Source organism: Paenibacillus sp. Root444D2, assembly GCF_001426375.1.
In the GTDB taxonomy this organism is placed as follows: Bacteria; Bacillota; Bacilli; order Paenibacillales; family NBRC-103111; genus Paenibacillus_E.
In genome coordinates, this window is record NZ_LMEO01000045.1 from 351,510 (window position 1) to 409,180 (window position 57,671).

At 44.0% G+C, this 57,671-nt stretch carries 45 protein-coding genes and 4 pseudogenes (2 of these 49 cut by a window edge); 6 read left to right on the forward strand and 43 right to left on the reverse strand.

Annotation, left to right across the window (positions count from 1 at the left end; all coding sequences use genetic code 11):
• The 11 genes and pseudogenes from ASD40_RS23145 to ASD40_RS23185 form a co-directional block, all read right to left on the reverse strand.
• Window positions 1-868: the beginning of a HAMP domain-containing histidine kinase gene (locus tag ASD40_RS23145; protein ID WP_057305514.1), read on the reverse strand. It extends 941 nt beyond the left edge of the window; only the first 868 of its 1,809 coding nucleotides appear in the window; the start codon lies at window positions 866-868; its stop codon lies off the left edge, out of view.
• Window positions 869-881: 13 nt separating this feature from the next.
• Window positions 882-2,168 (reverse strand): ABC transporter substrate-binding protein, encoded by a 1,287-nt coding sequence (locus ASD40_RS23150; RefSeq protein WP_057305515.1) that lies wholly within the window; start codon window positions 2,166-2,168, stop codon window positions 882-884.
• An 18-nt stretch (window positions 2,169-2,186) separates the two neighbouring features.
• Window positions 2,187-2,654, reverse strand: coding sequence for a discoidin domain-containing protein (locus ASD40_RS39470; RefSeq protein ID WP_442952723.1), 468 nt, complete (start codon window positions 2,652-2,654; stop codon window positions 2,187-2,189).
• Window positions 2,634-2,843 (reverse strand): annotated as a pseudogene (locus tag ASD40_RS39145) (discoidin domain-containing protein); the annotation flags it as partial. The pseudogene ASD40_RS39145 and the gene ASD40_RS39470, both read right to left, overlap by 21 nt.
• A 177-nt stretch (window positions 2,844-3,020) precedes the next feature.
• A complete protein-coding gene (locus tag ASD40_RS23160; RefSeq protein WP_057305517.1) occupies window positions 3,021-3,725 on the reverse strand; it encodes an ABC transporter ATP-binding protein in 705 nt (234 codons plus the stop codon).
• Complete coding sequence (locus ASD40_RS39475; RefSeq protein ID WP_442952724.1) at window positions 3,709-4,002, reverse strand: hypothetical protein; 294 nt, start codon at window positions 4,000-4,002, stop codon at window positions 3,709-3,711. Before ASD40_RS39475 ends, ASD40_RS23160 begins: the two co-directional genes overlap by 17 nt.
• Window positions 4,003-4,004: 2 nt before the next feature.
• Window positions 4,005-4,539, reverse strand: a pseudogene (locus tag ASD40_RS39480) (ABC transporter ATP-binding protein); the annotation flags it as partial.
• Window positions 4,532-5,476 carry a branched-chain amino acid ABC transporter permease gene (locus ASD40_RS23170; RefSeq protein ID WP_057305518.1) on the reverse strand — a complete coding sequence of 315 codons (945 nt, stop codon included), beginning with the start codon at window positions 5,474-5,476 and terminating at the stop codon, window positions 4,532-4,534. The pseudogene ASD40_RS39480 and the gene ASD40_RS23170, both read right to left, overlap by 8 nt.
• Before the next feature lie 10 nt (window positions 5,477-5,486).
• A complete protein-coding gene (locus ASD40_RS23175) occupies window positions 5,487-6,371 on the reverse strand; it encodes a branched-chain amino acid ABC transporter permease (RefSeq protein ID WP_057305519.1) in 885 nt (294 codons plus the stop codon).
• 28 nt (window positions 6,372-6,399) lie between these two features.
• A complete protein-coding gene (locus tag ASD40_RS23180; RefSeq protein ID WP_057305520.1) occupies window positions 6,400-7,569 on the reverse strand; it encodes an ABC transporter substrate-binding protein in 1,170 nt (389 codons plus the stop codon).
• Window positions 7,570-7,698: 129 nt separating this feature from the next.
• Complete coding sequence (locus ASD40_RS23185) at window positions 7,699-8,127, reverse strand: helix-turn-helix domain-containing protein (RefSeq protein ID WP_057305521.1); 429 nt, start codon at window positions 8,125-8,127, stop codon at window positions 7,699-7,701.
• A 484-nt stretch (window positions 8,128-8,611) separates the two neighbouring features.
• Here ASD40_RS23185 and ASD40_RS23190 point away from each other — a divergent pair, with 484 nt between their 5' ends.
• The 3 genes and pseudogenes from ASD40_RS23190 (at window position 8,612) to ASD40_RS23200 (ending at window position 11,457) form a co-directional block, all read left to right on the forward strand.
• Window positions 8,612-9,823, forward strand: a complete 1,212-nt coding sequence (locus ASD40_RS23190; RefSeq protein WP_057305522.1) for an MFS transporter — start codon at window positions 8,612-8,614, stop codon at window positions 9,821-9,823.
• Between the two features lie 14 nt (window positions 9,824-9,837).
• A pseudogene (locus ASD40_RS23195) lies at window positions 9,838-10,543 on the forward strand (hypothetical protein).
• 74 nt (window positions 10,544-10,617) lie between these two features.
• The gene (locus tag ASD40_RS23200) at window positions 10,618-11,457 is read left to right on the forward strand and encodes an aldo/keto reductase (protein WP_057305524.1); all 840 of its coding nucleotides are present in this window, start codon (window positions 10,618-10,620) and stop codon (window positions 11,455-11,457) included.
• A gap of 29 nt (window positions 11,458-11,486) precedes the next feature.
• On the opposite strand, the gene ASD40_RS23205 is transcribed toward ASD40_RS23200, so the two are convergent.
• From ASD40_RS23205 to ASD40_RS23280, 16 genes and pseudogenes are all read right to left on the reverse strand, one after another.
• On the reverse strand, window positions 11,487-12,374 hold the full coding sequence (locus tag ASD40_RS23205; RefSeq protein WP_057305525.1) for a LysR family transcriptional regulator: 888 nt from the start codon (window positions 12,372-12,374) through the stop codon (window positions 11,487-11,489).
• Window positions 12,375-12,567: 193 nt separating this feature from the next.
• Window positions 12,568-12,729 (reverse strand): annotated as a pseudogene (locus tag ASD40_RS23210) (SDR family oxidoreductase); the annotation flags it as partial.
• Between the two features lie 100 nt (window positions 12,730-12,829).
• Window positions 12,830-13,489 (reverse strand): type 1 glutamine amidotransferase domain-containing protein, encoded by a 660-nt coding sequence (locus ASD40_RS23215; RefSeq protein WP_057305527.1) that lies wholly within the window; start codon window positions 13,487-13,489, stop codon window positions 12,830-12,832.
• Between the two features lie 222 nt (window positions 13,490-13,711).
• On the reverse strand, window positions 13,712-14,479 hold the full coding sequence (gene cobA / locus ASD40_RS23220) for a uroporphyrinogen-III C-methyltransferase (protein ID WP_057305528.1): 768 nt from the start codon (window positions 14,477-14,479) through the stop codon (window positions 13,712-13,714).
• Window positions 14,480-14,943: 464 nt separating this feature from the next.
• Window positions 14,944-16,038 carry a GerAB/ArcD/ProY family transporter gene (locus tag ASD40_RS23225; RefSeq protein WP_057305529.1) on the reverse strand — a complete coding sequence of 365 codons (1,095 nt, stop codon included), beginning with the start codon at window positions 16,036-16,038 and terminating at the stop codon, window positions 14,944-14,946.
• A gap of 15 nt (window positions 16,039-16,053) precedes the next feature.
• Window positions 16,054-17,268, reverse strand: coding sequence for a Ger(x)C family spore germination protein (locus ASD40_RS23230; protein WP_057305530.1), 1,215 nt, complete (start codon window positions 17,266-17,268; stop codon window positions 16,054-16,056).
• A 51-nt stretch (window positions 17,269-17,319) separates the two neighbouring features.
• A complete protein-coding gene (locus ASD40_RS23235) occupies window positions 17,320-18,912 on the reverse strand; it encodes a spore germination protein (protein WP_057305531.1) in 1,593 nt (530 codons plus the stop codon).
• A gap of 425 nt (window positions 18,913-19,337) precedes the next feature.
• A complete protein-coding gene (locus tag ASD40_RS23240) occupies window positions 19,338-20,963 on the reverse strand; it encodes a response regulator (protein WP_057305532.1) in 1,626 nt (541 codons plus the stop codon).
• A complete protein-coding gene (locus tag ASD40_RS23245; RefSeq protein WP_057305533.1) occupies window positions 20,947-22,722 on the reverse strand; it encodes a cache domain-containing sensor histidine kinase in 1,776 nt (591 codons plus the stop codon). Before ASD40_RS23245 ends, ASD40_RS23240 begins: the two co-directional genes overlap by 17 nt.
• A 96-nt stretch (window positions 22,723-22,818) precedes the next feature.
• On the reverse strand, window positions 22,819-24,228 hold the full coding sequence (locus ASD40_RS23250; RefSeq protein WP_057305534.1) for an ABC transporter substrate-binding protein: 1,410 nt from the start codon (window positions 24,226-24,228) through the stop codon (window positions 22,819-22,821).
• Window positions 24,229-24,388: 160 nt separating this feature from the next.
• Window positions 24,389-25,255, reverse strand: coding sequence for a carbohydrate ABC transporter permease (locus ASD40_RS23255; RefSeq protein ID WP_057305535.1), 867 nt, complete (start codon window positions 25,253-25,255; stop codon window positions 24,389-24,391).
• A gap of 22 nt (window positions 25,256-25,277) precedes the next feature.
• On the reverse strand, window positions 25,278-26,171 hold the full coding sequence (locus ASD40_RS23260) for a carbohydrate ABC transporter permease (RefSeq protein WP_057306274.1): 894 nt from the start codon (window positions 26,169-26,171) through the stop codon (window positions 25,278-25,280).
• 305 nt (window positions 26,172-26,476) lie between these two features.
• Window positions 26,477-28,399: an alginate lyase family protein gene (locus ASD40_RS23265; RefSeq protein WP_057305536.1), complete on the reverse strand. Its 1,923-nt coding sequence runs from the start codon at window positions 28,397-28,399 to the stop codon at window positions 26,477-26,479.
• Between the two features lie 241 nt (window positions 28,400-28,640).
• On the reverse strand, window positions 28,641-31,802 hold the full coding sequence (locus tag ASD40_RS23270) for an alpha-mannosidase (RefSeq protein ID WP_057305537.1): 3,162 nt from the start codon (window positions 31,800-31,802) through the stop codon (window positions 28,641-28,643).
• A 194-nt stretch (window positions 31,803-31,996) separates the two neighbouring features.
• Window positions 31,997-32,653 carry a YheC/YheD family protein gene (locus ASD40_RS23275; protein ID WP_057305538.1) on the reverse strand — a complete coding sequence of 219 codons (657 nt, stop codon included), beginning with the start codon at window positions 32,651-32,653 and terminating at the stop codon, window positions 31,997-31,999.
• Window positions 32,654-32,744: 91 nt separating this feature from the next.
• Window positions 32,745-33,302: an Hcp family type VI secretion system effector gene (locus tag ASD40_RS23280; RefSeq protein WP_057305539.1), complete on the reverse strand. Its 558-nt coding sequence runs from the start codon at window positions 33,300-33,302 to the stop codon at window positions 32,745-32,747.
• Between the two features lie 216 nt (window positions 33,303-33,518).
• Between ASD40_RS23280 and ASD40_RS23285 the strand changes: the two genes are divergently transcribed.
• The gene (locus ASD40_RS23285) at window positions 33,519-34,883 is read left to right on the forward strand and encodes an MFS transporter (RefSeq protein WP_057305540.1); all 1,365 of its coding nucleotides are present in this window, start codon (window positions 33,519-33,521) and stop codon (window positions 34,881-34,883) included.
• A 282-nt stretch (window positions 34,884-35,165) separates the two neighbouring features.
• Here ASD40_RS23285 and ASD40_RS23290 read toward each other — a convergent pair whose 3' ends face one another.
• From ASD40_RS23290 to ASD40_RS23320, 7 genes are all read right to left on the reverse strand, one after another.
• Entirely contained in the window at window positions 35,166-35,486 is a 321-nt protein-coding gene (locus tag ASD40_RS23290; protein WP_057305541.1) for a hypothetical protein, read from the reverse strand.
• Window positions 35,483-36,367 (reverse strand): carbohydrate ABC transporter permease, encoded by an 885-nt coding sequence (locus ASD40_RS23295; protein WP_057305542.1) that lies wholly within the window; start codon window positions 36,365-36,367, stop codon window positions 35,483-35,485. Before ASD40_RS23295 ends, ASD40_RS23290 begins: the two co-directional genes overlap by 4 nt.
• 17 nt (window positions 36,368-36,384) lie before the next feature.
• A complete protein-coding gene (locus tag ASD40_RS23300; RefSeq protein WP_057305543.1) occupies window positions 36,385-37,275 on the reverse strand; it encodes an ABC transporter permease in 891 nt (296 codons plus the stop codon).
• A 71-nt stretch (window positions 37,276-37,346) separates the two neighbouring features.
• Window positions 37,347-39,065, reverse strand: coding sequence for an extracellular solute-binding protein (locus tag ASD40_RS23305; RefSeq protein WP_057305544.1), 1,719 nt, complete (start codon window positions 39,063-39,065; stop codon window positions 37,347-37,349).
• 160 nt (window positions 39,066-39,225) lie between these two features.
• On the reverse strand, window positions 39,226-40,347 hold the full coding sequence (locus ASD40_RS23310; protein WP_057305545.1) for a response regulator: 1,122 nt from the start codon (window positions 40,345-40,347) through the stop codon (window positions 39,226-39,228).
• The gene (locus tag ASD40_RS23315; RefSeq protein ID WP_057306275.1) at window positions 40,340-42,088 is read right to left on the reverse strand and encodes a sensor histidine kinase; all 1,749 of its coding nucleotides are present in this window, start codon (window positions 42,086-42,088) and stop codon (window positions 40,340-40,342) included. The genes ASD40_RS23310 and ASD40_RS23315 overlap by 8 nt, the downstream gene beginning before the upstream one ends.
• Before the next feature lie 41 nt (window positions 42,089-42,129).
• Window positions 42,130-43,053: a helix-turn-helix transcriptional regulator gene (locus ASD40_RS23320; RefSeq protein ID WP_057305546.1), complete on the reverse strand. Its 924-nt coding sequence runs from the start codon at window positions 43,051-43,053 to the stop codon at window positions 42,130-42,132.
• Between the two features lie 130 nt (window positions 43,054-43,183).
• Between ASD40_RS23320 and yicI the strand changes: the two genes are divergently transcribed.
• Window positions 43,184-45,505: an alpha-xylosidase gene (gene yicI, locus ASD40_RS23325; RefSeq protein ID WP_057305547.1), complete on the forward strand. Its 2,322-nt coding sequence runs from the start codon at window positions 43,184-43,186 to the stop codon at window positions 45,503-45,505.
• A gap of 152 nt (window positions 45,506-45,657) precedes the next feature.
• Window positions 45,658-46,266 (forward strand): TetR/AcrR family transcriptional regulator, encoded by a 609-nt coding sequence (locus ASD40_RS23330; protein WP_057305548.1) that lies wholly within the window; start codon window positions 45,658-45,660, stop codon window positions 46,264-46,266.
• A gap of 71 nt (window positions 46,267-46,337) precedes the next feature.
• Here the strand turns inward: ASD40_RS23330 and ASD40_RS23335 are convergent, their stop codons facing one another.
• From ASD40_RS23335 to ASD40_RS23375, 9 genes are all read right to left on the reverse strand, one after another.
• The gene (locus ASD40_RS23335; RefSeq protein ID WP_057305549.1) at window positions 46,338-46,982 is read right to left on the reverse strand and encodes an FMN-dependent NADH-azoreductase; all 645 of its coding nucleotides are present in this window, start codon (window positions 46,980-46,982) and stop codon (window positions 46,338-46,340) included.
• A gap of 387 nt (window positions 46,983-47,369) precedes the next feature.
• Window positions 47,370-48,341, reverse strand: a complete 972-nt coding sequence (locus tag ASD40_RS23340; RefSeq protein WP_057305550.1) for a Gfo/Idh/MocA family protein — start codon at window positions 48,339-48,341, stop codon at window positions 47,370-47,372.
• Window positions 48,342-48,501: 160 nt separating this feature from the next.
• Window positions 48,502-49,974 carry a glycoside hydrolase family 32 protein gene (locus ASD40_RS23345; protein WP_057305551.1) on the reverse strand — a complete coding sequence of 491 codons (1,473 nt, stop codon included), beginning with the start codon at window positions 49,972-49,974 and terminating at the stop codon, window positions 48,502-48,504.
• Window positions 49,961-50,929 (reverse strand): carbohydrate kinase family protein, encoded by a 969-nt coding sequence (locus tag ASD40_RS23350; RefSeq protein WP_057305552.1) that lies wholly within the window; start codon window positions 50,927-50,929, stop codon window positions 49,961-49,963. Before ASD40_RS23350 ends, ASD40_RS23345 begins: the two co-directional genes overlap by 14 nt.
• Before the next feature lie 40 nt (window positions 50,930-50,969).
• Window positions 50,970-53,213, reverse strand: a complete 2,244-nt coding sequence (locus ASD40_RS23355; protein ID WP_057305553.1) for a GH32 C-terminal domain-containing protein — start codon at window positions 53,211-53,213, stop codon at window positions 50,970-50,972.
• Between the two features lie 15 nt (window positions 53,214-53,228).
• Window positions 53,229-54,893: an extracellular solute-binding protein gene (locus ASD40_RS23360; protein WP_057305554.1), complete on the reverse strand. Its 1,665-nt coding sequence runs from the start codon at window positions 54,891-54,893 to the stop codon at window positions 53,229-53,231.
• Window positions 54,894-55,012: 119 nt separating this feature from the next.
• Window positions 55,013-55,909 carry a carbohydrate ABC transporter permease gene (locus ASD40_RS23365; protein ID WP_156390162.1) on the reverse strand — a complete coding sequence of 299 codons (897 nt, stop codon included), beginning with the start codon at window positions 55,907-55,909 and terminating at the stop codon, window positions 55,013-55,015.
• Between the two features lie 12 nt (window positions 55,910-55,921).
• Window positions 55,922-56,836 carry an ABC transporter permease gene (locus ASD40_RS23370; protein ID WP_082562398.1) on the reverse strand — a complete coding sequence of 305 codons (915 nt, stop codon included), beginning with the start codon at window positions 56,834-56,836 and terminating at the stop codon, window positions 55,922-55,924.
• Window positions 56,837-56,921: 85 nt separating this feature from the next.
• A protein-coding gene (locus ASD40_RS23375; protein WP_057305557.1) for a LacI family DNA-binding transcriptional regulator crosses the window boundary here: on the reverse strand, window positions 56,922-57,671 show its 3' portion. It continues 255 nt past the right edge of the window; 750 of the gene's 1,005 nt are visible here — the last part of the coding sequence; its start codon lies off the right edge, out of view — the gene reads right to left on this strand; the stop codon is at window positions 56,922-56,924.

Here is a 57,671-nt window from a genome sequence, read left to right on the forward strand (position 1 = left end):
TGATGATTATCATAACAATTAATTGCCTATTAAAGGTTCGATACACTTCATCTCGCTCAATTTCGTTAACAGCGATCCATTTTCCGTTATTCACTAACTGGTAAGTCCCGAAAACTTGCTTGCCGCGGTAACTCTCATAGGTCGAGGTTGCTTGTATCCCTTGCTTCGATCGTTCGAGAATATCGCTGTTCAACTGAAATTCCAGCCGTTTCCAATTTCCCTTGAACCGCGATTCAGTGACTAGATAACCGTTTCGATCAATCAAATACGATTCACCGCTGTCTCCATAACGAAATTGCTCCATGAGCTTATCAATCGTCTTTAACGAAACCGTCCCATAGATAACACCCTCAAGTTGCTTCTTTTTATTCATAACAGGAGCAGAAAATAAAATCATCGGTTGATTGGTGACTTTGCCGAGCATTACGTCAGATATATATTCACGGCCTTGCGAGGCCTCTTCCAAATAGGTTCGTTCGGTAAAATAAGCGCCAATTTGGTTCATGGTACTAAATTCCACAATTCCCTCTTTATTAGCAAAAGAGACCGCTTCAAACTCATGTTGATGTGACGCAAAGAAGGTAAGGTTATTTTGAATACCATCCGAATCCAGCTCTACGGTCGATTGTAAATTTGCTAGATTGCGGATTTCAGAAGCTCTTGCAGCTACCCAACTATCTATGGCCGTTTGCTGAATCGCACTGTCTTTGCGCATCGAATTCATCTGATTGTTTTCCGTTTGACGATACTCTAAAAAGGAATAAGATGAAATGGTAAGCAGTCCAACCATAAGCACTAAGGATATTCCAAAAAATCGCAATCTTGCTTTTAAACTGTGAAGCCGAAGCAATCGCAATATGAGGTTCATTGGTCCTTCACCCTCAATCTAGAATAAGGGTCGCCTTATCCTTTATATAATTCACATCGGCTTCTTTTAACTCATTTTGAAGCACTTTCCCTGACAAAATGTGATTTAACGCCGCATTTATGGCGTCATTCGCTGAATTGGTAAACAAATGTCCCGGATTGATCGATGTTGGATAAAGCTGCAGTGCTTTCTGCACATCCTTCATCGCCGGATTGGAGTACTCAGCAATCACATCTTTAAAAGCAGATAAGGCAACGTTCTTGCTATATAGCGCCAACATATCTTTATCGAGCAAAAGTGACAATAAATATTTAGCTTTTACTGGGTTTAGTGTCTTCGCATTAATCGACACTTGCTTATCTGGCGCTGCTGCCATTACCGTTTTGCCATTTTGATCCGGAAGGGCGAAAAAGCCCATTTTAAAATCAGCCGTCTTGCTATCTACAACCCCAGGCGTCCAACTGCCCATCAACTGCATAGCGCCTTTTCCGTCAATAAATTGCTGAGTCGATTCCTCATAGCCTATTTGAGAAGCATCCGGATTAAAAAAGCCATTATGCGCGAGATCGGCAAATTTCTGCATGGCGTTGTTGACTTCGGGACCGTCAATTTTCACTTTGCCCGCATATAAATCCAATTCAAAGTTAGGGTTTTGGAGAAACTCTGACGTTGCGGCAATGGGCAAGTAAACGCCCTGAATCGTCCAAATATCTTTAAATCCGCCTATGATCGGCGATATCCCAGCCTGTTTGATCTTCGCGCTCAACGTAATAAATTCATCCCACGTTTTGGGCGTCTGCAGCTGCATACGATCAAAAATAGTTTTATTGTAATACACGCCAAAGGTGCTAACATCTAGAGCCGCTCCATAGGTTTTCCCTTTATAGGCAACTGTTTGTTTCGCGGATTCAATCATTCGCTGGGTCCAAGGCTGATCCGATAAATCCAGCAAATAACCTGCTTTTGCGTATTCTTTGATCTTCTGATTAAAAAGGATATCGGCGGCTTGGCCTGATTTTAACTGGTTTTCTGTAACCTCGGCAAAATTCGCCTCATCCAATTTATCCCATTGGATAGTAGCTTTCGGATATTTTTCTTTAAACTTCTTTTCTACCGAATCAAAATATCCGTTTTTATCCTGAGCCCAATAGGTTACGCGCAGCGTAAACGCCTCATCGGTTCGATCTTCCTGCTTTTGAGCTTGTCCATTCGAAGGAACTGGCTGCTTCGCTGCATTACTGCACCCTGCCGTAGTAATTATAAAGGACAATGCCGTCAGACCAATGATCCATTTACGCATCCGTTCATTCCTCCTAATTTAGTTATAAACTTCGATCTCATAGATTCTGGCGTACCCGTCAAATCCTGACTGCGTCCCCTTTGTAATGTACAGTCTGACGTATCTTCCTGTTGCATTCACATTGCGATCCGTAGTGTTTGCTGTATTCCCTGTCACGGTATCGGCATCTGTGAAGGTAGTGCCGTCATTACTCACCTGCAATTTATAATCCTTCGTATTGAAATTGGTTGATTCTCCATTGACAGCGGCGTGCTTCACGACCCAACGGCTAATGTTAGTCACATAGCCCAGATCAATCTTTAACCAATTCGGGGATGCCGCAATAGATGCCCATTTCGTACCTATCGAGCCGTCAACCGCATATTGTGGTGCTTCACTCGACAAATTATAGGCATTTGCCGTGGCTGTCTTGTTTAGTGCTGCATTTCCGCTTGCGGTACCATATACTTCAAATTCATCAATTCTTGCATATCCGTCATAACCGATTTGTGTTCCTTGCGTTATATACAGTCTAACATATCTGGCGTTCGTATTGATGGTGCGATCCGTTAAATTTGTCGAATTCCCTGTCACCGTGTCGATATCTGTGAAATTTGTCCCGTCACTACTTACCTGCAGCTTAAAATCACGTGTATTATAAATCGCTGATTCTCCGCCCGCTCCCGCATGTTTAACGACCCAGCGCTTCCAGGTCCGTTAAACGTCTATTTCCGGTTGGTTTCATTAATTGTACGCGTTAATTGATCCGTCGCAGAAAAAAAAGACCTGTAAATTCCAGGTCCCAGGGTCACTCTATTAAATGTCAACTCGCGATCACATCGTCCGGGTTCACACTTATTTCTATTCAGATGATTAATGGCCAAGATACGCCTTCTTAACGCTATCCTGTGTACGCAAATTGTGTGCGGTATCGTGAAACCTGATTTCCCCATGCTCCATCACATACCCGCGATCAGCCACGGATAAAGCCATGGAGGCATTTTGCTCGATCAATAGTGTCGTTAATCCTTGCTTCTTGATGATGCGGATCGTCTCGAAAATATCTTTGACCACAATCGGTGCCAAACCCATGGACGGCTCGTCTAAAATAAGCAGCTTTGGCTTCGCCATGAGCGCACGACCGATGGCAAGCATTTGCTGCTCGCCCCCGCTCATCGTACCTGCAAATTGACTTTTCCGTTCGGCTAATCGCGGAAATAATCCAAATACGAAATCGATGTCTTGCGTAAGTTCCGCCTTCGATGCTTTTCGCGAATAAGCTCCCATCAGCAAGTTGTCGACTACGGAAAGCTTGGGAAATACCTTTCTCCCTTCGGGGACCATAACAATCCCATCCTTCACAATGTCATGAGTTGACATGCCATTCAATTCTTTGCCGTTGTATTGAATAGACCCCTTGGAAGAAATGGTTCCGCAAATCGCGTTCACCGTTGTCGATTTTCCCGCTCCGTTCGACCCGATTAAAGTAACAACTTCACCGGCGCCAACCTGAAGAGAAAGTCCGCGAACCGCATGAATGCTTCCGTAAGACACGTTAAGATCACGAATTTGCAGCAATGGGATTCACCTCCTCGTCAGTCTCGTCAGTCTCGTCAGTCTCGTCAGTCTCGTCGGTCTCGTCGGTCTTTCCGATATACGCTTCGATGACTTTCGGATGAGCGATGACCTGCTCCGGTTTGCCGTCTGCAATTTTCTCGCCATGATCCAAAACGACAAGCCGATCGCACAGTCCAACCACCATTCCGACGTTATGTTCGATAAGAATGACCGTCGTCCCATTCTTTCTGATTTTCCGTACTAGATCATCCACTTCCTTGGTTTCCTGTGCGTTCATCCCAGCTGTAGGTTCATCGAGCAGCAGCAGCTTAGGATCCGCAACAAGGGCTCGGGCAATTTCCACCCGCCGCTGATTGCCGTATGACAAGCTTCCAGCCAGCTCTTGCTCGAATCCATTCAAACCGACAAGTTCAATCGCCTTCAGGCTCAATTCTGAAACCTGCTCTTCTTCAACCCTCGAAGCGCGCATGCCTAGAATTGCTGACCATAGACCGGATTTTGTTCGGCCGAACATGCCGACTTTCACATTTTCTAACACGGTTTCATCCTTCTGCAGCCGTATATTTTGAAAAGTTCTGGACATCCCGCTCTTCGCGATGCGAAACGGCGCAAGCCCTTGAATCGGTTTGTTTTCGAATTCAATCGTACCTTCGTCCGCCTTATAAATACCGGTTAATATATTGAAGAACGTCGTCTTCCCGGCTCCATTCGGACCGATCAGACCGACAATCTCTCCTTGCTTTACTTCGAAATCAACTGCTTGGACGGCCGTGAGTCCTCCGAAACGTTTCGTGATCCCTTTCACTTTAAGCATCGTTGTCACCGTCCTTTGACGTTCCCGCTTTGTGCGGCTGCAAGGACTTAAGTTTGGCTCCTGTCTTGCCGAAAATCCCTTTCGGACGATAACGCACCACCAAAACCATCAACAGCCCGTAAATAATCATTTTGTACATATCCAAATACTTCATATCGATAAAATCAAGCTTGAACAAACGGAACATTTCAGGGAGCAAATACAGGAGGCTGACACCGAATAATGTGCCGCGAATACTCCCCAAACCGCCGATTACTACCATGCTGAGCACAGTTGCCGAGACGGAGAATCCGAAGGAATCCGCTCCGATAAAGGACACTTTATGAGCGAACAACGCTCCTGCAGCACCAGCGTAAGCCCCGCCGATTGCAAACACAAGCACTTTATAGTAAGTCGTGTTAATTCCCATCGCCTTAGCAACGGTTTCATCTTCCCGAATAACCATCCATGCTCTGCCGATACGGGAACTGGTCATTTTTTTGAGTGCATAGATGCCGACGACCATGACAACAAGTACAAGCAACAGATAACCCGAGTTATCCAGCTTCCAGCCGAACAAGGAAGGTGTGGGAATGGAATCAATCCCGTATGCCCCCCCGGTAATTTCCGAGTTTTTGAAGAACGATTGAATAATCAATCCGAGCCCCAGCGTCGTAATTGCCAGAAAATCTTCCCTTACCCGTAGACTAGGCAGCCCCAAAACAGCACTGAATACGAAGGTGATCAAAACCGCCAAACTCATAGAAACCCATGTATCCAGCCCTCCTTTCACCGATAAGATGGCGGAGGCGTAAGCTCCGATCCCGAAGAATGCGGCGTGCCCAAGCGATACTTGACCAGCGTAACCCGTTATTAAATTTAGTCCCAATCCCAATAATATATAGATGACTAGAAAAACGATGATATCAACGTAATAAGGATTCAGTATACTGTCCATAAAAGATCACCTATACCTTCTCGATGTTTTTGCCAAAGAGTCCAGATGGTTTTACCAGAAGGATAAGTATTAAAATGATAAACGCAATCGCATCTTTATCTACAACCATCCCTGTCATAAAGCCGTCGCTTAGCGATTCTACAAGTCCCAAGATCAGACCGCCGATAATGGTTCCCGGTATGGAACCGAGACCGCCCAGTACGACGACGCAGAATGCTTTCAGGCCGGGAATCGAGCCCATCGTCGGATACATCGAATTAAAGTTCAATGCGACCAGTATCCCTGCAGCGGCAGCGAGTGCTGATCCGAGTAAAAAGGTAACAGCTACAACACGGTTGACATTGACTCCCATCAAAGAGGCTGTGCGCAAATCCTGGGATGTTGCTTGAATCGCAAGACCCATTTTCGTAAATTTAAGAAACGCGTACAGAGAACCTAGCCCGACAATACCGGCAGCAATAATGATAAGTTTCATATTCGTAATCGTAATCGACTCTGTCAGTTGAATGATGGAGATTTCGATTCCCGTCTCTGGGAATGCTCTTGTGTCCGATGAGAACATCACTTGAAATACATTCTCGAGCACGATGGCTATGCCGATGCCGCTGATTAAGGTAGTAATCGGATGTGCCCCCCGCAAAGGGCGATAAGCATATCTTTCGATAAGTATGCCTACCACACCTGATACGACCAATGCGAACAGAAACGCGACGAGAAAATGCATGTGCAGATATGTCATACCGACCATGGCTGAGAAAGCTCCGACCATATAAATCGTGCCGTGGGCAAAATGAAGCAGCTTCAGCACCCCATATACCATCGTGAGCCCAACCGCAATCAAGATATAAATGAATCCGATGGAGATGCCGTTAATCAACTGCTGTATAAATACCAATGGGATCCATCCTTTCCACTAGCTGTTGTTAGTTGTAGGTTTTAGATTTGACGAACTGGAACTTCCCGTCCTTGACAGTCATGAAAATCACAGGTTTAATGACTTCGTGATCTTTGCCGAACGTAATTTTCCCCGACGTACCCTCCAAGTCTTTCGTATCGTTGATAGCTTGCTTTAGCTTTTCCTTATCGGTCCCGACTTTTTGCATTCCCTCTAAAATAACCATTGCAGCATCATAGCTCTGCGAGGAAAGCATGTCCGGAATATCCTTAAATTTATCCTGCCATTGATTGACGAATATTTTCACGACAGACCGGTCATCAGAAGCATAAAAGGAAGTCGTGAAAGTCGACCCTTCTGTATTGGTTTTCCCCAGCTCCAAATATTTCGGTGAATCGAAACCATCGACGCCTAGCAGTTGAGCGCTAATTCCCGCTTCTTTCGCTTGCTTAACGATAGCCGCTGCTTCATTGTAATAACCAACTACGTACAAGCCATCCGGATTGGCGGCTTTGACTGCGGTCAAGATCGAGCTGAAATCTTTGTCCCCCATCTTAAACGGACGTTCAATCGCAATATTCGCACCCAGCTTGCCAGCCTCGTCCTTAAATGCGGTATAAATCGATTTTCCGTAGTCGATATCGACGTAGAGTACGGCGATGTTCTTCTTCTTCAGATCGTTCACAGCATAATCGGCCATCGCTTTTCCTTGCAACGGACCCGTATAGATGACGCGATTCACATAATCGCCGCCTTTGGTCGCATCTGGATGTACGGCATAGGCAATAACCATTGGAACTTTGAGCTCCTGAATTTTTGTAGAAATCGTTTTCGTCGGTCCACTGTAAGCGCCTCCAACAATGGCGACAACTTTATCATTATTGATTAGCTTCTGAACACCTTTTAACGCTTCTTCAGGCTTTCCTTGGTCATCTTCCGCAACCAACTCAACCTTCTTGCCTTGGATACCACCGGCTTTATTGTACTGCTCAATCGCCATGATCGCAGCATCTCTACTATGTGTCCCGTCCGTCGCTGTCGGCCCCGTTAATGGACCGATCCAACCCAGTTTAATCGTATCTCCGGCCTTATTCATCGCACTATCATTTTTCGCGGAGTCACTAGACTTTGCTGCGCAACCCGAAATCATTAGAGATACAGTAATCACACCTGCTGCAATCATTGAGAACTTTTTCAATTTATAACCCCCTAATTGATTTATGAGTTTATCTTACTTTAAAAGCGCTTTCATGAATCTAGTCAAATTTGCGGAACACTAGCACAATTTTGCTGCGCGGTACTCTGACGGACTGCAGCTCATATAGAGTTAAAATTTTCGTGTAAAGTAATTGGGATCAGGGAATCCAACCAGAGCCGCAATCTGTTGAACAGGTAAATCCGTCGTTTCTAGAAAGTGCACAGCCTTTTCAATTCTAAGCTTATTCAAGAAATCGACGAAGCTTAAGCCTACTTCCCTCTTAAACAAATGCGCGAAGTGATAAGTACTTAGATAACAATAACGTGCTATTTCCCCCAAAGTAATTTTCTCTTGCAAATGCTCTTTCATATATTCGATGGCCGAACAAATGACGGGGGATGCCTCCCGCGCATAACGGTCAATAGAGAAGACAATTACCACATGCGGAGATACTTCAATGCCTAGACGATTTTGAATTTCGTCGAAGTTAGCCTCGTGCACTAACGTCCCGGAAATCAGCATCTGCGAAAATGCAGCTTGCGATGCGTTTAATTTCACTAAAAGATCTCTCCTAACAGAAGCCATACTATTATATAACCGCTTTCATTGATTTCACAATGGGAATTAAATACCTGTATGGGCGGCGGCAGAAGGCCGACAGTGTCTGGGAAACAAGTTAATTTGGAATCAACACACTCTATAAATCAGCACATTAACAAAGGGCTGCCCATCGGTCATCTTTAATGACAGAAGGACAGTCCTTTTGAGTTGTCATTTCATACGACCATTCATTGCCTAACATGCCTATCACTTCTTATAAGAGCAGTATCTTTGTAGCCTGGCAAAATAGGCTGAAACTTGGCATGTACCTATCATAAACTCGCTTTAAAGGGTACTTTCAGGTACCTATAGTACTTATAAGTCCCTATAGTACTTAAAAGTACGTACTTATCAAAAACAACTTAATGGTTTTATAATAGCACTTGTGAAGCGAAAGTAAAGCTTGCAGTTGTTCAAAATATATCTACTTAGGAGGCAAAACATGAACCAGTCATTATCACATTCTGCAGCACAACATAAAGTGAGGCAAAAAACAGGATCATGGGCGCTTCTTGCCCTTGCCATAAGCGCATTTGGAATCGGAACAACCGAGTTTGTTCCAGTAGGCCTGCTCGCGTCCATCGCGAATGATTTAAACATTGGCATTACGCTAGCTGGCCTTCTTATTTCTGGTTATGCGATTGGCGTCGCGGTTGGAGCCCCGATCCTCACGGCGCTCACCAATCGGATGAGCCGAAAATCCTTGCTCATGTCGCTGATGGTTGTTTTCATCATCGGTAACGCTGTCGCTGCACTATCACCGTCATTTGAAATACTGCTTATTGCACGTTTCATCACTGCATTTTCACATGGTGTCTTTTTCTCCATTGGAGCCACCATTGCTGTTCAGCTAGTATCTCCAGAGAAAAAGGGTAGTGCCATTGCTCTCATGTTCACTGGTCTTACCATTGCCATTGTTACCGGCGTTCCATTGGGGACATTTATCGGGCAAGCCTTCGGTTGGAGAGCGACTTTCTGGGGCGTTGCCTTACTGGGTGTCATTGCGATCATTTCCAGTGCCGCACTCATCCCTAAAAATCTCAAGCAATCTCCACCTGCTAAATTTTCAGATATGTTCCGTTTGCTCACCAATGGCCGTTTGGTCCTGGGCTTTCTTATCACGGCATTCGGTTATGGCGGGACGTTTGTTGCTTTCACTTATCTAACTCCGCTCCTGCACGATGTGACTGGCATAAGTTCAGGCATGATTAACATTATCTTAATCATTTATGGTGTGGCTGTTGCATTCGGTAACTCTATTGGCGGTAAATTGGCCAATAAGAACCCTCTACGCGCATTATTTTGGATGTTTATTATTCAAGCTGCCGTTCTAGTCCTTTTAACATTCCTTGCTCCATTTAAAGTGGCTGGTGTAATTGGTGTTGTCTTAATGGGGTTGCTTGCATTCATGAATGTGCCTGGTCTTCAATTATATGTCGTGGGGCTAGCTGAAAAGTATGTACCTTCAGCGGTTGATGTTGCATCAGCGATCAATATTGCAGCGTTTAACGTCGGTATTGCTATTGGCTCAATTGTCGGTGGAGTTGTTATCGACTCCATGGGACTTGTTCATACCCCATGGGTTGGAGCTTTAATGGTTCTCGTTGCCATCCTGCTCACTGGTATTTCTGCAAAGCTGGAACGGAAATCATAATAGGAGGCATTTAAATGTTTGAGCATCATCAAACTTATCAAAGGATGTACAAAGAAGGCGAGTTAACGCTTGGCCTCCACATTCCATTAGAAAACTTTCAGTCGAAAACACCTACGATGGCTAATCAGGTTGAGCTTGCTCAAGCTGCTGAAGGATACGGATTTACAACTCTTTGGCGTAGATCATGCTAGCCGCGGCAGCCAATTCCGAGAAGGCTTTGCCTATCTAGAAAAAGCCCTTTATAAACACTATACTAGAATTGACTCCAGTTATGGCCAAATCGAGCAAGCGACACTCGTGCCAAAACTGAAGAATAGAATTCCTACAATGGTCACCGGTTTTGCACAGCAAGACCTCGATTGGCTTGGACAGAATGGAGATGGATGGATGTACTATCCACAAGGACCTATGCGGCAGCTAGAAGCCATAACGGCATGGCGAGAGTCTGCAGCCCGCCATAACCAATCGGAGTTTCGTCCATTCTCTATGCCTATGCATCTTGATTTAGCGGAAGATCCAGATGAACAAGCAACACCCATTCGGCTTGGTTTTCGAATAGGAAGGAATAAACTCATCGAATTAATTGAAGTTTACAGAACTATTGGTGTTAATCATCTCTTCTTCGCTCTCTTTGACAGCGATCGACCAGCTGGCGACGTCATACATGAGCTTGGAGAATATGTGCTGCCGAACTTCCCCCCGCATCCAATCAACCTTTGAAATCATAGGTCAAATCAAATAAACAGAAACCGGGTGGACATTGTTTTCCACCCCAATATTAGGAGGATAATCAATTGAAAAACTTACAAGATACAATTCAATTAAACCATGGTAAAGCTTTTCCTTGGCTTGGTCTAGGCGTCTTCCAAGTCGAGGATGGCGATACCGTCATTGCAGCCGTTGAAGTAGCCATTGTCGTTGGCTATCGTCATATTGATACTGCAGCTATTTATCAGAACGAAGAAGGCGTTGGTGAAGGTATCAGGCGTGGCTTGAAACGCGCCGGTCTTCAACGTGAAGACTTGTTTATCACCTCGAAATTATGGAATGCGGACCAAGGCTACGATAGCACTATAGCAGCTTATGAGAAAAGCTTAAAGAATCTGGGATTAGAAAAGCTTGATTTACACCTGATACATTGGCCTGTTGAAAATAAATATCTAGAAAGCTGGAAAGCACTCGAGTTTCTGTATCACGAAGGTCGTGTCGGGGCTATTGGCGTTAGTAATTTTCACATCCACCACCTTGAAAATCTATTTAAACAAGCAACTGTGAAACCAGCTATTAATCAAGTAGAGCGCCATCCGAGACTCGTTCAGAATGAACTTAAATCTTTTTTAGATAACAACGGGATTCAAGCCGTCGCTTGGGCACCTCTGATGCAGGGAGAGATCCTGCATGAACCCGTCATCCAAGCTATCGCAGACCGCGCGGGAAAATCAGTTGCCCAAATCGTTCTACGTTGGCAGCTGCAAAGCGGCTGGGCAACGATTCCGAAATCCATTCAAGCTAAACGCATTCAGTCCAATGCAGAAATCTTTGATTTCTCATTAAATGATATAGATATGGCAGCTATTTCGGCACTTGATCAGCATCGCCGGGTGGGTCCAGACCCTGATAATTTTGATTTTTAAGTTCAAATTAAATAAGCAAAACCCCGGATTTAATATTCCGGGGGTTTTTCATTACCTTTAAGTGTCTCTATCATCTTTCTTAATTTTGGCATTGTTGAATTTTTGATTTTATAGGCAAAATATAAATCATTCGTTACTTTATAAGGTTCACAAATTATTTTTACTTTTTTTGTTTGTAATGAGTTTGCCAGCATATACGTAGGCAATAAACTGATTCCAGCCCCATTCTCGATAGCTGACAAAATGATGTGCAAATCAGGCAATATATGTTCAGGCTTTATTTGCGGACGCTTTTGAAAGTTCTCTCTCCAAAATCTTCGGATAATGGGCAATTCTAGACCATAACTAAGCCATGTTTGTAAACACAGCCAAGCTTCTAGCTGCTTCGAGTCCGTGAAATCAGGTTCCTCATAATCATATGGTGCGACTACAACAAACTCTTCTTCTACATAATGCATATATTCTATACCAGGTGCTGAAAACTTTTGTGAGGTCACGATGATGTCGACCTTGTCATCTGTTAATAGGTCTAAAATATACGATGCAAGCCCGTAATAAGCAATTACACGCATATGAAGGTTACGGAGGTATGGAGCCATTCTTTCTCTAAAAAACTCTTGCGCTGTGCCGATTTTTACAACCGGAAGCGTGGGCGATGAGACGGCTTTGAAACTTAACGTTGTCTCCTCAAGTGACTCAACAAGAGGCGCTAATTGTGAATAAAGTTCTTTTCCTCTTTCAGTCGGAACCATTTTCCTTGATGTTCTTGTAAATAAGGGTTCGCCGACCTCAGCTTCTAATGCAGCTAGATGTTGACTCATGGCAGGTTGTGTCATAATTCTCGACTTGGCTGCTTCTGAAACAGAATTATGTTTATAAATAGTGATAAAACTTCGATACCATTCAAAATTTGCCATAAATAAGATCCTCTCATACAATACTGTCTCTTTCCCCTATATTATATATCCACAACTATGCAATCTACCACGATAGAAAAAAAGCACTTGATCTTAAGGATCAAGTACCGACAAGAGGAGCAGCTAACCTTATTTTTAAAGATAAGCCCGCTTATTTTATTGTGGAACATTGGTTTGTTCACTTCTCAGCGAATTACAAGATACTTTGAATAATCCCGCCCTCTACTCTTTGAGCTGCACCATTGATAGCTGATGCTTTATCGGATGCAATGAATACAACTGTATCAGCTACTTCCTCAACTGTAACGAAACGTTGGATCAGAGAAGTCGGTTGGTCATTTTTAAAGTATTCATCCACAAATGCACCTAATTCTTTCCCGTTCTCTTTCGCAAGGTCTAACCAATTCCAGTTGTAGACCCTCAATATTATTATATCCCTTCGATAGGACGGGCTATTAGTTTAGTTTGGCGATAACTTCTTTGGCTACGCTAAGTGTTGATTGCGGATTTTGACCTGTAATTAAATTTCCATCAACTTCATAATGGTCGCTCCAATCGGGTGCTGCAACAAAGATCGGGCCCGCCTGACGAAGCTTAGATTCTAATAGGAAAGGCATATATAGATCTAAACCAGCCGCTTTTTCTTCCGTATCTGTAAAGGCTGTAATGCGTTTGCCTTCAACTAGATATGTTCCGTCAGATAACTTTGCATTGACCAAACCGGCTGGTCCATGACATACCGCAGCTACGACTTTTCCAGCCTCATAAAATTCTCTAAGTAAAGATTGAAGCTTTTCGTTATCAGGCAGATCAAACATCGTTCCATGGCCGCCTGGCAAGAAAATCACATCATAATCCGCAGCTTTAACCTCGTCTAGTTTGAGAGTATCCGTAAGAAATTGTTCCGTATCCAATATTGCTTGAGGCAAATCAGCACTCAAACTATTTTTATCAATAGGGGTTTTACCTCCTAAAGGACTAGTTACTGTAATATCAAATCCTTGCTTTGAAAACTCAATATAGGTCTCAGCAAATTCCGAAAGCCAAAGCCCTGTAGACTTCTCACTGTTTATTTGATTGGCAGAAGTCACCACGATTAATATATTTTTTTTCATTTTGTTTTCTCTCCTCTGTATCTGTTTTGTTGTTACAAGCCCTATTGTATCTTTAGATAATCTATAAATCCAATTAGATATTTGATGTTCATCTATAAAAATATTTATATGAAAAACATAAAAAAACCCTCAGGTAAACAGTGTTTTGTCCATGAAATCATGAACTCTTTTCTCACTGTATACTGTAAGGGATAATACGATTATGCATGCCTTTATACTTGTTCAATCTCTGCTATTTTCGGCGAACCAAGACAGCCTTTCTCTTAAATGAACGACGTCACCGACCAGTATGATAGCCGGGTTGGGCATATCATGTTCCTGTAACGTTTTCTCTAAATTATTTAACGAACTTATGATTGTCCTTTGATCCTCAGTTGTCCCCCAAGATACAACTGCAACCGGCGTCTCAGGGTTCCTTCCATAGTGAATAAGCTGGTTACATAAATAAGTGACATTTCCCATTCCCATATAAAATGCAATCGTATCAATGCCGGTAGCAAGCGCCTTCCACTTGTCAGGTGATAGGGTGTCGTCTTGACACAAATGACCGGTTACCATAGCAAACGTTGAAGCCACTTTACGATGTGTAACAGGTATGCCTGCATAAGCGGGCGCAGCGATTCCCGCAGTAATCCCGGGTACGATTTCAAATGCTATTCCATGCTCAACTAATTTCTCCGCTTCTTCTCCGACACGTCCGAAAACACAAGGATCTCCACCTTTTAGACGAGTAACTATCTTTCCTTCTAGAGCTTTTAAGGCAATGATTTCATTGATTTGCTCTTGCTGAATCGGGTGATGGTTCGGCTGCTTTCCACAATAAATGAATTCTGCATCTTTACGGGCATGATTTAATAATTCCGGATTGGCAAGGCGGTCATACACGATCACATCAGAAGATTGAATACATTTTAATCCTTTGACAGTAATTAACTCGGGATCTCCCGGCCCAGCTCCAACAAAAAATACTTTGCCTTTATTATTCTCCATGTATTCATCACCTCAATAACAAAAGTTATTCCAATGCAGCTGAATCCAGCCATTCCATTTCCTATTAAAACAATTTTTTCTTCATCGTGATTCGCTCTGAACATTACATTTAATGTTATGTAATTGTTAGAATAATCAATTATTCGTTCTTATTGAATAAAATACGTCACATTATCTAACATACGAATATTAATTACTAATGTACATCAAGACTTCGTATTTATCAACAATAATTTGCAATTGCTTCCGTGTTAATTACAATAATGCCTTTATTAATCGAACTATTTATTTGCTTTTTCATTCGATCGTTCGGTTTACATTCCGTTTTCACAGACGTTTCATATGATTATCCGAATAATCACGTTATATTTAATCACATGCATTTAACGATATATCTCCCAAAATAAAGAGGCTGTCCCCTCAGGGAACAACCTCTTTATTGCATTATTAGGCCAAATTCAATTCTATCCTTTAATTTGTTTCCCCTGTCCTTTAATCAACATAACAAGAAAAAGAATGGCCGGTATTACTCCAATGAATATCTTGTTTACCATAAATTGTTCCGCGACGATTCTCCCAATCTCCAGATGCGACTGCCAGCTTGACGGGAGAAGGGAAGTTATAAAAATAATGACTCCAACAGGAAGCGCAAACCTTCGATAGTCTGTTTGAAACAGCTGAGATAACCCAAGTACGGCAGCCAAAAACCATAATGTTGCTTTGATAAAAATCCCAGCATAAAAAAGTAAGATCACAAATGCGTCAAAACGCTCGAATACTTCGGCGATCTGAATCAACTGAACAGCTTGTAATAAAGGTACAGTACTAATGTTAAGTAGTTGCGGACCCAGAACGATCAGATTCATTATGTTCGAGAAAAGGATAACTAGACCTGATACAAAAAAAGATCGAACCGACGTTTTAACCAACTCTTTCTTCTCGTTTAAATAACGCCAGAACATGAGAAAAATCATCATTTGGCCAAATGGGAACCAGACAGTGCTAGATATACTTTCTTTTAAAACTGGTTGAATGCCATTTTCCAAAATCGGAAGAAGATAATCAAAATGAACAACACCCGATATAAAGTGCATGATAAGCAAAATTAAATAAAAAGCCAACACCCCAACTACGATAAATTCAGCCAACCGAAAGAAGACCTCTATTCCCTTGTATATTGCATAAATCGACAAAGTTAACATAATCAGCATTATAAGGGATATGGGACCTCGAGGAAGAATGGTCAAGAGGGTAAGATCCCCAAAGTCTCGTACATTTCGCATGGCTTCGTAAGAAAACATCAGGAGATAAAGTAATAAGACAAACTTCCCCACAAATGAACCGAAATATTGAATCAAAAGCTGACTCAAATTTTTTTCAGGTTCCCTTCGTTGGATCATCAAAAAAAGAAAAAGCAGCATGAACCCTAGCAGCATGCTAGTAATGACCACCAACCAGGCGTCTTGACCAGCTTTGATTCCTAATTCAAATAAAGGTGTGCTTCCTATTTGAAAAAGGATAATCATCGCACCCAATTGATATTTGCTGATCCGCTCCATACGAAGCCCCTTTTCTCATTCTTTTTTACTGGATATCTTGGAAAAAGAATCATCAATCATTCCAGTTCGTCGAATCGTTACATGAGCTTTAACGTCCATTCTTATTTCTGCGAACTCATTCTCCCAGTTCTTGCTTAGCTTTTTCCAGTCCTGTGGGTAAGATTTGTGGAATGCGTCCCCGAAGCCCAGTGTGTCTGTTTTCATTTTTTTCAGAGCTTGAAAGGAATTTTCTGCATCAATAATTATTTGCTCCTGGATATGTTTTTCCAGTTTTTTCAAGGTACTCGACTGTTTTAGATCCAGATTACATGCCGTTTCAATCAAGTTTCCCTTGGCTTCAATTTCTACAGATATAAACAAATTACCATTCGATATGTTTGGTTTTAATTTTGCGTGAGATTTTTCTACTAGAAAGGAGGATAGCTGTTCGCTTCGGCTCTCCCCTTCACAAGAAAATACGATAGTTGTTCTTTGTAATTGATTCGTTATCCAGGGAATTCCGAGGCTTTCTTTCCGACTTAACCAACCTACTAATTTATCCTGCTTAAATACCCCGACTCTATCCAATTTTAATACGGCGGATTCACGAGTTTCTTTCAGTGCTTCTAAAGAGCTTTGTGCCTTTTGCTCACCCGTGATTTTGATTTCCGGCAATGTAGAGCTAGCGGTAGGATTGGTCATTGTGGAAATTAAATCAATTAACTTGGACTGAACTAAGTTGGTTTGTTTGTTTCCCTCTCCACTGATCAAATTGGAAATCGCGTTTCCAGGAATGTTTTCTAATGGCGTAAGGATTTCTAACACTTTCTTCGCGTCTCCATTTGTAATGAGAACATCCGTAGTTTCTCTTGATTCGTAACTTCTCAAGTAAGCGTCCAATATTTGGTTGACCCCATATTTAGCAACACGTTGACTAATAATAATAACACGAGTATGAGAAAAAAAGAGCTGGCGAGGTGTCTCCAAATCACTCTTTTGAATCGCCTCCCGTAAGGTCTTTCCTTTCGATGAAAAGACAATAACCGGAGCTTGGGAACCGCCACCACCGGATTTACTCTGGATTGACTTCGGGATGATGATTTGAAAGGTCAATACCCATTGATTACTTTCATCTAAATCAAAGGCAATTGCGCTGATGATCCCCAATTTGTTTAGTTCGATATGGTTCGAACAACCACTATTAACTAATAACATATTGATGATCAACAGCAGGTTTATCCCTCGCTTCATGTCCTAATCCCCTTTTGATGTCCATTTTCTTGTTGAATGAATGACAGAAGATTACTTTTCCTTTTCCTTGTCGGAAGGTTTTGGATGTGCGTTTACGTTTTGGCGCACATAGTTATTCTTAGCGAAAAGACGCGGTCTGGTGACCATCATCCACCAAGGCACCCTTACAACAGTATCTTTTAAGTTACTTGGCACAAAAGGTGCTATCGGTGTCATGTAAGGAACTCCGAAAGAGCGTAGAGACAACATGTGGATCAGAAGAAAAAAGAGCCCCGACATAATTCCGAACAAACCTAGTGCCGCGGCAAGAATCATGAGTATGAACCGAATCAATCGGGCAGCAATCGAGATGTTAAACGCCGGAACGACGAAGCTGGAGATCGCCGTAAAGGCTACCACGATCACCATAGCTGCCGATACAAGACCTGCTTCAACTGCTGCCTGTCCCAGAACAAGAGCTCCAACAATGGAAATTGCGGAACCGATGGCTCTAGGCATTCGAACCCCCGCTTCCCTTAACACCTCAAATGTGATTTCCATCAATAATGCTTCGAAGAATGCAGGAAAAGGAATTCCTTCCCTTTGTGCAGCAAGACTGATCAAAAGGGTCGTGGGTATCATTTCTTGATGAAAAGTCGTAATTGCAATATATAAGGAAGGCAGAATCATAGAAATGGTAAACGCAAAGAATCGCAAAAGACGCAAGAACGAAGAGATATCGAATCTCTGGTAATAGTCCTCGCTGGCAATGAAGAACTTGAGAAAAGTGATAGGCAGCACAAGAGCAAATGGTGTTCCATCCATCAAAACGGCAACCTGTCCCTCCAAGATGGAGGCCGCAACTGTGTCAGGACGTTCCGTGTTTATGAGGGTGGGAAATGGAGTAAAGGTTTGGTCCTGAATAAATTCTTCCAAGTAGCCACTTTCCAATATGCTGTCTATATCAATGCGATCAAGCCTTTGAAGCACTTCGTCCACAACTAAATCATCGGCCGTCCCTTTAAGATACATAACACTTACGTCTGTTTGTGTCACCCGTCCGATTTTCCGGTCGATTTTCCATAGATTCGGACTTTTGATTCTACGCCGGAGCAACGCTATATTTGTGCTTATATTCTCGGTGAATCCATCTTTGGGTCCGCGAATAACAGATTGAGATGAGGGCTCCTCTACGCCTCTTTGCATCCATTTGGCAGAACTTGCAGTAATGCCTTGATCCCAGCCCTCTGCGAGAATAATGGTATCTCCACTGTATAAAGCCGACATGAAGTCATCAATGTTACTCACTGTATTTGTGGAACTAACAGTAAGAATCTGATCTTTAATCACCGTCAAAGAATCGGATACTGACCTTTGCCCAACTGTATTAACTTCTGCATCGGACATGATCGGATTCATGATGTTATCGTTAATGACCGTGGTATCTGTTAAACCGTTAATATAAACAATAGCCATAGGTAAACTATTGGCCCCTTGAAACGTACGAATGGAAATATCTGAACTGTTACCAGTTAACTCAGAAATTTTCTCGATATTTTGCTGAAGGCTATTTGAAAGTGTATCGGTTTGTTTGATGTTTGCTTGAGAGTCTTGTTGCGCGCCCTCATTATATTTCCGGGCAAAACGCTTCAGAAATTTGTTCATCGATAGCATCCACCTAGTTCTTCCATGTATTAACTTTCATTTTCGCCCTGCCTTTCAAGAGTTATACTCCTGAATGCTTTTAGGCTAAGTTATATCGTGTAATTCATTACGCGGACGAGCAACCCCGCCATAAGGATGAAAAACATCCTTATGGGGGGTGAAAACCTCGCGCGGCGCGCGATGATGAGCCATAGCGATGAAAAACATCGCTATCTCGCGCCCACGGCCGAGCAACCCCTCATAAGGATGAAAAACATCCTTATGAGGGGTGAAACGTAAACAAACCTAATCATTTCAGCCGCTGCTGAACTAATTAGGTTTACGATCAAATATGCCCAGGTGCCTTAGCAATCTCCCTCTACATATGTTATTCCTTTTTGTTTATGTACTATAATTGTTCTCCCAGATCTTATTCTCACAAACCATCATGATCCCGCTCCTTTAGCGCTATACAGTTGTTTGAACTCAGATGGTGTCATGCCTGTATGTTTTTTAAACAGTTCACTGAAATGCGGCCTGTCTTCGTATCCGAGTGCTTGGGCGATTTCTTGAACTTGTTTTCCTTCAACCAGCATAATCTTGGCCTGCTCCATCCGCTCAGTTGTCACAAACTGTACAACGGTCATACCCGTTACCTTCTTAAACAAATTGGCAAAATAACTGCCGCTCAAATAAACAAGCTTGGCATAATCATTAACAGTCATATTTGAAGCTACATTTCGACGTATGTGCTCAATAACTTGTTCCACGACTTGGTTCGCATCTTCCACATGACGTTTCTGAATCAACTCACAACCCATTCTGCACAGTTCCTTGATGTTTCCTTGGAGCTCCTTCAGCTTATAGGATGAAAGATTTTTAATGTACAAAAAATGACGTTCGATCTGTTTCATTTCTTCATGAGTTAGTTTCTCCGAGAAAACACGATTGATCAGAAAAGCCAGCTCATCACAGAACCCCTTAACCACCTCGGGAGCTGGAGGCACGGATGCAGTAACTGTTTCCTCGAATAGCTCGTCCACAATGGCACTAGCTTTATGCAAGTTCCCAGACCGCAGGCAATAAAACAGTTCTTTTTCCTTTTCTGGAGAATATCGCGGCGCAGTTTGGTGGACCGGGCTCATATTTCGATAGCTGTACACGGTGTTGCCGCCCGTATAAAAACTATAAGAAAGGGCAGCGAGCGCCTGCGAATAGGAGTACGAAATTTGATGTATCGCCTTTACTTCTTCCCCAATACCAAGGGATATGGTATATCGGGAATACTTTTCAACATTTTCACGGCACTGCTCCGAAATGGCTTCCACGCTTAGGGAATCCGGCGGATTGAATATGACTACAAACCGGTTCGTGTTATCACGGAACACAAATCCTTTGGTGAACCGCCTTAAACTTTCTTCTAAAATGTTTTGCACGGTAAATCTGATCAACTCTACCTCTTGCACAGGCAAAGTCTCGGTTTGTTCAGCGAATTGATCGATTTCCGTAAGCATGACTACAAAGCGCTCGCGCTCCAATCCGATGTTCAAGAAGTCCCAACGTCTGGCTGCTTGTTCGGGGGTCGTTCGAAATTGCAGCAGAAGTTGAAAATACTCCTGCCTTAAATACGGCAAGCTTTCCCGCAGCTTTCTTTCCATCTCATGATAGCGCTGATTTTCCCCCATTTCATCTTCAATCGACTTTCTTGCTTTTAAGACCACTTCAATAATTTTTTGCGGCGTATATGGTTTGACAATATAATCGAATGCACCGAGCTGAACGGCCTGCTGCGCATATTCAAAATCGGTATAACCGCTTAAAAAAACAATTCTCGTACGTGGAAACTTTTTCAATACCTGCCTGGTCATCTCCAAACCGTTTATTTTCGGCATCCGAATATCGGTCAGTACAATGTGGGGCTCAGTTTCGTAGATGAGTTCAATCCCTTTCTCACCGTTGCTCGCTGTTCCTACAATGCGAATGCCATGAGTCTCCCAATTAATTTGGTTCGAGATCCCTTGCACCACGGTCTTGATATCATCAATTACGCACATCCTAAGTTCTGTCGTCATCGTTATATCCCTCACCTGCTAGTGGTATTGTTAGTGTGACCGAGGTAGATATATGCGGTTCGCTGCTCAGGTCGATATCAGCTTCACTTCCGTAATGCAGCCGCAATCGTCCATAAACGTTACGGAGGGCATAGCTTTTTTTGAAAGTTTGTTCTAGCCGCATGTCAGCCTTGACGGTTTGGACGTCCATCCCAGCACCGTTATCCTCCACACGCAGCCGCAGACTATCGCTCAGACATGTAATCGAAATCCGAATTATCCCCATTCCCTCCATTTCTTGAAATCCGTGCAGAATGGAGTTTTCCACCAAGGGCTGCAAGATAATTTTCAATATCGGCTTCTCCAGCAACGAATCATCTTCAAGCTCAATCGTGTAATCGAACAGACCTTCATAGCATTTTTGCTGTAGATTTAAATACTGGCTAACATGATCAATTTCCTTGGCCAGTGTCGTCATCTCGTTTCCGCCGTTAAGACCTAGCTGGAACAGTAACGAAAGTGAGGTGATCATCTCCGTGACATCTCGGTTTTGAGACGATTCCGACTTCCAAATGATTGTGTTTAATGTATTATACAAAAAATGCGGATCAATTTGAGCCTGCAGTGCTTTGACCTCCATTTTACGTTTCTCATACTCGGCTTCCTTAACGTCCTCAATGAGAGAAGAAATTTCCTCCAGCATACGGTTAAACTTCAATCCGACCTGCGTAACCTCGTCTTCGTATTTGCTGGTAAACCGTACATCGAGATTGTTTTGCTCAACCTTCTTCATAAGCCCCTGCAGTTTGTGCAAAGGCTTCAGCAATAAGCTCGAAATGACATTGGACAGAACGAAAGCCAATGTGGCGCAGCACAACATGATCCATAATGTGGCCGTTTTGATACGGTTCACCTGACGGAGTAAATCCGATTGTATTTGCACACTGACAAGCGTCCAGTTGCCCGCCAGCGTTAGCCGCGAATAATTGACCAAATACGGACTTCCGCCCATGTTATATTTGAAAAAGCCTCGCTGCTGCCTCTGCAAGAGCTTCATGAACTCCGGGTCCCGCTGGAATGAAGAGAAACGTGATCCAAGCGGAAGCACAGCTTCACCACTGCCGGTTACAAGAAAATAATGGTCTGCAGGAACGAGCAGATCGTCGGTGATGGCACTCAGAATCGCATCTTCCTTTACATTGACTACGACATAAGCGTCATGGACATTCAAATCCGTGATCGGCTTCATGATCAGGGAGATGACCCGCTGATTCCCCAAAAACAGGGGATCCTCATGGTCTTCCACCCAGATGACGCGATCGGTGCTATCCAAATAACGTGAAAACAACGTATCCTTGAAGCTAGTTTGACTGTTACGATGATCGGTTGTCGCATAAAACTCTCCTGCAGGCGTATAAATCAAAACGGATTGGATCGAAGGCTCGATCAGTTTCATTTGCCCAAGAGGGATTTGCATCGAAGACAACCTTGTGTAGTAGGATCCCGAAGAATGAGAGTACACGTCCTCCATAGCCGATTTGAACGCATCGCTAAGCATCATAGTTGAGGCCGTCACAATGATGTGACGCAGCTTCTCATCCAGCACGCGCGCGGATTTATTGAGCGTATTCTGGCTGGAAATGAAAGCCTCCTGTTCTGTCGATCGAAAGGCAATCCAATAGGACATTAAGCCCGTTAGCGCGATGGAAAGGACGGTCAACATCAGGAACGAGATCCATAATCGGCGGCGCAAAGATAGCCGGTAATACCATTTTTTCAAGGGTGCTCCCTCCTTTCTAAAGAAGAGAAGAGACGCGCCGCATTCAGCAGCGCGCCCCTTCCCGTATGCGAAACATCCTCAAGTTCGACTGCCCGCCTACTTGGCGAGGCTGCCCTGCAGCTTATTCGGATCAAAGTCCGGATTCGCTTTCATCTTCGTGTCACCAGCCGCCCGCGCTTTCTCCAATGCCGCATTATAACGGGTTGTCAAATCGCTCAAAAGTTTGTCCACATCTCCGCCACTCAGCATATATTTAACGACGGAGTCGCCTGTCTTCATTCCTTCCACCTTAGCCTCTGTAACACCGGTCGGTGCCGGAGCATACAGACCGTCGAATTTACTTGGCAGGAAGCCGTCGATCCCCGGCATGGTCGGTTTTTTCGCAGCTGCGTTGACATCCGTAACGATGGAGATTCCAAAGCCTTTCTCATGGTATTCCTTCTGGAAGTCCAGCGTATACAAATACTGCATAAACTTCCATGCCGCGTCTTTGTGCTGCGTGTTTTTGTTAATTCCAATGTAGTTACCTGCAATTACCGAGACAGTCCCTTTCTGGTTGCCGTCGATCGTAGGAGGCAAAGCAGCGGCCCAGTTTACTTTGGTCGGGAATTGCGATTGATATACGGCCGGCTCGCCGGAATGGTTCAAGTACATGCCGATTTTTCCTGCCGCGAACTGTGCGCGCAGTGGATCGATATCAAGCGATTCGACGCCCGGCAGCATGCTGCCGTCCTGCTTCATCTGGCGCAGTGCTTCTACTACGGGCTTGTACACTGAGAAATCGTACTGTCCCGTCTTGTAATTGTAGCCGTCCACCTCGCCGGTTCCGCTCAACGTTCCGATTGGATTGACGATTCTGCTGAAGGCGGAATTGGCGTTTTTGAAATTTTCCGCAAAGCCATATGCACCGATATCTTTGCCGGCTTCCGTAATCTTCTTGGCATCCTCGACCATTTCCTTAACCGTTTTCGGTGGTTCTTTAATACCGGCCTTTTGGAATAGATCGACGTTATAAATCAATCTCCAGTATTGCCCCGTATTCGGCAGCGAATAAATTTTACCGTCGATCGTATTCATTTCTTCAACTTGCAGGTTGCCGAAGCGCTTCTTCATATCGTCAGTCATCAAATCGTTGATCGGCAGCAAATATCCTTTTTTCACATAGTTGGGGAAATCGTTTGTCCGGAACACATCCGGCGCTTGATTGCTGGCAAAGGCGATATCGACCGACTGATTATAATTATCGGCAAGTACCGTCATTTCAACTTCAATGTTATCCTTGTTTGTTTCGTTGAACTTTTTGATGGCATCTTTCATGTAATCGGCATCGTGACGGTCAACAGTCCAGTAAGATAGCTTTGTTTTAACTCCTGCAGGTGCAGGGGTGCCCGTAGTACTGGAAGTGCCAGTAGCTTTAGGCTGTTCAGGTTGCGAGCTGCAAGCCGCGAGTGAAGCGACCAAAGTAACACCGAGCAGCGTGTTCATGACAAGTTGTTTCTTCTTCATGTTGTGAAACCCTCCTAATTTTTATTTTACCTCAAAACAAAATGCTTCGTCACAAAATGTAACTGCTTTCATAATATAATCGCTCATCAAGCTGAACCGTGAAGGGCAAATCAACTTTCGAAGAGGGGATAAAACACTTTTTTAGTTAGGCGACCCACATTTAACCTTTCAAGCTGCCCGCTGTCACCTGAACGAAAGATTTGTTCGCAATGATGTACACGACCAGAATCGGAAGGAAGGATAGGCATGCTCCTGCCATCATAAGATGTATCTCTGCGGCTGCGCCGATTCCGTAACGCAAATTGGCCAGCCCCACCGTTAGCGTTTGCAGCTTCGGATTCGTCATCGTGAAAACAAGCGGCAAGATGTACTCGTTCCATGCGCCTCGGAAGGTGAACAAAGCGGTGACGCCGAGCGCAGGACGCAGCAGTGGAAGAATGATCCGCCAATAAACCGTGTAGAAATTGCAGCCATCAAGATAAGCGGCTTCATCCAGATCTTTGGGTATCGCTTTGAAAAAACCGATCAGCATAAAATAGACTGTGGCATGCGCGCTAATTAAGATAAGAACGACACCCCACAGCGACTTATTTAGCCCAAGCTTTACCATTAGATCGAATTGCGGCCTAAGAACAACGGCTCCTATTGAGATGAACATCGTGCTCGCTTGCAAAATCACATATAGGCGTTTGCCTGGGAACCGCGTACGGTCCACAGCATAGGCGGACATTGAAGCAACGAGTAATGTGCCGATCGTAACTGCCGTGCTGACAAATAAGCTGTTCCAAGTAAAGCGTGAGAAATTCGCTTGTTTCCATGCAGTCGCGTAGTTGGAAAACTTCCAGATCGAAGGCAACAGAGTCGCTCCCGTTGTCAATTCTGCATTTGTTTTGAATGATCCCAGAATCGCCATAGCCATGGGAAATAACGTGAATAAGGCTATGGCCAGCAAAAATATCCATTTCAAAATATGTCCCGCGACATGTCCGCTTCTAAGGACGCTCGATTTCGTTTGTGTATTCGTCATTGTTGGTAGCTCCCCGCTTTCATTATTCCCGATTCAATCGTTTGGACATATAGAAATAAAGGACTGTGATCAAACCGACAATCAGTGCTGTTACAAACCCGACTGCGCTGCCGTAGCCGATCTGCTGTACGGTTGAAGCCGATGCGGAAACCGGGAAAAACAGTTTATAAACGTAGAGGTACATGACATCGGTTTTGCCGAACGGTCCGCCCTCGGTTAGAACCATAATGCTTTCATAGCCCTTTAAGGCAGTGATGATGGCTAGCATAATGATCATTTGTAGAACAGGACCCAGCATCGGAATCGTAATGTACCAAAATTTGTGTGCTGAATTCGCTCCATCAATCGATGCGCTCTCATACAGATCTTCGGGAATACCTTGCAGACCAGCAATGAAAAGCAACATATAGTTACCGATCGCCCCCCAGATAGCCGTAATAATTATGGTCAGCATGGCATAATTCGGTCCTAGCCACTCAATCGCTTTAGAAATCAATCCATATTTGATTAAAAATTGATTGAGCAAACCGTTATACGAATTAAAAATGGTAAAGAAAACGATCGACATGACCGATGTACTGATAATGGTTGGCATAAAATAAATGGCACGTAACAGTCCCTTGGCTTTCAGCCCCCGATTAAGTATGACGGCGAGTAAAAGGGAAATCGGCAAAACGATGATAATTTTACCGCTTGCATAGATGAAGGTGTTATACACAGAGTGCCAAAACTCCTGATCGCGCAGCAATCTCGAAAAATTGTCGAGTCCAATAAATTTCTCCTGCCCATACCCCTGATAATCGTAGAACATATAGCGAAGTGCCCAAGCAATCGGATAGATTCCTAGCACCAAAGTTAAAAATAGACTGGGAAAAATGAATACATAGGAATTGAAAAGAGTAATCCTTTTTCGCATCATACATCTGCTCCTTTTAGGTTTTTGTACTACAAGCATAGTACAACCTCGTAATCGTACGGGAGCGGCAATTCAACTGTGTCCGTAGGACAAATCAACTGTTTTATTAAAGATGAAATCGGATACCTTTCATCTTCAGCAAACGGAAACAAGCCACAAAGGTATCTCTGCGGCTTGTTTCCAAGAATATCAAATTATTTCAACAGAAGGGAAGGCATACGGTTTGCTTTAAGCTTCAGGGCAGCAGCATGTCTAGCTCCAGACGGCAGCTGAACACTTTCGCTCACGTTCTCCCACGCTGGTGTTTACCTGCGAGTCCAGTTGATTTCATTACCATCGAGATGAATTTCCAGATTACCCGCCTTATCTGTATATGAGATCGATACTTCTTGCCGCCTATGATCAATGTCCAGTCGAGTTATTAGTGGCTGTACCGTATCTTCCTTTAAGTCAATCGGCGTGCAGACGGTCACTATGCCCATTTTACCTGTCATTGTTCCTTTTCCGACAATTGTCGATGTTTCCCTTTTGACGCCATAAACTTCAGATACCCATCCTGTCTCGCTGACAACAGTAAAATTACCTGAATGATCGCTGCTCGTCATCCAATGCATCTGCAGCTGAATGGCTGAGGAATAGTCAACAGTTGTCTTCAGCATATCTTCATTGCCTCCATCAACGATTCGAACCTTCGTGGAGGGAGGAAGTTGAAACCTCTGTTCAATGTCATGCATCCCTTCGCCTTCCAGCCAATCCACGATGATCATCAGACTCCTCTTTTTCCAAAGCAGCAGCCATCGGCGATGCAGAACCGGGGTATCAAGTCTCATGTAACCATTATGGGAGGCATCGATAAAATCATACTCCTCCCCCGTGATCCACCGGTTCGTCACACATTCCGCAAGTGGGGTTCCCCATTCCTGTGAAGAAACATAAGGTGTCTGATCCAATCCATCCACTGTAACGGTATTGTGCGCTCGGGTGCTCTTGAAATAACGGCGCCATTCCCCTTCTTCATAGGTATACCTCCCTGGATCTAGAAAGAGCAAGTTACGCTTCCACATCCATTCCAGATTTAGCGCATCAGCATGTCCATGGGCCCCTCCCATGGAGGCGGCATCAAAAAATACATAATGCTGTTCATCCTTCATGATATAAAACCCCGTTTGAGGGAAAGATACCGTAGTAGGAAACTGCGTATTAAAGGACTGCTGTTGTTTTTTGAACGTTTCATACCTTTCACTGCCAAACATCCAGAGAATTTCAGCGCTAATTTCGCCCATTGAGATAAATTGCTCATCTTCTAGGATCGCACCCAGTAAGGCAAGACGCTCCGTACCGGAACTTAATAGATCGGAATCACCCGCAGCTGTAGACCCGTGATCGGGTCTGATCATCGCATGCGTGAATGCTCCCATTCTGCGAAGGTTGTTCGCATACCATTCCGACATCGGATAGCCGGATAGCTTCCCTAGTAAATAAGGAGCACCAAACATCTCAATACTTCCATTATGATAATGCGTCGTTAACTCGCATTGTACGCCGTCAGGACCAATCTGATGGACCATGCACAACTCCAGTCGCTCGATTGCAAACTGACGCCAAAACGAGGCTCTAGGATGGTCATGATAAAAAACGCTTATCATAAATAAGCCCTGCATATGCATGATGGCATGATTTATTTCCGTGCTTCCCAAATAACTAGTCAAATAATTCGCATGTTCAACTAATGCCAATAGAAACTCTTCTCGGAAAATATCAGAAATAACCGGACTTTCTTCCATGTATTTAAAGGCGGATATCCATGATTGAACACGAAGGCCCACCTCCAATAAGCGCCAAGGCCCCGGTTGTTGAAAAAAAGTTGCTTTCTCGTAAGAGAGATACTTCGGAACAGGATTTTGCTGCCACCAACCTCGCAGGTGCTTGATAAAAGTATGGACGTACTCCTCTTTTTGCGTCATCAAATAAGCTCTGCCTAAATCCAACATGTACCAATGCCGATTGATTACCCACGTGAATTCGAGATCCTTAGAAGGATTATAAAGCCAATCTATTGGTTCGCCCATATAAACCCAATGATCCATGTCCATTGTATAGGGAACTCGAAACATATTCTTACATGCTTGCTCTGCATTCTCAATGGATGCCTTTGCAAGCTCTGGATATTCTTGAAGATAATGCTTCCCAGCATCCATCAATTCCTGATTCGTTAAATAATAATTCATTTCTGTCTTCCTCCTCTTAGGAGTAAGAATAGTGCATCGAATTCCTTCGGCGCATCTGATTCTTCGCCTCCACTTTCTCTGAATATGCCCATTATAATAGAGCATGCGAATCGCATGAGATAGGCGTTTCAACTTTCCTAAGGGGAGTATGATACTTTTTTCCTCAAAAGAAGCTTGTTAATTCAGTGAATCATTCAATGATCGAATCGCGCTTCGGGTAAGTTAACAATGATAATGTAAGCTAGTGAATATGAATGATAAACGTTCTGATCTCGTACGGATTTAGCTGAACATCAATCAATGATTCGTACTGACAATCACCAAGCGGCCTTTCGAGCAGGTCACATTCCTGCCAGTACTTAACCCGCGCATCACTTGAAATTTTCGTTTGGCCGCTAATACCAGCAAACTCGTGAATGCGTAAAATAATCGCGTCATGATCCTCCGCTTTTTTTACCGCGTCAATCATAACATGCTCGCTCGATAGACGGAACAAGCTGAATGAGTCTTCTGCAGGCTTGCCAGGCGCAAATGATAGCGGATTATTCAGCGACCAAGCGGACTGCACCGTTCCACCGTCATACCAGTCGCTAGCATGAGGGAAGAGCGAATACGTAAATTCATGTTCTCCTTGATCGGCTGTAGGGTCTGGAACCATAGCGGACTTGATCAGGGTAAGACGCATCACATGGTCCTTTACATCATAGCCGTATTTACAATCGTTCATGAGACTGACGCCGTATCCGCGTTCGGATAAATCGGCCCACTGATGGCCCACCGTCTCAAACCGGGCATAGTCCCAGCTTGTATTCCAATGGGTCGGACGCTTCACGTTGCCAAATTGAATATCGTAAGTCGCCTCCGTTGCCCTTATTCGCAGCGGAAAGGCTACTTTCAGCAGTTTGCGCTGCTCGTTCCAATTCACGTGAGTCTGGAAATCGATTCTTCGGCTGTATGCATAGAGCACCATATCCTGCTCCACGGTTGAATCCATGTATGCCCACTCAAAGCGGACAACCGCAGCCAAAGGGCCGTTGTCCGTCACTTCGACTCGGGTCAGAAGATTCACTTCCTGCTTTTTCTCCGTGTAGAAGATGTCAATATCCCACGCCTCATGCCGACCTTTCGGCTTATCTTCGAACACTTCGAAACGATTCCCGGTTTCTCCTACAGCGAGTATTTCCCGGCGCTCAATTCGATCGTAAAGACGGATAATCTGACCATAGTCATTCCATTCTATTTCATAATAAGGCGTTATAAATCCATGATCCAACTTTTTGAATTTATTCTCTGCAATAGCCTGTACGGGTTGATCGACCAATTCCTTACGATGAATGACAGCGAATCCCATCGGAGAGATTCGCTCTACGTTTACCCACCAGTTTCCACCTACAAGCTGAGCCTCCAGTGGTCGATCCGAAGCATCGTGCCAACCTACTCCGGCTTCCTCCGTTTGCTCTTCTGGAATGCAAACGAGATCCGTTCTCTCCCAAGGAGAACTGTTGAACACCGTCACTTCGCTTCTCTTTTCCCTGCCCGCTGTCAAAAGCAATGCTGACTGATCCCATACCTTTTGACCAAGAGCAAACGCCTCTTCGTATTCAGCTCTGCTGTCCTCATACACCTCGCGAATCGACGATCCAGGGATAATATCGTGGAATTGGTTGCGCAAAATAATTTTCCACCCTTCGTACAGGGCAAGAGAAGTTTCGGCATCCGTCGCTTGGCCTTGTATATTCAACATACAGCTCATGACCTGCATCCATTCCGTTTCCCGATACAGCAGCTCCAGCTTGCGATTCATCCGTTTGTTGTAAGCCTGACTTGTATAAGTACCGCGGTGAAGCTCCAAATACAACTCGCCATCCCACGTGTGCACGTAGGAATTGGTGTTGCTGATGCTCGTCTGCAATTCGTTAAAATACTCGTCAGCACGCCCCGTCTTCACATGGGGAATACCTGGTATATCGTCCAGCCTGCGCCGCATCTCTAGCATCTCACGATTGACGCCTCCGCCGCCGTCACCGAACCCGTAAGCAAGCAGCAAATTCGTATTGAGCGTCTTATCACGGTAGCTTTCCCAAATCCCTTGTACCGATGAGGGCGTAACTTGCCCGTTATACGTATAATAAAAGGCCCCTTCGCTCGAACCGGGATCCGGCGTCGTAATAAAATGGGTCAGTACTTCCGTCCCGTCAATGCCCCGCCATTTGAAAGTGTCATGAGGCATCCGGTTATATTGGTTCCAGCTGATTTTGGTCGTCATAAACGATTCGATGCCAGATTTGCGTAATATTTGCGGCAGCGCCCAGCTGTAGCCAAACACGTCAGGCAGCCATAAATACTTGCATTCCACACCGAATTCCTCACGGAAAAATCGGGTCCCGTACAACAGCTGCCGCACCAGAGACTCCCCAGATGCTAAGTTGCAATCCGCCTCCAGCCACATCGCTCCACCGGCTTCCCAGCGGCCTTCCTTGATGCGTTCCTTCATACGCTCGTAAATTTGCGGATAATCGGACTTGATATATTCATACAGCTGCGGCTGTGTTTGCAAAAAGATATACTCCGGATACTGCTCCATCAAACGCAGTACGGTTGAAAACGATCTCGCTGCCTTTTCCCTCGTATGCTTCAGCTGCCATAACCAAGCAACATCTATGTGTGTATGTCCGATACACTGTACCACAACCGAGTGAAGTTTAGGCATCAGCGACAAAGCCTGCCGGAGCTGTTCGCGTGCCTTTTCGACTGAGTTGTAAAAGCCTTCGCTCCCAGGCCTCGACCAGTCGAGCCCCAGGAATGCCTCATCCAGCATCGATAACAACTGGTGCCGCTCCGGACGATTTTCGTCTAGTATACGGACCGTTTCCAGCAGCGCTTTAGCTGTATAGTATAAATCATCTGCGTATTCATCTAACCAACATACAGAAGCCAGCTCCAGCCGGCTTTCCATCTCGCGGTTGCTCTGATATCCCCCTAGCCCTGACCATAAGCGAAAGCGCAGCTGAACGGTTTGACCGATCACAGCTTCAGGCATAAAAACTTCCTCATGGTTCGAGTCTACGCCTTGATACGGCTCTCCGTTCAGAAATAGCAGCGATTCAAATCCGCTGTTCGTTCCACCTCCAGTTTGTCCAAGGCAGAACCGGCCTAGCACCTTTCTTCCTTCCCACTCAGCGGGAATCATCACATCTGCAGCCAGCCAGTAATATACATCGCGGCCATTCCAACGGTCACCTATACGTATGTCCGTCCACTCGCCGTCTTCCGACGGATACGCTCCAATGATGCCGGCCTCATCCAGTTTGATTCGAAACTTATCTAAGCGCCGTTCATCGCGATAGCGGTATGACTCCAACTCATTTATACGTGCTTGTAATTTCTCCACTGTCCAAAACATCCAATTTTCTCCTCCTTATTCTTACTAGTATGTCTATTGTAATGGATGCAAAACTCCTTATGTGATAGATAATCTGATGATACTGAGGGGGTAAAATCATTAAATATATTCTTATTGGATCCAAGTTAGACGAAATAAGCGAAAAATGCTTAAAATCAAAAGACTGCCATCAGGCAGCCCTTTGATTTTAAGCTTTAATGAGGTTTCGTATTCACTTCAAAAATCCATACGTTTCCACGCTTGTCGATGCCAAAATCGTAACCAAGCATTCCAATGCCAGGATAGCGAGACTCAAGCAGTATCGTGCATGCTCGAGCCACTCCGCACATCGTGTCAATTTTGGATTTGACTAGCCTTGGAGGGAAAGTCCGCCGCAGTGCATGAGTACCTTTAAGTAACGTGCCGCCTTGGCAAATGTTAGTGACGAAGAGTCCTGGGCGCGCCAATCGGCCGACAACGGCTCGAATGACCCAAGACCGGCCTGTTTTTTTCAGTTTGACGCGATAATCTAGCGGCCTACTGTCAATTGTTGCTAAATCAATGCCCTGCTGCAGCATAAAAGGGCGGTTTTTGCGAATCTGGTTTAACGTGGAAAATAGCTCGTTCCAAGTACGAAATGTTCGTTTCGTTCCGCTGTTGTGCAGCAAATAACCGTTACCCGTTTTTTTGATTTTTAATACACTGCTTCCTCCGGTTCCAATGATCGGCTTTGCCACAACAAATACATATTGTTGCAGCATGGCCTGCAGGTTCGAAGCGCTAAAACGGCGCATGGTAGGAATATGCTTGGCAACACCGGCATGCCCCAACAAAACGGAGAACTTCGACCATTTATTAGCAACCAATCGCATAAGGGATTCCTCCTTCCGTACAAGGCTTCCTCTAAACTAGAGTATTCCTCTTCCGTCAGAAGGGATTGGGACAATCAATGAAGTGAATAACTTATTTTTTCACATTCTTCATAAAATCCCAGCCGCCCGTATTCGTATTCGTGGTCTTCCCATCTGGTCCTACGGCTGTGTATTTAAAGTTAATTGCTCCAAAATTCAACTCAATGTATTCATCTAAATTATTTAAGTTATATTTACTAACGCTAATCTTTTCTAAATCGATAGTTACGATCGGCATCCTTTGTTCACCAGTCTTAACGAAGACAAGTTGGCCTTTCTCAATGGTTTTTCCCATGACCATATCCATAAACAAAGGTACGGAAGAAAGATCAAAACTTTTACTGAACGCCATCGGTTTCCGTACCGCTTTCCCTGCACCAGGTCCGGCGGTTGAACTGCTGTTTAATGTAGGACTATTTTCAAATTCAAATGAAACATCTTGAAGCTGTATCCACTTTTCATATCCTTTCGTAACCGATTCACCCGAAATTCCGTCTAATTTCAGATAAACATCGAAATCACTGCTTTCCGCAGCTGCGGGAACAACGCCGAAAGCTAGCACAAACAAGCAAATGGTGAAGAAGACTATCGAATTTCTGAACTTTCTCAAACATATCACTCCTCTTCTCGTTTGATACAATATGTATCAATTGACCTAAATATATCCGATAATTTTTCTTTTGTAAATGAGGCTTTAGTCAACCTTTTGGAGCGACAAAATGTTCTTCCCTACAAGCACGTCACCTAGTGAAAAACCGATTTTTATCAAGCAGTCCAACTTAAATAGGATTATAATGAATTAAAAAAAGAGAAAGAGAGAAATGATATGTCTAATAAAAACAAGCAGCTTTGGCTAATCACAGCTGTTGGCCTTGGAGTTCTCTTAAATCCACTGAATACGTCGATGATTTCTGTTGCATTCTCACGGCTGCAGGCCGAGTTCCATGTTACTTATAGTGCTATCTCTTGGCTGATCGCGACTTATTATGTGGCCAGCGCCATTGCTCAACCCATTATGGGGAAGATAAGCGATATCTTCGGTCGCAAACGTATCTTCTTAATTGGACTTGCACTCGTTACAGTGTCATCCTTGCTAGCTCCGCTGGCACCGAGCATTGGCTGGCTTATTGGCTTTCGCGTCATTCAAGCGATAGGAACATCTTCGCTATACCCAGCCGGAATGGGGATTATTCGCAGTAGTATCACAGATAATCAAGCTAGGGCACTAAGCGTGATGTCGATTTTTTCTTCCACGTCGGCGGCCCTCGGTCCGTCTATTGGCGGGTTTTTGATCCAATATGGGGATTGGCCAGCTATTTTCATTGTTAACTTTCCGGTAATCCTCATTGCTTTTCTGCTTTCTATCCGAATTCTTCCGAAAGACGGCCCGCGCAAGTCACTCGCCAAAGGCGGACTGGATTTGTGGGGAATTGCCTTTTTTGCAGCACTAATCATCAGTTGGCTATTTTTCTTTCTTTCCTTCGAAAAGAGGGTCAACTTCTGGTTTCTTTTAACCAGCTTAGTGTTGAGTTATGTATTCTATAAGTTTGAGCTAAAGCGCAACCAGCCGTTTATTGATGTGCTCTTTCTGAAAAAAAATCTCAACGTTTGTTTGGTCTATATCCAGTTTATTTGTGTCAACATCGTGTTCTACTCGATCATGTTCAGCATTCCTTCTTACTTACAGCAAGTCCGGCAATTCGATGCGCAGCAGGTTGGCATGATGATGCTGGCCTTGTCAGGATTAGGGATTTTCACTACGCCACTGGTTGGCAGATGGATTGACAATTCCGGCTCCAAAACACCGTTAATCACAGGTTCGCTTATCGTTATAGCGGGTTCACTGCTCATACTGCTGATTCATGAGCATTCCGCTTCCTTGGCGATATTTGCCATCCTATCCGTATTCGGCTTGAGCAGCGGATTCCAAAATCTCGGATTGCAGACAGCTTTATATTCCTATGTATCCGCTGCAGAGACAGGGATAGCTTCGGGCTTGTTCATGACCTCCAGATTTATGGGGACGATCCTCTCCTCCAGCTTACTTGGCGCCATCTTTAGCCATGAAATCACCACACAGCGGCTGCACGGTATGGCCATTGTATGCGCCCTAATCAGCTTAGCAACTCTCACGTTATCGAAAATAATGCCAAGTAATTCCATCCGTACAAAAGCGGTTCAAGGCAGATGAATACTTGATCTAAAATAAAGCCCCTAGAGGCGCTAATATCTGGTTTTCTTTGAGGGTAGAAAACAACAAAAGCTGTCTCAAAAGTAGATAAATCTACTTGAGGACAGCCTTTTTGACCGAAAATTAATAGGACAGCTGAGCTGCAGGTTTTACCCGCCCAACTGTCCTTGTTATTTGTTTAGTGCTGCTTTCTTTGCTGATTATTGGCCAGGGAAAGCCACCTTAACGCTAGTTCGCGGAACGTAGATGCGCTATTTCGGGAGATCTTCACTATAAATCGAATTAAGGGAACGTGAGGACGCTATTCGGGCGAAATTGAACGTTCCAGAGGCAAAAAATGCGAGATAACGCCTCTACGTTCCGCTTCCCCACGATTTCGCGTGTTTTCGCCCAAATAACGCCTCCTCGTTCCGCTTTCACAACTTCGGATGCTTCTCCGCTCCTCGTTCCTCTTACAAAACTTCGGGTGCTTCTTCGTTCCTCGTTCCGCTTACACAATTTAGAGTGCTTCTTCGCCTCTCGTTCCGCTCCCTGAGATTCAGGTATTTCCTCGTCTCCTTGGGCAAATTCCGAAACCCTTAGCATAGCCCCTGGCTTGATCATTCCTTAACAGACCCCAACGTAATCCCATGAATAAAAAATCGTTGAAGAAACGGGTAAATGACGAGAACCGGGATCATAGCAATAAAGATTTTAGCCGCGTTCAAGGTCTGATTAGAAAGCTCACTCATCTTCTGTATTTGTTCCGCGGTCATGGTATTAGCATCCACAATAACGACCAATTGCTGAATGTAAGTTTGCAGCGGGTAATGATCCGCATTCGACATCAGCACAAGGCCATTAAAAAACTCATTCCAGTGATAGACGATGCTGAACAAAGTTACAGTTGCCAACACGGGAACCGCCAGTGGAATGAAAATTTTGATAAGCATATACCAAGGCCCCGCACCGTCGACAAGTGCCGCCTCTTCCAATTCCTTAGGCAGATTGCGGAAATAGTTAATGACCAGAATCACACTGAAAATCGGTACACTGTTCCCTAGAACAAGCGCCCAGATGTTGTTGATCAAGCCTAAAGATTTAACCGTTTGATACCAAGGAATTAATCCTCCATTAAATAACATGGTAAACACCAATATCCACATTAGCACATTTCGAAATGGTAAGTCCTTCGCATTTTTGGATAAAGGGTAACCCATCAGAATAATAATCACGAAGTTAAGACTCGATCCCAACACGACTCGCTGTATGGAAATCCAGAACGAGTTGAAAAACTTACTGTCACCCATGATCTCATGATAAGAGTTAAAATTAAACCCCACCGGCCATAAGCCAACTTGCCCCGAGGATGCTGCTGCGTTATCACTTAACGAAACAGCAAGGGTATACCATAAAGGAAGAACACATAATAACGCTATGCCAACCAGCAGCACGATAAGGAAAAGATCGAATACTCTGGAGCCGATTGTTGTTTCTTTGACCATTTTCATGCTCCTTTATATTAAAAAATACGATAATTTGCAAACTTAGCAGCTAGGAAATAGGAGGTTGTAATTAGAAGAAAACTGATGACTGATTTTAATAGTCCCATTGCCGTTGCCAATCCATACTGGAGATTCAATAACCCTGTCCGATAGACCCATGTGTCAATAATATCCCCGCTCGAATAAACAAGAGGATTATAGAGGTTGAAAATTTGGTCAAATCCAGCATTGAGGACATTACCTAGGCTGAGTACAGAAAGTAAAATAACCGTTGTCATAATTCCAGGCAGTGTGACATGAAGTAAACGCTGCCAGCGAGTGGCGCCGTCAATGGCAGCCGCCTCGTATAAAGCCGGATTGATTCCCGTTAAAGCCGCCAAAAAAATAATCGTATTAAATCCGAATTCTTTCCACACATCACTTCCCACGATGATAAAAGGGAACAATTCCGCTTTTGCAAAAAACAAAGTCGGGCTAATACCGAATATGCCCAAGATGCTGTTAACAGGTCCTTTATAAGACAATACGTCCAACAAGATACCCGAAAGAATGACCCATGATAGAAAATGCGGTAAATAAACAATCGTTTGCACCCATCTTTTTAAAAACGCAATGCGTAATTCATTCAACAATAAAGCGAAAATAAGCGGTACAACCATATTCGCGATAATTTTCATAACCGCAATAAATAACGTATTAATAAACACCGTTTTACTATCATTAAGTGTGAACATATACTTGAAATTTTCCAATCCGACCCAATCGGAATGAAACATGCCTAGACCTGGATTAAAATCTTGAAAAGCAATGACAATCCCGAACATAGGCACGATACTAAACAGCGTCAACCAAATAAATCCAGGAAGAAGCATGAGATAGTAATGCTTGGCAAACCCCTTCGTAACCATCCTACCGATCACTTCCATTCTCTCTATTGTAAGGGAAAGGCGCCAGAGTTCTCTGACGCCTCCATGCTTTCTTACTGTTTGATACTCTCATCGATTTCAGTCAGAATTTGATCTCCGCCTTGCTTCTTCCAATCTTGTACGAACTTATCAAAGGAATCCAGCGGCGCAGCTCCCATGATAATTTTGAGGAATGTTTCCTTCTCTAATTTATCAAGTAAAGCCCATTTGCTTTCCATGGTTTTCGTCTGCGAATAGGTCACGCTATAGGTTTTCTTGAACGGCTGCTGCAGCGGGGATATCCCTACGAATGTGGAGTACATACGCTTCCATGTCCCTAAATCCGCGTTAGGATCCCAGTATTGAATATCATTCTTGTCATAAGGCTCGAGTTTTACTTTTTTCACTTTTTCAGCATCGGCTTTTAGTAATTTATATCCTGGAATATCTAGATCCTCCGGTTTCTTGGTGCCTGCAAGAACCTCTTTCATCATCTTGTAAGTGACATCCATCTCATCCATTGGGGCAAAAACAACACGTAAAGGATAGTTTCCAATTGCCACTTTGACATCGAATTTGGATTCATCGCGCAGCAAAAGATTTTCCATTTGAATAGCGGCTTCCGGATGCTCATAACCTTTACGAACAACCAGATATTGATTGGACGGGTTCCCCATGTGCGGTGTGAATTCACCATTCACATCCAATGGAGCCGTATACGCTTGCCAATTTGCCTTCGGATTATTCTTAATCGCATCGGCTAATGGACCGTACCCGCCAGCCCACCATAGTCCAAAATAAATGCCTGAAGTTCCATTCTTAATCAGTTCCTGCGCATCCTTCCGAATGGTCATTTCCTTATCAATTAAACCTTTGGAATAGAGATCACGCAGCTTCGAGAGAGCTTGCTTCGTTTCTGGCTGAAGGGAGCCATAGGTTGTTTTGCCATCAGCACCTTTTAACCAAAATCCTGGATAGGAATGATACGAAGAAAAGATAGGGTCGAAACCATAGTTATTATTATTCGGATTGATAAAATCGGCATTCAGTAAACCGCCTAATTGCGGACCTGTTATGCCAATGGTATCGGCTTTTCCATTCCCGTCAGGATCTTGTTCGACAAAAGCTTTGGCTACTTTTTCTAGATCGTCCATTGTTTTAGGCGGTTGAAGGCCTAATTTGTCCAACCAATCCTTGCGAATCCACATCATATGAACCATATCTGATTCTGTCGTGACGTTAGGAAGGGCATACATCTTTCCATCAACGGTGACCGCTTTAAGCGCAAGCCCTTGCGTCGTTTCAATGATATGTTTGATCGCAGGTGAGGCGTATTTATTATAAACTTCGGTAAGATCCGCGAGTTGACCGCTTTTCACCATTTGTCTGAACTGTGTATCTTTCACAACCAACGCATCCGGCAAATCGTTACTGGCAATGGATAAATTAACTTTTTGGTCGTAATCCTTACCGCTGGCAGCCTGCCAAACAATTTTGGTATCGATATTCAAGTTATCTTTGATATAACGGGTATACGGGTTGTTTTCAGGCGAGTCTCCCGCTGGCAAGCTCTTATCGGAAGCATCTACATCTTTACCAATTTTAATCGTAATCGGTTTGGCCGATTTGGCGAATGGCCCCGCTTCTGTTGGCGCAGCTGCTGTTTGCGCTGCTCCCGTTTGCGCAGGCGTAGCCTCCGCTTTAGGTGATTCCTTCGCCTTCTCTGAGCATGCGGATAGTACGACTAGCATCCCGGCAAGTAACAGCAGCATGCTTTTTTTAGATCTTCTCATATAAAGCCCCTTCTTTCGCTTTCAGAATTTATCTACACCCTAAAAGTATCACGAAACATCACGCTGCTAGGATGGAAAACGGTTACAGCTTTAGAGGGGTAAATGACCGAGAATTCGCAGGTAATCACCTTTTTCTCATGAATTCGCAGCATTTGACCCTCTAATTTTCGGACATTTCTCTACCCGTCACACTCTTCAGCCTATATTCGCTTGGCAACAGGCCTGTTTGCTCACGAAAGGTGCGGCTAAAATACTTTTCATCCATATATCCAACGTTCTCAGCAATCCAGAGAATCGTTTTGTTCGTATAAAGCAGATACTCCTTTGCTTTCTCAATACGTTTGTGACGTAAATGCTCACTAAAATTAATGCCTACAATTTCTTTAAAGCACTGGCTGAAATAGCTTCTACTCATATTAACCCGTTTCGCAATGCTCGCGGCCGTAATTTGCTCTTTCATTTCTTCATTCGCGATGTAAACTGCTTTCATCACACAGTCTACAACCTCTTGTGAAAAAGAAGGTTTATCAATCGCCTTGCGAATCATTTCACGAGTAGCCATCAACCATTCCTCAACCTCATGCCAGCTTTCAAAAGAATCAGGCAATTGGATTGTCGCCAAATCAACTGGATGAAATAAAAGATTCCATTTATCGATTAACGCATATAACAACCCGATCAGCTTCGTTTGAGGTAAACGCAGCTGCTTCAAATCATGGATATGTGTTGTAAATAGGTTATCTTGATAGACCCATTCATGACCTGACCATTGCTCTTTCACTACGTTTAAGTCTTTTTGAGCTGCCACCAGCTGATTGTCCCCTTCATGAACCGAAGAACCTATGCCATGAGAGGACTCATTATCATAAAAGATATCATGCAGATTAGGTGCATGCTTCTGCTCCTCCTTAATCCGCGTGTAGATCCGCTCCAACACTTCCTCAAAGCGCTCCTTTTCAAGCTGAACCTTGGCAATATAATCAATAGCACCAAGTCTCAGTGCCTCTTGGATATATTCAAAATCCTGATGAAAGGTTAGCACGACGGTATAAATGCTTGGATATTGCTTTCTCACGATTTTCAGTAATTCGATCCCTGACATAACAGGCATCGCTAAATCAGTCAGCAATAAATCTATCGCGTTCGCTGCTATAAATTCCAAGGCTTTCTCGCCATTACTTGCTTCCCCGACTACCTCCATGTCAAAATCGTGCCAAGGCATGGCTGATATAAGACCTTTGCGAACCAATTTATCATCATCGACAATCATCACTTTAATCATGCTGGGATTTCACCTCCATAATAGGTAAGGAAACAAGGATGGTTGTCCCTTTTCCGATCACACTCTTGATACTCAGGTCCGCCTGCTCGCCATATTGGGATTCAAGCATTCGCTTAACATAATTTAAGCCAATCCCCATACCAACCTTTTTGTTTTCAACTCCCGGATTGTGTAATAGGTTATGAATCGTTTCCTCCGACATCCCAGAACCGTTATCATGAATCGAGATCTGAATCGTATTCATTAAACTGACATCTACCTTAATATACCCGTCATCACTTAACCCGTGATAAAGTGAATTTTCGACAAGCGGCTGGAGAATAAAACGAGGAACCGGCATGTTCCATACCTCTTCATCGACATTCATCTGAACATCAAACTTAAAATCATAGCGAATTTGCTGTAAAATCAAATATTGCTTTAAGGCTTCTATTTCTTCATAAATGGTTGAGGCCTGTCCCAGCTTGCCTAAATTATAATGCAGCAGCTTATTTAATGAGGATACAAGACGATCGATTTCGTTCTGACCGTTCATGACAGCTAACCAATGCACAGTATCCAACGTATTCATTAAAAAATGGGGATTAATTTGATAGAGCAGCTTCTCTACCTCAAGATCCACTCTTCGCTTCTCTTTCCGTTCGACTTCGGCGAATAAATTCCATATCTGTTCTCTCATTTGCCTAAATTGATGCAGTAGAAAATCAAACTCCGGTATTTTTGTTCGTACTGTAACGGTCTGGACTCTGTTTTGTGCCATCTGCTTGATTTCTCTATTAAAACCATTCAAAGGGAGATATACCATCTTCCATAAGAGCCAAGCCATGAGTAAACTCATCCCTAGAAAAAGGAGCGAAAACAGCATGATTTGAACAAACCACTGGTTCATTTCTTTGTTGTAATCTGCTTTTGGAATGACAGACACGATACTCCAGCCTTGGTTGCTTGCCTGCCTAAACCAGTAAAATTCATTATATGTGCCAAAGGTTTTTTCTTTAGAAAAGTTGGGAAATATCGTATCTTTCACAAATGTATTGGGAAGCTCGCTATACGCGATTCTCCCGTCATTATCTAGGAAAACATGGGAATTCGTTCCGCCAAATTGATCATTATTCAGAATGTTTTGCGTGAGATGAAACCCCGTTTCAATATAGACATAGACATCATCACGCTGCGGTAGATCCACTTTCCTTCGTGCAGATAAAACAAAATTATTATCAAATTGATTGTTGCTTAAATGAGGACCATAATAAGAAATTCCCGAGTATTCTGCAAGCAATGGCAACTTCTCAGGGGAAAAATTCTCCTTTACGCCCGAATTTTCGAGATCATACGTATGGTCATTTTGAAAATAGTATAAGGTTAAACCAATATTGGGATTGGTAAAGGTGACTAAGCTTAATTCATCTTTTAATTCGCTTATCATTTGCGAGCGTTCGAACGATTGACTGGCTGGAAGCGATAACATTTGATCCAACTTCTTGCCCACACTTCCTGCAAAAGCAAGCTGCTGGGAAACATGATTCAAATTGCTTATCGTGCTTTCTAAGGAAAGCTCTACTTGTTTTAAATTACTTTGAATACCGCTCTGAATTTTATTAGTAAGTATGGAATAAATCGCGTAATACGAGATAAGAACGATACAAATAAACGGAATCAATGTACTGCATAAGAAAATAATAAAAATCCTCTTTTTCAACGTTAAATAATCGTACAGAAATGACTTCACATTCTCCTTCATTTTAACAAACAACAATAATCACTCCCCCGATCAGGCTTTATTCAACTAGAAACAATGATTCGTGAATATCCACCTATACCCTCGCTTGTCCTTAATCTTTTCCGGTATTCTGAAGGTGTATGACCAAAATGCGTTTTAAACACACCGATAAAATAACTCAAGGTATTAAAGCCGACATCCAGTGAAATCTCTGTAACCTTCTTGTTGGTATCCTTCAATAGTAAAGCCGCTCGCTGTGCACGCACTTGGTTTAAGTACTCCAGTGGACTTTTTCCTGTAAAACCCTTGAAGTATCGGCAGAGATAAGACTCGCTAAAAGAAACGATCGCCGCGAGGTCCTCCAATCGAATCGGACTGCTATAGTTTACTTGCATATATTCGATAATCAGCTTTAATCGATCTATGTGCGTAGGATTGACGGAAAGCGGAAGCTCACGAAAAGCGGGACCTCCCAGCATAATTAGCTTTGAAATGATCAATTGAAGCAATGCTTTTGTAGAAAGCTCATATAACGGCCTTTCATTAATATTCAAATCGAACACTTGCAGCAACAACGCCAATAGCTCTCTTTCCTCTGCAGTATGATGGCTGATGTGGGCAGGAGCGACAAATTTCTGCTGGATTAGCGGATTAATATATTTCTCACGAACGAGATCAAACCTCTCGCCTCCCAATACATCCGAATGAAACACCACGGCGGTGAAGCAGCATTCTTCGTTTGCGGATATACGACCAGAATGAAGCTGACCGGAATTCACGAAAATCGCTTCCCCGGCTTCCAATTCATAGTCATCCATAGAAACACGGAATACCGCCTTACCCTTGGTAAGCATGAGAAACTCCAGCTCATCATGCCAATGGAGTTCAAGCAGTTCTTCCCCTGGCTGACAGCAGATTTCATACACTCGGATTGGATAAAGCGGATCACCGTGAATACGGTCCTCTTTTAAATTGGCTTGCTGCATGGCTATAGTCCCCCTCTAGAGAATTTCAAAGTGTATGTCAAAATACTGATATTATTTCACAATATAACGAAAGGAATGGAGTTTTTAAATCAATATAATTATATTACAACACTTTGAAGGGATGATGGTAATGAAATTTTCTAACGGTTATTGGATGGCAAAAGAAGGATACACCGTCCTTAATCCTGTCGATGTTCGCGATGTACACCAAGAAGATAGCAGTCTGACTATATATGCTGCCGCGCGGAAGATTCAGCGAAAAGGGGATACTTTAAATGGTGCGATGCTGACATGTGAACTGAGCTCGCCCCTTCCCGATATCATCCGTGTCCGCTGGACTCATCATGCAGGCAAACGTTCGCAAGGGCCTGCTTTTGAATTGTTCGAAAATCCGCAGACTCCGGTTTCAATCGATGACAGTAACGATCATGTGACCATGACATCCGGCGGATTAAGCGTAAAAGCCAACAAACATAGTACGTGGGGAGCTGAATTCTCTTTCGAAGGCCGTCGTTTAACTGGCACCAACAGCAAGGGTGCAGGGCATATTACGACAGCTAACAAAGAAATTTATTTTCGCGAGCAGCTTGAGCTTGGCATTAATGAGCATATTTACGGATTGGGAGAACGTTTTACAAATGTAGTGAAGAACGGGCAGACCGTAGATATTTGGAACGAAGATGGCGGCACGAGCAGTGAACAAGCCTACAAAAATGTGCCCTTTTACTTATCCAGTAAAGGATACGGAGTTTTCGTCAATCATCCCGAACACGTATCGTTCGAAGTCGGCTCTGAGGTTGTGTCCAAAGTCCAGTTCAGCGTACCAGGCGAAAGTGTGGAGTATTTCATTATTGGCGGCAAAACGCTAAAAGATGTTTTAAATAATTACACGAAGCTTACCGGCAAACCCGCTCTGCCGCCGGCATGGTCGTTCGGTTTGTGGTTAACAACCTCCTTCACAACAGATTATGACGAAGCTACCGTGAACAGTTTCATTGACGGCATGTTTGAACGAGACCTTCCGCTGCATGTGTTCCATTTTGATTGTTTCTGGATGAAGGAATATCAATGGACCAACTTTGAGTGGGATGCCGATATGTTCCCCGATCCGGTAGGTATGCTGGGACGGCTTAAGGACAAGGGACTGAAAATATGTGTCTGGATCAATTCGTACATTGGCCAGAAATCGCCGCTCTTTCAAGAAGGCATGGACAAGGGGTATTTGGTTAAAACCTTGGATGATCACGTTTGGCAGTGGGATCTCTGGCAGGCCGGCATGGGGCTTGTCGATTTCACCAATCCTGAAGCCACAGAGTGGTACAAAGGTCATTTAAGACGGCTGATCGATATGGGCGTGGATTGCTTCAAAACGGATTTCGGCGAGCGCATCCCGACCGATGTGAAATACCACGACGGTTCGGATCCATTGAAAATGCATAACTACTATACATTCCTCTACAATAAAGCCGTATTTGAAGTACTGGAAGAAAAACTCGGCAAGAACGAGGCCATGTTATTTGCCCGCTCTGCTACGGCTGGAGGGCAGCAATTTCCCGTACACTGGGGCGGCGACTGCTCAGCCAACTACGACTCCATGGCGGAGTCGCTTCGCGGAGGCCTTTCACTCGGTTTATCCGGTTTCGGATTCTGGAGCCATGACATTAGCGGTTTTGAAAAAACAGCCCCGCCCGATATTTATAAACGCTGGGTAGCCTTTGGCCTTCTGTCTTCGCACAGCCGTCTGCACGGCAATGAATCTTACCGTGTTCCATGGCTGTTTGACGAAGAAGCGGTCGATGTTCTCCGACATTTTACAAAGCTAAAAAGCACGTTAATGCCCTATCTGTTTGCAAGTGCTATCCAATCTACAGAAATGGGGATTCCGATGATGCGCGCAATGGTGCTGGATTTTGCATCAGACCCGTCCACTCATCACCTGGATACGCAGTACATGTTAGGAGATGACCTGCTTGTTGCCCCAATCTTTAATGATCAAGGAACTGTGATGTACTATGTTCCCGAAGGACGTTGGACCGATTTCTTCAGCGGAAGAGTTATTGAGGGCGGGAAATGGCAGGAAGAAACGCATGGCTATATGACGCTGCCCTTGCTAGTTAAACCGAATACGCTGCTTGCCATAGGAGCAAATGAGCAGAAGCCCGATTACGATTATGCGGATGGCGTATCTCTTCATTTATTTGAACTGGGGGATGGAGCAGCCGCGGAAACGTCAATTTATGATGTACAAGCTGATCTGCAATTAACCGTAAAAGCAGTCCGAATGAATGAGCTGATCGACATCTCTATTCAAGGCGGAACTAAACCTTACACCCTTGTACTAAGAGGCTACAATCAAATCTCATCCGTAGAAGGCGCATCTTGGACAAGATCAGCTGATGGCATCGTGCTAACTCCCGAAACCGGCATATCAAAGATAGCAGTAAGATTGTAATAAATAAACGGCTGGCCCTGTTATTCATACAGGGTCAGCCGTTTTCCACTTCTGTGAGGATTAGCAGTTATACACCGTTCTATAACTACTGTATAATTTAAAAGGAATTCACATTCCGGTTACTAACCAGACATACGATAAGGAGCTCGTAGATGCCATTAAAGGGTTCGGATTTATCAACGCCAAGCCATCGTAAAGATGCCAATCAAAATACACTAAGAGTTCTAACTGCTGCTTATAAAATTTTCGCTATGAAAGGCTATGACGCCACCATCGAAGAAATTGCTAATGAAGCAGGGGTAGGCGTAGGAACTGTCCATCGGCGATTTTCCAACAAAACCGTGTTAGCCACTGCTGTAGTCACCGACATTTTCCAAAAAATTAAAGAAAAGCAATTGCAGGTCGTCAAAATGGACATGCCCGCTGATCAAAAAATCCGACTTTTATTTGATATCTTCTCAGCTTCGCACTTACAATATGGAAAAATACATAGTATGGGGCTTCATTTGGCAACAATAGGTGAATTGGGCGATGATATGAGAGCCTCCCTATTAACTGCCCTAGAGGGCAGCGTTCTAGATATCATTCTACAAGGCCAAGAAGAAGGAATATTTAGAGAAGGCGATCCGAAACTGCTGGAATTGCTCATTATCAACATGATTAACCCCCATCTCATTCTAAAATTAAAAGAGCATGTTCCCGCGGAGAAAATTACAGAAACGGTTTCCGACATGATTCTATTAGGGCTTGTAAGGCAATAAAAAAGGGGCTGTCTCAAAAGTAGATAAATCTCTACTTGAGGACAACCCTTTGCTTATTTGATCCATTTAAATTACACAGAAACACCAGATAAACGTTCAGCAGCTTTTTCAGCTTCTTTGTTAGCATTTGCTAATATTTCATCTCGATTTAGGAATGCAGTTCCTTGAGCTCTAATGATTTGGTAATCCTCAAGTCCAATGAAATTAAACATGGATTTGAGGTATTTATGTGAGTATTCAACTTCTGTATACCAATCATTATTGGTATATACCCCGCCGCTTCCTTGAATGACAAGAATGCTGCGGCCGTCTTTTAACAAGCCCTCTGAGCCGGTATCCGTATATTTAAAAGTTTCACGGGCTATAAGGATATTATCCATATAATCTTTGAGCTTGGATGGAATGTTAAAGTTATGCAATGGCATAACAATGACATATTTATTCGCGCTTTTGAATTGCTTTAGTATTTCAGACATCCGACTAGTAACCTCTTGCTCTTCTTCAGTTAACTGCTCTCCTTTTGCCAACTTCTCCCATGCACTTAGGACCGTACGATCAACGGAAGGAACATGATCATCATAAAGATTAATTTGTTCAATGGTCTCCGTTTGATTTTGTTCCTTATACGCCTTCAAGAAATGGTTTAAAACCTGCAGACTAAAAGATGATGTAGAATCTACTTTGGGATGAGCATTAATAACAAGCATTTTATTCATCAAAATCTCTCCTTCTAAGTGATCATTTGAATATTCCAGCAAAAATAATTGCCAAAAGCCAAATAAGCGTTAGATTTCTATCGGTTATTGTCTTTTTATAATGCAAGATTGCGGAAATCAGAAATACAACAATAATGATAATTATTATCATGAGAGTCCAAATCCTTAAATATATTCTTTGCAAAACAATATTGGAATATTCCTCCATGAATGATAATTAACCCAAAAGGAATTAAAATTCCGTATGACAAATTGATAATATCATACGACTTGATTAACCGTCAATTAAACGGAATATAGATTCCGATTCTATAGATTTACTATAGCTTTCATCAAAAAAAAGCATACTTAACAATGATATTTTCACTGTTAAGTATGCTTTTTTACTTAAACAATGCGAACGGGCAATCCCGATTTCGCTGATTTGAGCGCAGCAACAGTTACCTGTTGTGTCTTAAAAGCATCCTCATAATCAGAAAGAATACGCCCGGTATCCCCTGTTTTCAGTGCATGGATGAAGGCTTCATTTTCTACGTAATAGGGATTAACCAATCTTTTAATTTCAGAGGTTGCATGAGCTTCGATCAATTTCAAGCGCTCCGTATCCCACTCCAGCATGCCCTCCTGCGTATAGCAGGTAATACCCACTTTGCCCAAACCGCTTGGCAGTACACACGTATTAGAAATATTAGCGATAACACCGCAGCTAAATTTTAGGGTCACCGTTCCTACATCAGCTGCCGTTACCCCATCAAATTGCTTATACATCACTTGATTGCCATACAAAGCGTAGACTTCTTCAATCTCTCCAATACAATAACGCAGAATATCGACCAAATGTGTGCTTTGTTCTATGAATTGTCCGCCTGATCTCTCTTGATCTCTCCACCATGCAACCTGGGGCATATTTCCCATCCAATTACCTGTAATCATGCCGACATTTTGCTGGCTCAACAATTGTTTCATCTGACTTACTGTATCTGTATAACGAAAATGATAGCCTACGGATGTAATCAGGGGTTTCATGCGTAATTCGGTTAAAATCTGATAGGGCTGCTCAGCATTCACACCAAGTGGCTTTTCAACAAAAAAAGGAATGCCTCTTTCAATTAGCTCGATTTCAAATTCCCCATGCGACATTGGCGGTACTAGAATATATACGGCATCCAAGCGTTCGGAGTCCAACATCTCACTAACACTTTCATAGCTGGAGGGAATACTGTATGCTGAAGCGAACTCCTCCGCTTTTGCCTTACTCGTCCCGCATACCGCTTGGATCTGCACGTCTTCCATCTCGGTTAAAATTTTTGCGTGCATCTTACTGAACCCGCCTGTACCGATAATACCGATATGTAACATGATTACTTGCTCCTGTTCTTATCATATTTTTACTAGTCTTATTATAGCATCATACATAAATACAAAGTCAGTGTTCGTCTAGCATTCGAATAGAAATAAATAAGAGAGCTAGTTCTTCGGTTGTTCGAAGAAATAACTCTCTTAATATATAAGAATAGCCTTAATCAAATATAGAATTAAGCATATAAATCCTTAGGGATTTAACCTTAACGCTCCCATCTTTCGCATACAGTTTTATGCCTGTTGACGAGGATAATGGGAAAATCTGATCCGTCATGGCGAGTTTCCCGTCATTCGCAAAAGCTTCGACAGACGATCTGTCCACGAAAATATGCAGTTTAACGTTTCCAGTCTCCGCTTTTAATAAAGCGCTGTGCTTGCAAGCAAAATCACTATGAAAATCGATAGCTCCAGAACGACTGCGATCAATAAACAGCTGTTGCTCATGAGTGCTATATCCAACGATTGTTTCCTCTGATTCGGAGGCTCTTAGCTTTAAACCAAATTCTAGCTCATCATCAAACTCAAATTCAGCGATGATTTCAAGCAAATCGCCATGAGTTATCGTTAATTCTGAATTGTTCAGCTCAAAGGCTGCCCAACTCTGTTCACTCCGCCTTTGAGCCTGGAGCTCACAAATAGGCTTCTGAAGGAGCCGAACTCCCTCCAATTCCGCCTTAAGTGTTAGCTCTCTAGGAAGCGTCATCGCTCCTCTCCAATTGGAGGTTGGAATCACATTGGCATATTTCCAATTGTTCATCCACCCGATAAACAAGCGTCTTCCCTGCTGTTCAGGCACGTCTGACCATGTGACGCCCGCGTAGTTATCTCTCCCGTGATCCAGCCAAAGAAGTGGAGCAGGGGATTCTTCTGGGACAAAAGTATCCCCATTGAAAGAACCAATGAAATACTGTGTGCGTGATCCTTCCACAAAGTTGGCATCTTCTCCAATGCTAACAATAAGCACCCATCTCTTGTTGATGGTATCGCCATCTACAGGCAGTTCGAATAAATCTGGACATTCCCAAACGCCGTCATGGGAGCCTTGTCCAACCCCAAATTCACCAGAATGGGTCCAATCAATCAAATTCGGTGATTTGTAAAATCGAATGACGTCACCCGCAGCAATGACCATCACCCAGCTTTGCTGAGGATTGAACCAAAATACTTTGGGATCACGAAAATCAGGCAGTGCTTCTTCAATAAGCACTGGGTTGTTTACGTATTTTGTCCAGGTTCGCCCACGATCTGCGCTGTAAGCAAGACTTTGTCTTTGCCTAGTTAGATCAGTCCCCGGCTTCGTATCATGGTGTGTGAAAATAGCGACTAGACCTGACATACCACCAAAAAAGCCACTCGTATCGTGCTTATCTACCACTACGCTGCCTGAAAAAATAGCACCGTGTTCATCAGGCGCAAGCGCTATAGGAAGATGCTCCCAGTGAACCAGATCCTGACTGACAGCGTGACCCCAATGCATAGGTCCCCAAACCGTACTTTCGGGGTGGTATTGATAGAAAAGATGATACTCCCCCTCATAAAATACCATCCCATTCGGGTCATTCATCCACTGATCTTTCGGTGTGAAATGAAGCTGCGGCCGGAATTTAGTTTGATTGTTAGCTGTTATCATGATGCTTCGTCACCTTTCGTATCTCTTCTAGGCTCGGCATCGCCGGTATGGCTCCTCTTCGAGTTGTCGCTAAGGCGCCTGCTGCATTGGCGAAGCTGATCATCCTTCGAATTTCAGTTTCACTCATGGTGTGAATGTCTTGATTAGAATCCATCCAACTGTTAAGGAAGCCTCCAAAGAACGCATCCCCCGCACCTGTAGCGTCTATGGCATCTACTGTATGACCACCAACGCTCCCCGTTACTTGACCGAATCGGTAAAAAGCACCTTTTTCAGCCAGCGTAATTAAAATGATAGAAGGGCCAAAGGATTCATATAGCATGCGTGATCCCTCTTCAAGATCCGCAGCACCCGTTAGGAAAATGAGTTCTTCTTCGGATATTTTCACGATGTCAGCATGCGCCAAGCCATATTCCATCATACGTTTGGCATGCTCCAAATTGTCCCAAAGCGGAATTCGCAAATTGGGATCAAATGATATTGTACAGCCATTTTCTTTGGCGAAGAGGAGAGCTTTCCTTGTCGCGGAGGCCGATGGCTCATTCGTCATGGACAACGAGCCAAAGTGAAATAACTTCGACTGCGCGATCATATCGAGGAGCACCTCATTTTCCGTCAGCAAGGTGTCGGCTCCAGGCTTACGATAAAAGCTAAAGGAGCGGTCGCCACTCGCATCCAATTGAACAAACGCCAGCGTCGTATTTGCCTCATTGCTCATAACTACGCCCCGCGTATCAATTCCGCACTGCCTTAACGTATCCACTAGATAATGTCCGTGAATGTCCGATCCGACTTTGCTGATGAAGCCAGTTCGTTTCCCCCATTTGGCTAAGGCAGCCAGCACATTGGCTGGCGCACCCCCAGGATTTCGTTCAAATAAAGCATAACCTAGCTCTGAGTTTCCAGCTGGTGTGAAGTCGATTAATACTTCACCTAATGCAACGATATCATACATCGCTCTCTCTACCTCCCGATTTTGTTTATCCGCTTTTTCTCTACACCGACACCTGAAATGCCGGTTTTATCCCCCATATTCGCATGGACGTGATTCGAATGTCTCGATCCCCGTGCAAAAGTAACCCTAGCGCGTCCAGCCTAGACGGGTAGGCGCGAGTCGTTAAGCTTTTTAGACCGTTAGCGTAAACCTCGATCAATGAACGATCTACGAAAACCCGCAATTGCAGCGGTTCACCGTGAAGTTCAAGCAGCCCCTCTTGAATGCCAGTCGTTCGTTCACGCGTATCTAGCGTTGTTTTATGTCGATTTACACCAAGCCGCTCTCGATCCTTATCATAGAAGAGAACAGTCTCCTCTTCTCCGTCTGGTGTTCGTCTTAACGAGATTCCGTATTGGTGCTCTGCCCCTGAATCAAATGTTAGCTCTATCTCAAACGTATCACTCCGGATGTGATGCAAGCTCTCATTCACTTCTTCCAAACTAAGATCCCGTACGTTCAGAAGCTCCATCCCCCGGAGTTGACGCATTTCCTCAATAGGTTCGATCCCGAGCCGCCCATCCTCCCTTAGAGTCAAGCTGATCGGCATGCCAGCGCCGTGCGACCACCCGCAATCATAATCGATTTCAGGCGTACGCTCACCCTGCGCAATCGTAAATAAAAGCGATCTTCCGGTTAAGGGATCCACCATGCCGCTCGGACCTGTGAAATGGAAATCACCTACATCGATAAGCCCCGGCTCTTCATGATCCGGAATGAACTGGTAACGCGCACTATCCCATGCGCCTATCCAATAATTCACTTCTACTTTAGCCTCAGGCCCCCATGGGCTAATCAGCAAAATATGTTTGCCTGTTTCCTTACCATTACGCTTTAACGGCAGCAGTACTGGCAGCTCCCATACAACGCCAAGGTAAGGATATTTCTCATAATTACTTACATACAGCGGGCCTTCACACGTCCAGTTGGTCAAGTTTGCAGAGCGGTAGACCATCGCGGTTCCGCCTTGTCCCTCTATCCCCGTGCCGACGAGCATGATCCATTCTTCATTCTCTTTCCATACATAGGGATCACGGAATTCACCAAAGTATCCAACGCCAGGCTCCTGAACCACGATGGGCTCGGGATGCTTCACCCAAGTCTTCAAATCTAAGTCTCCATCCCGCTGATAGGTCGTTCGAGCCAGACCCACCGATTGATTTGGAGAACATGCGTTATTCCCCGCTGTATAAAATAATGCCGGATAACCGTGTTCATCATAAGCTGCACTTCCTGACCAGATGCCATCCGGATCAAGGCCGGGCTCCGGCGCCAAAGCTGCCGGAAGGTCCCGCCAATGAACTAAATCTTCACTCACCCAATGTCCCCAATGAATGTAATGCCAGAATGGGCCGTTTGGGTTGAATTGGTAAAACAAATGGTATTGTCCATTGAAATAAATCGGCGCATGCGGTTCGTTCATCCAATGCCCCGGCGAAGTTAAATGATACACCGGACGATGCCGATCCTGAACAAAGTTAGCTCTAGATATGGCCAGGTCTTCGTAAGGAATAGCGGGTGCAGCTCCGCCGTGTTCAGTTAAATAATCCCGGTAAGTTCCCTCAATGTCCGCCTCAGACATCGCGAGGTCATATAGACAAAGTTCATCCATCAAACCGTCGAACATATTCATCGTGAAGGACTCTGCTAAAATAACACCCTTGTTATTGCGCCCGATTATCAAATCTTCCTGACTGGGAGTAATCAAAGTATTCTTCTGCGAATGCTGCTTTACCGCTACCTCACTACCGTTTACATATAACTTCAGCAGTCCAGTTACCGATTCGTAAGTAGCGCAGACGAAGGACCACACTCCCTTAGGGAGCGGATGATCATAGCACCAAACTTCCACCCACTCTTCACCTATCGCAAGCTGTAAGGACCAAGACCCATGACGAGATAATCCGAATATGTACCCCTCGCAGCGTTCTCTATCATGTTGATTCACGATGGCTGCAAGACGCTGTTCATCTCCGAAGTCATAGCTGCGCGGAGCAATCCAAGCGGTAATCGTCAACGATCTCGACAACTGAGGACTCTTGTCTACTGCGCGCTGCAGCCATGTTGAATAACCATCAAACAACAGCGCACTTCCAAGGATCCCTTTACGCCAAACCGGATCTTGCGGCGGTTGAAACCGACCTTTCGTAAGGGCATATTGAATTGAATCCCCATTACCCGAATACGGATCATGCGCAATGCGCCCCTGCCCCTCATCGAAGGACCAATAGGCAATAGGTTCCATGCTCGATACCTCCCGTTACTTGGCCGCTTTATTGTAACGGTCCAATGCATCCTGATAGATTTTCAATAAGTCATCTAATCCCATTTTCCTCAATGTCGCTAAATAAGTATCCCATTCCTTCTCAACGCCGCCTTCCATCAACCATTTGGAGCGTTTTTCATTGGTCAGCTTGGCAATGTCAGGTTTGATTTTACTGATTTTATCCAGCTCTTCCGGTGTAAAGAAAATGCTTGGGTAATTCTCTTTTTCCATTTGCGGAACAAAAGTATCTTTAATCCGATTCATTCTTTCCAAGGCACGAGGTTCAGGAGCGACGAGATTTTGGAAATCCTCCGCCAAGATGACGCCGGTCATGTTCGGCGCTACTTTTTGACGGAATTCGCCTGCTGCTACACCTGCATCAAGCGGTTTCTGCACCAGTTTGCCTTCTTTTTCATCGAATACGACGCCAATCGGTCCCCAATGAAGCTGAGCGGCCATCTTTGGCTCATATTGCAAATCTAACCATCTGGCTGTGATTTCTGGATTTTTGTTCACTTTCGTAATGACAGGACCCCCGCGACTCCAAGGAGAGCCATTGTTGTATTTCACGACCATTTCCTTGAAGGGCGGTACAAGTGCATAATCCTTGGAGCGATCTGGTCCAACAATTTCCGTCTCTTCCCACCAGAGGTAGGATCCAAGCGTAACATCCTTCGTTTTTCCTTTTGCAAAGTAAGGTGCCGGATTATTATTGAAAGTAAATGAATCCTTATCTACGAGGCCCTCTTCGACCCATTTGTGGAAATACGCGACTGCATCTTTATATTTCGGATCAATTGCGGCGTAATTCACCTTGCCATCTTTCACATTCAAGTGCTCGATAAACGAGTTATCGCCAGGCTGATACGTTTTGTCTGGGACGCCGAAAGCTCCGAACAAGTAACCAATATCTCCGGTCCAGAAGGTATTCATGAAGGACATCGGTACTTCATCGGCCTTGCCGTTCCCATTAGGGTCTTTCGTTTTAAAAGCAGTAAGCACATTATGCAGCTCTTCAATGGTCGTCGGCATCTTCAAACTCAACTTATCCAGCCAAGCTTTGTTCAGGAAGAGAAAATCTGGATTCGAGCCGATACCGGCTTGCCCTTTACCCAGCTCTTCCGCCACAGGAAGCGAATAAATTTTCCCGTCAGGCGCGGTAACGAACGCTTTCAACTCCGGTCTTTTTTCAAACAGCTTCTTCACGTTAGGCATATACTTATCGATAAGGTCATTCAGAGGGATGATCGTACCGTCTTTGCTGTATTTCATCAAATCGTTATCCGTGAAACGAGCACCATAGAAGACATCCGGCAAATTGGAGCTGGCAAGCAGTATGTTCTTCTTATCGTTATAGTTCGCTTCTGGGACATTATCCCAATCCACATGTACGTTCGTCTGCTCTTCAAGTCGTTTGAAGATTTCCATTTCTCCGTAATTAGGCGCAAGCGGCGCTTTGGGCGATACCATTTTCAGCGTAACTTTATCCTTTACAATCGGGTAACCGCTCTCGTTGAAGCTTTTGGAGGATGCTTTCTCGCTGTTTTGCGGGGATGCAGATGCGGCATCTTTCGCTGCCGGTGCTTTGTCACTGCATGCTGCCAATACCAAACTTAAGCTCATCGTTACCATCGTTACTGTCGTTAGTCTTTTTTTCATTTGTCGATACCCTCCTCTTTGTATGTAGCCCATTACGATTTATGCCTGATCCTTGGATGCACACTTTTGATATCGCCGAAAGCCCCCTACCACCACCCTTCATATTTACCTTCCGTTTTCTAACCTTTTACAGATCCAATCAGAACACCTTTAACGAAATAACGCTGTAAAAATGGATATAAAATGAGAAGTGGTGCCGCTGCAATGAGGATGACCCCATATTTGATCAGCTCAGAGACTCTTTGTTTAGCTAAAAGAGAGTCAATATCCGATACCATGTCGCCGATAGGCTGGCTTTGGATCAAAATATTACGGAGGACCAGCTGCAGCGGATACAGCTTTTCATTCTCCAAATAAATTAACGCATCGAAGAATCCGTTCCACTGGCGAACAACCGCAAACAGCACAAGCACCGCAATGATGGGTTTGGATAATGGAATTACAACACTCCATAGAAAGCGCGTATTTCTGCAGCCATCCATGAAAGCCGCTTCTCGGAGCTCATCCGGTATCGTTGATTGGAAGAACGTCCGGGCAATAATAATCCCAAAAGCATCGACTGCTGATGGCAGGATGACCGACCAAATCGTATTCACCATGCCCAGATTTTTGACCAATAAGTAAGTTGGAATTAAGCCGCCGGAGAAAAACATCGTAAACACGAAGAACAGCATAAACACATTGCGTCCATAAAAATCCTTACGGGAAAGCGGATAGGCCGCTCCAATCGTTAAAGAAACACTGATTAGGGCACTTGCAGCTGCGTAAAGGATCGAATTTCCATAACCAGACCAGATCTGAGGATCTGATAAAATTCTCCTATAGCCTTCGAGTGTAATTCCTTTGGGCCATAGCCAAACATTGCCGGCATAGATTTGATCTGGCTCGCTGATGGAAGCAATAACGACGAAATAAAGAGGATACAGAATCAACAATGCAAAGCCGCTCAACACTAGGATATTTAGAGCGTCAAACCATTTATCAGCGGTACTCTTAGCTGTAATCATGGGGCGAATACCTCCTCTCTTTTAAAATAGGCCGCTGCCATTTATTTTTTTGACGATGCGATTAACGGATAGCAATAAAACGAAATTGATCAGGGAGTTGAACAAACCTACTGCTGCAGAGAAGCTGTATTCCGCTCGCTGCAAGCCGATTTTGTACACGTACGTAGCAATAATCTCAGACGAACTAACGTTCAGGTCATTTTGCATGAGAAAAGCTTTTTCGAAGCCAACATTCATGAGATTCCCAATCGCCAATATGAACAAAATGAGAATCGTCGGCTGGATGCCAGGAATATCGATATGCCAGATCCGATGCCATTTCGTAGCTCCATCCACAACCGCCGCCTCGTGAAGATGCGGATCAATACCTGCTAGCGCCGCTAAGTAAATAACGGAAGCAAAGCCGGTTTCTTGCCATACACCGGAGAACACATAGAGGCTTTTGAACCATTCAGCCTTCGATAAAAAGTAGATCGGCTCTCCTCCAAAAAGTTGAACGATGTGATTGATTAGTCCACTTCCCGGCGATAAAAACACATACAACATACCAACGAGGACGACTGTTGAGATGAAATATGGAGCATAAATGACAGTCTGGATAAATCGTTTGTACCTTTCATGGAGCAGCTGATTGAGCATCAACGCTATAAGGATTGGCACAGGAAATGAAACCACTAAAGAGAAAACACTAAGCCCTAACGTATTCTGGATGACGGTCCAAAAGTTGAAAGAATCGAAGAACCGCTGAAAATGCTCCATACCTACCCAAGGACTCCCCCAGAAACCTTTGGAAGCGATAAAATCTTTAAATGCGATTTGAACCCCATACATTGGCCAATATTTAAAAATGATAAAGTAGATCACGGTGGGCAAAATGAGAAGGTATAACTCATAGTTGGTTCTGATCTGTTTAAGTGGTTCCTTGAACTTGTTCATTCGTTGTGATGCAGCCCCTTTCTTTTTCGGGAAATCGTTTACGTAAACGTTTTTCTGATGTTCAAAAAAAAGCCAGATCAGCTTTTTAGCAGGAATCTCGTAGAATTAACGAGGTAGGAAGTCTGTATTCTTCGCTTTTTGTGCTTGGCTTCTCGATCCGTTCTAACATGATCTCTGCTGCTTTCACGCCGATCTCGTAAGAAGGCTGCCGGATGACCGACAAAGGCGGACACGTAATTTGTGTCCAATCATAATCGTCAAAACCAATAATTGCCAGCTCGGCTGGAATTTTAATCCGTCGTTCTTGTATGTATTTCATCGCGCCCATTGTCAATACGTTATTGGCAATAAATAGAGCTGTAATCTTCTGCTCGTCAAGCAGCGCCTTAGCGCTCTCATATCCGCTCTCAACGTTAGATTCCGCCATCCTCACAATGGATGAATCAAACGGAATATCGTGATCTGCTAATGCTTTTTTGTACCCATCATAGCGCTCATTACTCGTTGTAATACCGAGTTCTCCGGTTAACAGCCCAATTCGGCGATGACCTTTCAGGATGAGCGTTTTTACTGCTTCGTAAGCGCCTCCAATTCCATCGGCCAACACACAATCCCCGATATAACCTGTCGGATTGCGATCGATGAACACGACAGGATAATTAGAACCCACGATATCGTTTAAATAACCGACATCTTCAGCGATTGAAGCAATAAATAAGCCGTCAATTAACTTAGAATTAAACAATTTAATTTGTTCTTTCTCATCTTCAATTTGTTCCGTTGTATTGTTGCTCAGCAGCAAATGATAGCCATGCTGCTTCAATGTATACTGAAT

Excerpts from the sequence above, each read along its gene's own strand:
- ASD40_RS23360 (WP_057305554.1), bottom strand. The coding sequence starts at position 54,893 with ATGAAAAAAAGACTAACGACAGTAACGATGGTAACGATGAGCTTAAGT.
- ASD40_RS23150 (WP_057305515.1), bottom strand. The coding sequence starts at position 2,168 with ATGCGTAAATGGATCATTGGTCTGACGGCATTGTCCTTTATAATTACT.
- ASD40_RS23290 (WP_057305541.1), bottom strand. The coding sequence starts at position 35,486 with ATGATCAAGCCAGGGGCTATGCTAAGGGTTTCGGAATTTGCCCAAGGA.
- ASD40_RS23190 (WP_057305522.1), top strand. The coding sequence starts at position 8,612 with ATGAACCAGTCATTATCACATTCTGCAGCACAACATAAAGTGAGGCAA.
- yicI (WP_057305547.1), top strand. The coding sequence starts at position 43,184 with ATGAAATTTTCTAACGGTTATTGGATGGCAAAAGAAGGATACACCGTC.
- ASD40_RS23335 (WP_057305549.1), bottom strand. The coding sequence starts at position 46,982 with ATGAATAAAATGCTTGTTATTAATGCTCATCCCAAAGTAGATTCTACA.
- ASD40_RS23370 (WP_082562398.1), bottom strand. The coding sequence starts at position 56,836 with ATGAACAAGTTCAAGGAACCACTTAAACAGATCAGAACCAACTATGAG.
- ASD40_RS39475 (WP_442952724.1), bottom strand. The coding sequence starts at position 4,002 with ATGAACGCACAGGAAACCAAGGAAGTGGATGATCTAGTACGGAAAATC.
- ASD40_RS23225 (WP_057305529.1), bottom strand. The coding sequence starts at position 16,038 with ATGGAGCGGATCAGCAAATATCAATTGGGTGCGATGATTATCCTTTTT.
- ASD40_RS23265 (WP_057305536.1), bottom strand. The coding sequence starts at position 28,399 with ATGAATTATTATTTAACGAATCAGGAATTGATGGATGCTGGGAAGCAT.
- ASD40_RS23285 (WP_057305540.1), top strand. The coding sequence starts at position 33,519 with ATGTCTAATAAAAACAAGCAGCTTTGGCTAATCACAGCTGTTGGCCTT.
- ASD40_RS23230 (WP_057305530.1), bottom strand. The coding sequence starts at position 17,268 with ATGAAGCGAGGGATAAACCTGCTGTTGATCATCAATATGTTATTAGTT.
- ASD40_RS23315 (WP_057306275.1), bottom strand. The coding sequence starts at position 42,088 with ATGAAGGAGAATGTGAAGTCATTTCTGTACGATTATTTAACGTTGAAA.
- cobA (WP_057305528.1), bottom strand. The coding sequence starts at position 14,479 with ATGGAGAATAATAAAGGCAAAGTATTTTTTGTTGGAGCTGGGCCGGGA.
- ASD40_RS23305 (WP_057305544.1), bottom strand. The coding sequence starts at position 39,065 with ATGAGAAGATCTAAAAAAAGCATGCTGCTGTTACTTGCCGGGATGCTA.
- ASD40_RS23205 (WP_057305525.1), bottom strand. The coding sequence starts at position 12,374 with ATGGCAAATTTTGAATGGTATCGAAGTTTTATCACTATTTATAAACAT.
- ASD40_RS23235 (WP_057305531.1), bottom strand. The coding sequence starts at position 18,912 with ATGAACAAATTTCTGAAGCGTTTTGCCCGGAAATATAATGAGGGCGCG.
- ASD40_RS23330 (WP_057305548.1), top strand. The coding sequence starts at position 45,658 with ATGCCATTAAAGGGTTCGGATTTATCAACGCCAAGCCATCGTAAAGAT.
- ASD40_RS23255 (WP_057305535.1), bottom strand. The coding sequence starts at position 25,255 with ATGACGAATACACAAACGAAATCGAGCGTCCTTAGAAGCGGACATGTC.
- ASD40_RS23345 (WP_057305551.1), bottom strand. The coding sequence starts at position 49,974 with ATGATAACAGCTAACAATCAAACTAAATTCCGGCCGCAGCTTCATTTC.
- ASD40_RS23275 (WP_057305538.1), bottom strand. The coding sequence starts at position 32,653 with ATGCGATTGGTTGCTAATAAATGGTCGAAGTTCTCCGTTTTGTTGGGG.
- ASD40_RS23295 (WP_057305542.1), bottom strand. The coding sequence starts at position 36,367 with ATGGTCAAAGAAACAACAATCGGCTCCAGAGTATTCGATCTTTTCCTT.
- ASD40_RS23170 (WP_057305518.1), bottom strand. The coding sequence starts at position 5,476 with ATGGACAGTATACTGAATCCTTATTACGTTGATATCATCGTTTTTCTA.
- ASD40_RS23270 (WP_057305537.1), bottom strand. The coding sequence starts at position 31,802 with ATGTTTTGGACAGTGGAGAAATTACAAGCACGTATAAATGAGTTGGAG.
- ASD40_RS23310 (WP_057305545.1), bottom strand. The coding sequence starts at position 40,347 with ATGATTAAAGTGATGATTGTCGATGATGATAAATTGGTTCGCAAAGGT.
- ASD40_RS23250 (WP_057305534.1), bottom strand. The coding sequence starts at position 24,228 with ATGAAGAAGAAACAACTTGTCATGAACACGCTGCTCGGTGTTACTTTG.
- ASD40_RS23260 (WP_057306274.1), bottom strand. The coding sequence starts at position 26,171 with ATGCGAAAAAGGATTACTCTTTTCAATTCCTATGTATTCATTTTTCCC.
- ASD40_RS23215 (WP_057305527.1), bottom strand. The coding sequence starts at position 13,489 with ATGAAAAAAAATATATTAATCGTGGTGACTTCTGCCAATCAAATAAAC.
- ASD40_RS23300 (WP_057305543.1), bottom strand. The coding sequence starts at position 37,275 with ATGGTTACGAAGGGGTTTGCCAAGCATTACTATCTCATGCTTCTTCCT.
- ASD40_RS23320 (WP_057305546.1), bottom strand. The coding sequence starts at position 43,053 with ATGCAGCAAGCCAATTTAAAAGAGGACCGTATTCACGGTGATCCGCTT.
- ASD40_RS23240 (WP_057305532.1), bottom strand. The coding sequence starts at position 20,963 with ATGACGACAGAACTTAGGATGTGCGTAATTGATGATATCAAGACCGTG.
- ASD40_RS23340 (WP_057305550.1), bottom strand. The coding sequence starts at position 48,341 with ATGTTACATATCGGTATTATCGGTACAGGCGGGTTCAGTAAGATGCAC.
- ASD40_RS23355 (WP_057305553.1), bottom strand. The coding sequence starts at position 53,213 with ATGGAACCTATTGCCTATTGGTCCTTCGATGAGGGGCAGGGGCGCATT.
- ASD40_RS23350 (WP_057305552.1), bottom strand. The coding sequence starts at position 50,929 with ATGTATGATATCGTTGCATTAGGTGAAGTATTAATCGACTTCACACCA.